The following is a 43,825-nucleotide window of genomic DNA, read 5'->3' on the forward strand; positions in this document are numbered from 1 at the left end:
CAGCTAAGCTTATTTTTACGAAACCCCTTTATACCAAGGTTAATCTCATGCGTGATTATCTGAGCCTACTCGGTGAACAACTACATCACAATGGCTGCTTTGAGTGCAGAGTAAGTCTAGGAACGTTGATATAACAATGTCTTAGCTCTAATCCTTGGCTTTCAAAAAGGGCTAAGGGGCAGAAAAGGGGCAGAACTCAAATTATTTCTACTTCATTAATTGCATGGGTGAGTCGTTCATTCATTAAATTAGTAAAATGGCTGTACACTTTTTCGATCATTTGAGTATTTGAATGACCGACGTGCTCCGCGATTAATTTAGTATCCACTCCAGCTTCTACCATACGTGTAATAAACGTATGGCGGAAGATGTGAGTGGTTATTTTTTTACCTGGGACGTCAACCTTGCTTAGACGTCGACTCCATACTTCAATAGAACAAGGATTACCATTTCGGGTGAGGAAGAGGTAAGTCATATCTCGGGGAATGTTACTAGACATCATTTTAAGCTTTGTCGCAATTATCTGCTCTTTGAGCAAACGGAGGGTTTCATCATTAACGCTAATAATTCTTGGTTTTCCAGTTTTGGGGGTCTGAAAAGTTCTGCCTCTGGAAAAGTAAGTTTTAGTAATAGATATGGTCTTGGATTCCCAATCGATATCTTCTTTGTAGTTAATAGCAGAGAGTTCCCCTGACCGCATGCCGGTTAATGATTGTATTTGAACGTATCTTGCGGTTTCAAGGTCTCCGAGTGCCTCCAATTGATCTACTACGCTGGCCAGTTCCTCTTTCTCCAAATACTTAAAATCGTCCTTGGTTGATACATTTAATCGCTGAACTGTTAAGTTCGGGTGAATGGTTATACCCTCATATATTCTTCCATATTCTAGTACTTGCTCTATGTGGATGCGATACTGGTTGACTGTTGAGTAGACTAGATTTCTTTCGTTTTGCAACGACAGAAAAAAAACATTAAAGAGGTTGTCAGGCATTTTATTGACAATATATTTACCTAAGGCAGCATTGATAACATTATTCCTGGTTTCTATGTTTATTAAAGTGCTCCCTTTAACTTGCTGTGACTTCAGTTTCATCCAGTTGTCAATGAGCTGTTCAAATGTTATATTTGATTCTTTTACATTAGTGCTTAATAGCTTCTTTTCAATTTTGCTCTGCAATTTTTGAAACATTTCCTTTTGAACCTTTTTAGTTTTTTTCGTATTTGTCAAGGATACCTTGCGCTGTTTGCCAGTTAGGGGATCTTCATATCGTTCGACGAATTTATACTTACCGTTAGGTAGTTCTTCAATCCACATTTTATCATCTCCTGTTATATTTAGTTAACGTGTGCTATAATAGGGTATATAAAAGACGCCTATTATAGGCTGATTTTTGTGATAAGACTTCACTCCACAGCTTTGGTCGGTTAGGGAGTGGAGTCTTTTTATTATACATCCCAATATTTTCTAATTGTGCCGTAGTAATCTGAGATACGGTAAAATAGATTTTCTGGCAAATTAAATAGTTCATAGATTGTTTTATCATTTATTGTGTGAGTTACGTTACCAGTATGGATATCAATGTATTTATCAAATGTGTTGAAGAGATCTGTTATGAACTTTTCAGCCACTTTTTTATCTAAAAGAAATCCACATATAATCGATATTGCCGCATATAGATCTTTCCCAGATTGATTGCTTGCAATGGTTTCATCGTCGTACAAAGTGTAGTTGAAGAAGTGCTTCGAGCTTTCTAAATGCAGATGGTGTTTTGTTTTCTCTTCAAAATGTATCTTTCCATGAGCAATTTTGTTTCTAAACTCTCTTAAAAAGTGGAGCGTGTAAAAAAAGAAGGTATCTTGAAAGTCTTCTCTTAGATTTGAGCGAGCAAAGTAATCTTTAGTTATTAATGATTTCAGGTTATCCTCAAGCATGTCGTACCAGTGGATAGTTGTAGCAAAAGATAGGTCTTGGACAACAATCCAAGGCGGTATGTTTGCTTTATTGTGCTTAAAATAGTACGTGACAGAGTCCTGCTTGCAATTTCGAATAGTCCTTTCAATTTGTTCTAAAGTTGAACCTCTAGTACCTCTTGTATTCATGTAGAGACTGCGTTTCAAATACTCTCGTTCAGAGTCGCTAATTTCCATGGCAATGGTATAAGCCAGCCGAGTGCGAACACTCTTTTCAACAAATAATATATATTTGAAAATAACTTCTGTTAAATCTGTGTCCAAAAAGTAAAGCTCAACAAAATGGTCAAAATTAGTGCCATCATACATTTTATCTTTTTCACCAGGAATTAAGAAATGCCGCTTGTACCCATTAATTATGCTGTAATAAGAATGGTTAAGCAAAAATCCTTTAGCACTTTTATCATCTGATATGATAATATTTTTGCTTTCTATCTTTTCTAATTGCTTTTCCAGAGACAACGCTGGTACATATTCTTTACACAAAAAAAGAGCCTCCTATCTTTCGATAAGAGACCCAACGGCTTCCCGCCGTCATTTCAGTTAAGAGTAGCTTATCGTTCATTTGTCTATATGTCAATAGTTTTCATCAAATAAGTTCAAATTTACAACACAATTGTCCCAACAACATCAATATCACAGTTATCATTCACAATAATATCTTTATAATCTTCATTCAGCGAGACCAATCTCAGCTGGTCGTCTTCAATATATACTTTCTTCAGATATGCTTCTCCATTCACAATAATTGCAGCGAACTGTCCGCTTCTTATATCCTTGGTCAGCTTCACGAACACATACTCTCCATCCTTAAAAGCCGGTTGCATGGAATCACCAACGATTTTTAACATAATATCATAAGGCTCATTTGGAATAATAGCAGTGGGAATCTCCACTTCATCTACTGGGTTATCATAAATCATCTGTCCCGTTCCAGCGGATAGGGTGCCGTAGAGGCTGGATGTGATGTATTCGGCTGGTTCTTCTTCCACACGGTCAGCTAAATTGATAAGGTTGTTTTGTTCGTCGAGTTTAGCTTCAGCATAATTATAAACATCATTTTGGTTATCAGTGGTGAGTTGATTATAAATAAGGTTGATATCGTTATTTAAAGAGTCCGTATAATCATTTGAAAGTAATTGAAGAGGACTAATCTTTAAGGCTTGAGCCAATAGGGCTATTTTATCCCTCTTCATATTATCGATCATTCCATTTTCCCATTTTCTTACTGTTGACTTTCCGACCCCGACCAAGTCTCCGACTTCCTCTAAGGTTAAACCTAATTCCAAACGTCTATTTTTCAAATCAATCAATTTTTCACCCCCCTTAATCTGTTTCAATTATAAAACAAAAGTGTCCTATAAGCAACAGATGATTATTGAAGAATCACGAAAGTGTCTTTTAGGACATAAAAGTGTTGACAAGCATGTGTGTATGAGTTATAGTAAAAGTGTCCTAGGGGACACGGAAGGAGGTATAGAATGGACGGCAACAAATTAAAAGCTGAAGTAGTCCTCAAAGGCTTAAAAGTAGAAGAGTTTTTGAATCTAGTTTCTAAGTATACTAAGTTAGATAGAAATAAGTATTATCGAGTTCTTAGGGGAGAGGACGAGTTTGATAGAGCTGAGATTATTGCTATTAGTAAAGTTCTTAATTTAACTGATAGCGAAATGCTAAGAATTTTTTTTGCAGAAGAAGTGTCCTTCGCGACACATTCCCCCAACCCAGCATAGGAATGAGATGAGAAGGTGGAAGGAGTAACAAACGCATTAAATGAAATTAATGAAACATTGCAGCTTATAAGACAAGATTTAAATGAGAATAAGCAGCTAAAAAGTGAATTAATAAAAGTAACAGAAGAAATGCAGAAAGAAATAATCGGAAGTCCATTCTACGGTAGCAGAAAACAAAATCTCCAGTTCGGGCGAAGAACTGAAGATGAATCTATTAGATAAATGGAATAGCAGATCGTATTTTTGCGCCCCATTCAAGAACTTTATCTAGCTTGTCGCTAAACGTTTCTTCAAGAAGCGCTATCGTTTCTTCTTTTTATGTACTCAGCATAAAGTTCGGATAAAAGAAATTTGCCGTCATTTGTTACTAGATCTAAGTCAAACATATTGTTCACCTCCTTTCCGATTATATCACGAAAGAGGTGTATAAATTCCCCAGTCCAGCATAGGAGGTGAAAAATGTTAGATACAGACAAAACAAAGGAAGTAAGGCAGAAGTTAGATGAATTAATTTTAAAATTGACCAATGAATACTTGGAAAATACGTGTTTTCCAGGCGAAATAAAAGCCCTAGCCGAGTTGGTGTCAGCTAGAGCGGAGATGTGATTATTGTTTTTGTTCTTGTAATTCAGAAACAAGTGTGCGGAAGAATGTAGCAACGTTTTCGGCGGCTTTTTCTGGGTCATTATCAGAAGCTATAAAGTTATTCTCGACGGCTAGCTTTGTTAGTTCGAATGCGGTTTTGATTGAACCTTGTTCGGTTAATGGCATGTTTAACACCTCCTTTCCGATTATATCACGAAAGAGGTGTATAAATTCCCCAGTCCAGCATGAGAGGAGGAGAGAAGATGGAGGAGAAGCAAAAAGTCCCTGTAACAGAACCTATAGTGATAAACACTGGTTTGTATACGGGAAACAAATTAATTGTCAAAGGTCTCTATGGATACCCAGATATAGAAATTGAAAGAACTTATGGTCAGCAAATTATAGTTATTCCCCAAACTGGTTTCGATATAGGCCAAGAGCAATATCAATCGTTGGCCAACGCTTATCTAAAGAATCCAGACGTTGTTCAAAGTATTGTCGAACTTTTGCAGGCGAAATTGTCTTAGGAAAATCTTCATCTAATTTTACTTCGCTGGCCAAGTCACCTAAGTGATTATCCATACCATCGAAAGTTAAAATGAAGGTTTTAATATCCACGTTGTGCACCTCCCTTCTGCAGTAATTATAGCACGAGTTTGGAGGCGGCAAATCAAAAAAAGGAAGAATCAAATGATAGAACTAAAGCCTTGTCATCAACCGGACCTAAACAGCATTGCTGACCTAGGAGAATTCAGCCCTTATCTGGTCAAGAAGTCACCTACACATTTACTGTATCACTTTAACAATGATTATGGCGCTTCAATTATCAATCATCCGTTTAGTTACGGAACAGAGTTAGCGGTTATCTTTTGGAGTCAAGGCACTTATGAAATTGTATATGACACGGCCATCACCAGTAATGTGATTGGGCATATTGAGGATTTGAAAGAGATTACAGAATTGTTATCAGATATAAAAGTATTGGTTTAAAGGAGGTGCCATAAAATGAATATCGTTAAAGTATTCAAGTCGCCATCTTATTGGTTATACCCAGGGGACTTGGGAGATATTATTAGCCGTAAACAACCGACTAAAATTTTGAGAGCATTTAGAGAGTTTTGCGATAATAACCCGCATTATTTTTACCCCTGTAAACCATATAGGGATGAAGGGAAGACGCAGTATAACATTTACTGTTTTCTTCATTACTTTGAGAATGAGGGGTTGTTGGAGGCAGGAACTCGATCGTTGAGCTTTGAAGAAGATTTGCCGAGGCTTATGAGGGCTTACAGCTTGCACTTGATGCCAGCGGAGGAAGTTTAAAGGAGGGAAACGAATGGATTATGTAGAGTACATCGACGAGTTGACACAACAAGAATTGCCTAACTCGGTGCTCAATATGCGGATAGGCAGGCTGACTGCTGAGCGCAAGTTTTATCATATTTTAGCCGGTTTGTTCTTCGGATTGCTTCTAGGATTAGCAATTAGTCCGTTTACAGCATTCCTCTTGGAGGAGGTGTTGCGATGAATTGGTTCGTGATTACTGGATTAGCTGCACTGATATTAATCGCTTTAGGAGAGACGAAATGGAAATAATAAAAAACATCGCCCTCATCACCACTGGATTGGTCGTCGGAGTGATGGTGGGGCGAGAGGGACAAATCTAAAAAATAGATTTTAAGAACTTAATTACCTCAGAAATAATTTCATTAAATTGAATTCTAGTGATAGCGCCGCAAATCAAAGAACCCAACGCAGGCAAAACAAAGTTCTTTACTATTGTTTCTGCCGTGTTCTTTGCCCAAAATTTGGGATCTTTTAAAGTGGAGGTGAGTGTATGTTTGAAAGAGTTATAAAAGCTATCGTTCTCTATTACTTTTGGATCGGTATCTCTTTGAATTTTGAATTTCTTGTTTCTTACATCAATCCCAGATGGGGGTACCCAAACAAAAATTGGCGAATCGTTATAGTTCAAATAATAACCACTGCCTCTTTGGGACACTTTTTGCTCAGCAATTTCAGACACTGAAGGCATATCAATTGATTCAAGATAATCGTTTAGATTTTCAATTGGAGATGGCGCAACTTGAGACAGGATAACATCTGTCGAAGAAATTGTTCGCTCTAGGTGAGCCGCTGCCTTAGTCACTTCTTTTAAGGCACTCTGTATCGGCACCCAATTGATTTTATTCAAAAGCTTTATTGTCGTAGCTAAAGAGTCAGTCATTTCCTTATACGCTGGTTGCATTGCCTCATTAATACGACTAATAGATTCTCCGACTATTTGAGCCGCTCGAACCACTTCCCCAGTAGGGGCGAATGTTTCGGCAAGAGAGTTGTAATAGGCGTCATAGTTAGTAGCTATTCTGACATAGCTCTTTCCAAGATTATTAAAAACAGTTTCGTTCAATAAATCATCTCCATAAATATATTTCAGAACCCTTTTGGCGAAGGCATATCTGAGAATACAACTATAGCACTACTTTATGATTTATACAACATGTAGGGGTGGTTAAATAAAATGACACAAGATGTAGTGGATATTGAAAGGATAGTTTATCTAGTTGAGAGTCACGAAAAGACAGCAATGAAGATAGCGGAAGAGCTTGGCGTACATAGATCGTTCTTTAGCGACTTGAAGCATGGTCGTAAAGAAGACATACGTTTAGGCATGGCTTTCAAACTAGCAGACGCTCTAGGCGTAGACATCAATGAGTTTAGGAGTGATAAGAAATGAAGCATTTGTTATTTGGGTTAGCAGTCATTGGGCTAACTGCCTATATGCTGTATGACCAGTATCAATACCCTGAAGACTAGGAGGAAAGTGGTTGGAAGATTACATCATCGCAGAGTCGCTTTATCACTTGAGGAGACAGAGTAAACTGACTCAAGCAGATATAGCTTACGAGTTAGATATCCATCGATCGACTTATTGTCGCTATGAATCAGGAGAGAAAAGTGTTCCTGAGGAATTGCTTGAACAGCTTGCTGATTTTTACCAAGTGCAATTAGAGGAGATAAAGGAGGGGATCGTTTGAGCTTGAGAAGGGAGGTGAGAGGATGCCTTAGAAGGTATCGGCATTCAAAAGATGCTGAACACATCAAGGATATATTTAGATTAATTTACTACTATACAAAAAGAGCGCTACGGCAATAGCGCCCCCTATCAAATATATCTAAGTTAATTATAACAGAAAAGGAAGGAATTGGAATGAGTAAACCGAGAACGCAGCAAATTATGGATTTCCTTAGAGAAAACCCAACTGCCAGCAACAAAGAAATAGCAAAAGCAATCGGTTGGGATGTAGACAACACCACCAATACTATCAGTACATTAAACGTTCGGGGATGGATCAATTCCAAGAGGAAGGACGGGGAGCGACAGATAGAAGTGGTGTGGGAACCAAAAGAGAGGCAGACGGTTAAGGAGTTCAAGCAAGATGTTTACTACGATATGTTGCCCAAAGCTATTGAGACTTATGAAGAGGCAACAAGTGTTGATGAGCTGAATGTTGCAGCTAAGATCATCTTTAGAATCTTGGAGAACATTTAACATGTTGCCAGAAAAGAAAGTAGAGAATGCTATCAAGCGCTATTTGGATAGCTTGGGAGCTTATTGGATCAAGACATTAGGCGGGAGTGTCCCGGCTGGGACGCCAGATATTATCGCCTGTGTGAATGGTCGATTTGTAGCGATCGAGGTTAAGCGCCCAGAAGGTGGAACGGTTAGTGAGTTGCAGAAACACAAGATAAAAATGGTCAACAATGCTGGAGGTGTAGCTTTCGTTGCGACAAGTGTTGAGGAAGTGCGAGAAGAATTATCAAGATTCAATATTATATGATTTTCAGAAAAATATTCTAAAGGAGGCTAAGCCAAGCTATTTATTAGCCTGCGATGTTGGGACCGGTAAGACCTTGATGGCCATCCATCATTACCTGAAGCATAACCAAGGCGAACCGTTATTGATTGTGGCACCCCCTGCCAAAATTAAAGAAGGAGGATGGGACGAAGAAGTTAAGTTGGTCGAAGAAACGTATGGACTAACCATCAATTACCAGACACTATCTTATGGCGTGCTGGCCAAAAGATGGAGCGAATATAAACATTACTTTGTTGTGTTCGATGAGTGCCATTATCTAAAAAACCCCACTTCTCAACGAGGGAAAGCAGCTTACAAGTTAACTCAAAACGCTACCAATTTCCTGTTGCTGAGTGGTACGCCAGCCAGTAATGACATAGGCGATATGATTAATTACTTCATCATATTTGGCTACGTTAAGAACAAAACGCAATTTAACCGCGAGTTTGCTGTGTGGGATAAGAAGTTCTTTGGCTCGAATACAGTTAATGTGGTGGTCGATTATTTGAACAAACCTATGCTGATGGATTGGTATCAGTCTTTTACGACGACTGTTAAGAAAGACGATGTTCTGGATCTCCCTCCTATCATCTTTGAAGAAGTGAAGTTTAGACCGTCTAAAGAATACCTGACAATAGAAAAGGATCGCGTCCTTGATGATGTGGCCTATGATAGCCCGTCAGCGTTGATGCACGGTTTGAGAGAGCATGCGAATAAGAAAGATAAACTTGCTTACTTGAAGATGCTATTTGAGACAACGGAAGATAATATTGTTGTCTTCTACAACTACACCAGCGAATTGGAAGCAATCAAAGAGATCATTAAAGATAAGCAAGTCTTTGAGGTTCATGGTGGCGCTCAGCATATCCCTAAGAAGAAGGACTGGGCAGATATTACTAACAGCGTGACTTTAGTCCAATATCAAGCAGGTGCTGCAGGGATCGAGTTGCAGTACGCGAACGTAGTCGTTTACTACACGCCAACCTTTAGCTATCAAGATTACGCTCAGTCACTAGGTAGAACGCATAGAAACGGTCAGAAAAAGAAGGTTACAGCCTTGCAGTTTAAGACCATAGCGACTGTTGAACAGGACGTCTGGCAGGCGCTGGACAGGAAAGAAGACTTTGACCGAGAGCTTTATTTAAAAACGAAGTTAGGAGGAATGGAATGAAAGGATTTAATGGTTTTGGCTTACAGGAGCGAGACCTCAACGTAGAACTGAATCGCCATTTGTTCGTTGGCGGTTCTGATGTCCCTACAATTCTAGGGATCAACAGTTATAAATCTCAGTTTCAGTTAGCAAAAGAAAAACTAGGGATCGAGCCTAATGAATTTACAGGGAATGAATACACTAAATTCGGAAATGTCCTAGAACCACAAATAAGAGAGTATATCAACAAGATCAATGACACGAACTTTATCGTTCAGACATTTATTGATGAAGATCAGGCAATCCGTTCTAACGTGGACGGGATTGATCATGAGCATAACCTGTTGCTGGAAATTAAGACTCATGGGAAGAATCCTAAGAAGCAGATTTATTATGTCCAAATGCAACTTTACATGTACCAGACAGGAGCAGAAGAAGGGTGGTTAGCTCTATACGAACGGCCTAGCAACTTCGATGTAGAGTTTGATGCTGATCGTCTGGAGATCGAAGTCGTGGAGAAAGATCCTGAATTGATTCAAAAGATTCTTGATGCGATCGAAACGTTCTGGATCCGTTGCGAATACTTAAAAGAAAGCCCAGAAATGAATGAGCAAGAGTTCATGACTCTAGGGACTGATATGGATAGATCGATTGCTAAATTGAATCAATTGGCGCCTAAAATTGTCGAATTTAAGCAGATGCTCAAAGAGTACCAGCAACAAGAAGAGGCTTTAAAGGATGAGCTTTATAAGAAGATGACTGAAGGGGACATTAAGAAGATAGAAACACCATTATTAGTCGTGACGCGAGTTCTCCCTTCTAAGTCTAATCGCTTTGATAGCAAATCCTTTAAGGAAGAGCATCCAGACTTGTACCAAGAGTATTTAACCGAAAATGAACGGAAAGGTTACGTCAAACTAAAGGAGGTCAATCATGATTAAAGTAGTGAGTGCAACGACAGAATACTACTGCACAACAGAGGACGAGGCGCATCAAGTGGTTCACGGGCATAAGCAGCGAACACTTGGAGAAGTTACTCGTCAACAGATCGACATCAAAGAGGACTATGTGAAGCTGGTCGTCAAAGAAGAGATAAACAGCTTTGCTGAATTAGCCAAGCAAGATGCCAGAGACAACAATGATTATGTTGAACTATTTGAGGAGGAGATATAATTGAGCATTTTGCCTAAGAATGAAAAGAAAGAAACGGTAGACACGCCTAAGAACTTCTTCATCTACGGAGCGACTATGAGTGGTAAGTCCTACCTAGCTGGAGAGTTCCCTAATCCGCTGTTTCTAGACACAGATGGAAACGCTAAGGCGAATCCTTATCCAAGTATTGAATTACGTAATGTCAGAAACAAATCAGGAGAGATAACAAGATCGATCATTGAACAACTCGACGAAATTATCTTGGCGCTAGAGACTAGTCAGCATACTTACGAAACAGTTGTTCTTGACGTTATTGACGACATTGTCGTCATGATCGAGCAGGCTATCTGTAATGAAGCAGGCGTCGAGACCCTAGGCGATATTGGATACGGTAAAGGTTACGCTGCCTTTAACAGTGTATTCAACCAGTTGGTCATTGACCTGAAGACACTGCCGATGAATGTGATCTATGTTAGTCGAATCTCCTCATATGAAGAAGACAACGTAAGATATGAAGTGCCATCTCTCAAAGAGAAGCACGTTAACGTAGTCAATGGGAACTGTGATTACATGATCCAAACGAGCAAGATCGGACGGAACCATGTCCGCCAGGTAAGGAACAAGCGGAAGAATTATGTGAAAGAAAGAATTGAAGATGAGCGCATTGCCAAGATCCTCAGCACCATCACAGGCGCTTTTGAGCGTTCTAAAACTATGCCTAAGAAAGAGCAAGACAAAGTATTTGAGGAAAAAGAAAAGAAGGTCGTTCAGCAAGTAACACATAACGAAGAATCAGGGCGCAAGAAACCTATCGTTAAATAATAAAGGAGAGATATAAATGAGTTTATTAAACCTATTCAAAGAGCATACACAGGGATTCAATCCAGCCACAGATACAGCTAGCTCAAGTTCTGAGATCCCAGCCGGTGAATATGATGTAGTAGTTGATAAAGCGGGTTACCGTTGTTACGAGAGTGGTTATGACGCCATTGCTATCACTGCCCGCGTGGTAACAGGCGAACAAGTGGATCGTCAAGAGCTAATTAACATTAATGTGGATCCTGATTACCCGGTTAACAGTCAATATCCTGGGCTATATAAGCAGAATTTACAGTTGATTAACCAATTTATTTACGTGACAGATACAGAACTCACTGAAGATGATTGGGAAGATCAAATGACTTTAGGTGCTGCTTTTACTCGGCAAGCAATTGGCAAGCAGTTCTTATTAGATATTACTGAAACCACTAGCAAAAAGGGTAAAACCTACCGAAACTATAAGTTTACTAAATACGATGAGGATACCTTGACGCAAAATGATATAGATTTAACCGAAGACGACATACCATTTTAATCTGAAAGGGGTGTGAACATGTATCAGCTACACGTCCATCCCATTCCCTATACTCATAAACCATCACCTCAGCAAGCTAGTTCTATTAGTAAGACAATAGTAAATCATATCGAAGTCGTCACAGCAGAAGAACTTGCATCCAGTCTAGAGAACGGCCACTCGGTCGTTCTTGGCCTAATGGATGGGGAGCGTAAGAAGAACAGATTAATATCTCAACAAATCATGATGCTGGATTTTGACAATACCTTGAACGGAGAAAAGGCCCAAGGTAGCTACTACGTTACGATTGATGATGTTATTGAAGATGAGTGGATGAAAGAGAACGCCAGTTTTATCTACAAAACCTTCGGCTATTCCGAAGACTGGCAGAAGTTCAGAGTCGTTATTTTCTTAGATAAAATACTCCGGGATCCAGATGAAGTAAGTCGAACCTATGAGTATTTAATGGAGCACTTTCCTCAAGTTGATAAGGCACCTAAAGATTGTAGTCGGATCTTTTACGGCGGGACAGAAGTTATCCCTATTCAATTTGGCAACACTTGGTCCCCTCAGCAACTGGTAGAGAAGCGAAGGAAACCGGCTTATCAGAAAACCGTTCAGCCCTTAACTAAAAGACAAGCCAGCCAAATGATGCGTGGATATATTAACCGTGAAGAGCAGAATTTGAAAGAGTACGGGAATGCTTTGTCTGCTATTACCGTTTTGGGAAAGGCCGTCTTAACCGGCGAAATTAAAGAAGAGTGGGCCAGAGAATATGTTGACCTACTAGCTATGAATAGACCAGAATGGCAAGCTGAAAATCAAGTTAAGCTCAATGAATTTCTCGGCAAGCGCGTCGAGGATATTTATACGAACTACACTTTCCGAGAAAAGTTCTCCAGCCCTAAAACGCAGCAAGAAGAGTTTGATCCTTTTGAATTCGCTGATGAAATGATTAGGAAATACGACATCTTGCGCTACAAAGAAAAGATTTATTACAAGGACGATGTGGTTTGGAAGTCTGATAAGAACGGATTACTTCGACTAATGAGTCATGAGCGCGATTTAAAAAGAACTCAAGACCAAGAAGTGATCCATCAGTTGGACAAGAAAGCCCCTGAAATTGAAGCAGAGATAACTGCTATTCAACTTAAAAATGATTTCCGGATAGAAGATGGGGAATTGCTTCAAGGGGCTACAGAAGCGTTTACGCCCTTTTTACTGGATGTTAAATATGACCCAACAGCTTATAATCCAGATGTGGATGATTTCCTAAATTTCTTAGTGATGGACCGACCAGAACTAAGGGTGACGGTCGAGGAATTATTGGGGCATATTCTCTTAATTCAAGGCTTTCCTCATAAAGTCTTCTTCTTGATCGGTGAGAAGGGTGCTAATGGTAAGTCAACCTTTTTGGAGATGCTGAATAACTGGGTTGGTGATTTAGGGAGTAACGTTAACTTAGAGGCGTTTAATGATGATACCTCTGTTCTAAGTTTAGAGGATAAGATTGTTAACATCGGCGATGATATTGATGCGTCTTATTTAGATAAATCAATGAACTTTAAAACGCTAGCTTCTGGGAACACCATTCAAGTCCGTCCTATTTACCAAGAGCCTAGACGACTGCAGAACACAGCGACTTTAATTTTTACAGCCAATGATATGCCGACTTTTAGGGATAAATCTGGTGGGATTGAAAGACGATTAGTTGTTATTCCTTGCGATAACGTGGTGAAGAAAGCCGACTTCAGCATTGATAAGAAACTATCAACCGATAGCGCCAAATCCTACTTGCTGAATCTCGCTCTCGAGGGAGTTGGCAGAATCAGAGAGAACGGCGGTAAGTTGTCTGATAATACCATTGTTGATCAGATGGTTAGTGATTACATTGCTGAGAGTGATTCGATTGTTGGGTTCATTCGAGATGAAGGAATTGATCAGAGTTTAGATAAGAAGTTAGTTTACCAGCAATACAAGGAGTATTGCGAGGAGTTGTCGGTGAAGCCTCAGAAAATGGCTGCGTTAACTCGCAAGCTGAAAAGCTTGGGTTATGAGATTAAAGACACGACTCGATTGGGGAAGAGAATGCAGTTGTACGTTAAAGGTATTTAGAATTCGAGGAAACCCCAGACTTTTTGACGAAAACCCCAGACTTTTGAAAATGAAAGTATGGGACGTCAAATCCCTTGGGAGAGTAAGGGTTTGGAGCAACATATAATTATATTGCCCCATTGTTTCAATATAATACTATGGGACGTCAAACCCCTTGATACCATTGAGTTTATATAGGGTAGTCTTCTTATTACCCATACTTTTTTAAATAATTATTATATAAATTAGTAATAATAATTAATAAGTGATTATTATTACCAAAATATAAAAGAATTACGCAAAAAAGTCTGGGAAGTCTGGGGTTTTCCTAACAAACGTTGTTACACCAACGTTTTGACGTCCCAGTGTTTTAAAATAAAGTCTGGGGTAAAGTCTGGCAGAGGGCAAAAAGTATGGGCTGATTTAATTAAAGGAGGAAATCAATGAGTGATAATAACAATTTATCATCCGTATTATTAGTCATTTTAGGACTACTAGCTTTTGTAATTTTCATAATATATACAACTTATGCACCCAGTCAAGTTGAGCAGCAAGAAGTAATTCCTGCAACCCATGCAACAAATGTTTCGACGCAATAGTAGCATTGCTCGCCTATAAAGGGCTTAGCATTGATCAAATAATTGAGATTCAAAGAAAGATAGAGGAGATGGGAAGATGAAATTAACTGAATTACAAGTAATTTTAGGAGAACAAACAAAGCAATTGCATAAAATGCAAGACACGGTAACGCCAATTGACATTGATAGAGCAAACGCAATATCGGGCTTAGCAAGACAAATGATTCAGAATGCTAACGTTATCTTAAAAGCTGAAAAACAGAACAGCTCCAAAAAAGATGAGTTGATTTAATTGGATTGGTTGACAGACAAGTTGTTAAACGATGCTAGAGAGCAAAGTGGGTGGTTGACATGGGGAGAATTACAGAAGTTCCTTTTAAAAAAGGGTCATAACCCTCCAAAAAACATTTCTAATTTTTCTCACAGATTAAGAAAAGAAGGTATAAAGTCGTATGGCAGGTATGGGGAAGGTGGCCCCAGAAAGGTTCGGGTTTTATTTGACCCCGAAAATGTTCAAAAAGATACAGTGGCAATCCTTCCATACAGGCTATATGTAATACTAAAGAAGCAAGGTTTTCATAATTTAGAAGGAGAACTTTTAAAAACTGCTATTGATTGGGCACTAGTAAGGTTTGCTATAAACGAAAAGAAAAATGAATTGATAGAAAAAACTATAATAATTCAGAGAGACAAGCTTTCAGGTAGAATAGTCGGCGTTTATACGAGCGTTGAAGAAGCTAGTGAAATCAGCGGGGTATTGAAAAAAAGAATACAAAGCTGTTTGACGGGGCATAAAAAGTCAAGTGGTGGATATACATGGGAACGAATTATAAAGGAGATGGAGAATGGACGATAGAACTTTCAAGTATTGCATTGTAGCGCTATTGATAATGGGGCTTTTGTCGCTTGCTGATACTGTTCTGAGAAAGCCTGAAGAAGAAGCAATAGCTATTGCTGGGGCAACTCATGCGACCGAGGTTAGTGCGCCTAAAAGGGTTTACACTGCAAAAATGGGAGACGATGTTAAACCTGAATATCATTTGATTTATGAATTCGAGGTAGATGGGGAGAAACATTATTATGCGGATATTTATCGGGGGGAAAGATAATGATTACGAGAACTTTAATTAATAAAGACGAAGGCTATATTCTTGTTAGTTTAAACAAGGACAAGAGAGTAGTCGGTTTGGGTGTTTACAGCGAAAAAGATGAGTTCAGAGAGTTCATTGAGATAGATTTAGACAATTTTGTGGATATTGCTGATTACGTTCCTGAGAGCATCGGTTTGGATTTAGGCCATGAATAGACAAGAAACCTTAGACCGTATCGCTAAAGTCGAGGAAGAACTGGCTAAGGCGAAAGAGGAGTTGGAAAGGCTCGACCAGGCGAGGTGGGCGCCAGGATATGAGGAGTGTTATTTTTTCATAAATCATAATGGATGTGCGTACATGAGCAGATGGGATAATCAAGAATTTGAGAAAAGCCGAGTCATAATCGGTAATGTGTTCAAGACAGAACAAGAGGCCGAACACGCTGTTGAGCGCTTAAAAATCCGAGCCGAGTTACTGGATGCCGGGGGAAGGGATAAATTAAAACAACGAGAAGAAAACTATTCAATTACCTACAAACCTTACGAATATAAACTGGGAGTGACCTTCGCCTTGGATGCTCCGCTGTTTGACTTTATCTACTTTGATAGTGAGAATGAAGTCAAGGAAGCCATCAAACAAGTAGGCGAAGACAGAATCAAGAAATATATGTTTGGGGTGGAATCATGACTCTAGGACAAAGGATAAGAGAAATAAGGTTGGAACGTGGAGAAACGATGGGGGAGTTCGGAAAACATTTTGGAACTAGTGACAGTATTGTATCTCGATGGGAGCGTGACTTAACCAAGCCCAGGGCGGACAGACTTAAATCCATAGCTGATCTGGCTGGTGCAACTGTTGAAGAATTGGCCAAGGATAATTGTGCCTGGCAAGTCCAACCATTGAACCAAGAATTCGGCTACTATCCCATCGATACATGCCGAGGCGAGATAGGCACAATCAATCTAGATTTCTATAAGAAAGACTACAAATTCTGCCCTTACTGTGGAAAAGAAATAATTATAAAGGAGTAATTATGAATGGATGAGAAAAGGAAAGAAAGGCTGGATTCAATTGTACCGACAACTGGGCTGGCAAGAGAGTTGTTAAAAGATAGCTATTGGTTTGATTCAAATGCCCATTTTGCGGAAGCTATCGGAATTAATATTAGTTCGCTATATCATTATTTATACGGAAAATTTCCAACCAAAGGTAAGAGGCCTTGGCTAATGCTAGTGGAATACTTCGGATGTAGTGAAAGTGAGATGGAAGACTTGTGTAGCGAATTGAAGGAAGGGGAAAGTGATATTGAAAACAGAGCCATTTAAGATCTATTTAGCTGCACCATTATTTGCAGAGAGCGAAAGATTCTATAATCAGGTGTTGGAGAATGAGTTGCTAGCAAGATTTGGTAGTCAAATTGATTTGTTTGTCCCTCAAAATCAGGGAGAAATTAATGATAAGTCGAATTATGCAGACTCTAAAATGATAGCTGAGCTAGACACTGAAGCGGTGCTTGAAAGCAAATTGCTTATCGCTGTCCTCGATGGGTTAGCGATTGACCCTGGGGTTGCCTCAGAGATTGGGATTGCCTACCAAGCTGGGATTCCGATCGTTGGTCTTTATACGGATAGTCGTCAAGCTGGCTATGATAATCCAAAGAAGTTAGAGGCATTGTCGGAGTTGGCTGAGTCCCAATTCTCATACGCTAATCTCTACACAGTTGGTCTCATCAAGTTGAATGGGACGGTCGCCTCCTCCATTGAGGAGATGCTGGAGGCAGTGAAGTCTTATGTTAAATAAAATTAAACCAGAACATTATCAACAAGGGTCTGTAGATTTAATAGCAGTCATGGCCAAAGTCTTTCCTGAAGGGTGGTTTCGAGGTTTCATGGTTGGCAACATCTGGAAATATACCTTGCGCTATGTTCAAAAGAATGGCCTAGAAGATCTGTCTAAAGCTGAAGAGTATTTGAGAAGGTTAAAAGAATTCGAAAACAAAGGGGAAAAGTAAATGAATATTGATTATATTGAATTGGTTAAGTTATGGGCCATGGATAAGGGATTACACCAATCGGATTCTAAAGCTCAAACTTTAAGAGCGTTTGAGGAGTTTGGAGAAGCTTTTGAAGCGATTTTCTTTGGAGGTAAGTTGTCTGATATTCAAGATGGGATTGGTGATTCCTTTGTCACGTTAATTGTTCTGTGCCAACAATATACTAAGGAGTTCTATCCTTTCTGGGAGGATATGCAGAGTACAGAAGATGCGATGGCGCTTCTTAGATATCCAGTTAAGGTTGGGCGTCTGTCAAGTTTTATTACTAAAGGCAAAGGTGACTTTGATGATTTGATTGGTTGGTTTACTAACTTTCTTTACGATCTTTGTTTAGATAACAACTTAGAACCTGAAGAATGTTTGCAAGCGGCTTATAACGAGATAAAGGATCGAACAGGAGTGACGGGTGACGGAGGCTTTATCAAGGACGAAGATCTAGTAGCGGATGATTGTCAAGCATGCAAGATATAGTTAAATCCATAAAAGCCTCAGTAAAGTTAAGGAACCCTTGTCAGGTTAAGGAAGCAATTAGTCGAGTCAAAAGAGAGTTGATGTACGCTGACGAAGACTACTGGTTAGGAATTGAGATACTTTACTTAATTGTTGAGATGAAGAACCCTTTAGAAACGCTTTATTCTTTGTGGGGTTTAGTTGTTGACGAGATTGATAGGTCAGTTAGGCAGTAAGTAGGTAGGAGGGTTGCATGAAGCGAAGTACATTTAATTATATTAAAGACATCTTGAAAGATTATCCGAAAATTGATCAGTATATTAAACAACGCGAAGAAGAATTACGTTACCCTTTTAAAGCGGCTGATGTTAATGCTGATATTAAATCTAAAGGCAAGCCTGCTGATGGCATGTCCAACTTATTGATAACTATTGACCAAGATAGACGGCTAGCTAGTCTAGAGAGGAACAAACGTGTCATTATGGATAACTTGTATTTATGCGATGAGGACACTTACATTATTATTCATGAGCTGTACATTAAGAAGTACCGACAATATACGATGGACGGGCTAGTGGACAATCATATTATCTCATGCGGTAGGAGTAAAGCTTTTCAGTTAAGGGATCAGTTCTTTGAACATGTAGCCGACGATTTAAATTTAGATAAATAATTCGGACGATTTTCGGATTTTTGAGGGTGGATTTCTTGTTAATATGATAGGGTAGAGAAATCTACAAGAGTCCTATCTGATATGCCTTCGGTCATAAGGGATTCCTCCTTTTGTATACTTTGGCTAGGTTCGACTCCTAGCTGAAGTTTAGTCATAGCATGCATGTGTTTACTCAACCAAATATCATAACAAACTATCTTGAAGCTATGACGTTGCTTTGAGGCGATGGAAAAGCTTTGAAGTGGAGACAGGTAGTCTCATTATATCGTTTTAGGGTCAGGCATTTTGCCGGCCCTTTTTAATTTGAGTTATTTATTTGATTAACTATTTCATTAAATTGATTTAAGCTTTCTATTTTTTAAGGCTATAAATTTAAGAGTGGGGGAAATTATGGCTGGGGATTTACTTGACAAACTTTATTTAAAAGCTAGACAACCTGGGTCTTACCAAGTCAAACAAGTAGAGCGTGATCACTTCTACTGGTCTTCGGCTTGGCGCAAGCTTAGGGATGAGGTGTTGATTAGAGATAACAATGAGTGTCAAGTTTGCAAAGACTTCGGGAGAGTGACGCTAGATAAATTAATTGTTCATCACATTCTTCCGTTAGAAAATCATTGGGACAAGAGACTGGATGCAAGTAACCTAGTGACAGTATGTATCGAGTGCCACAATGCCATTCACTTTGGTCTTCATTTACCTTCTAAGTGGGATGATGAATGGTACTAAGGTGATGGTGAGTGTGCTATCGCTTCAATGGTGCAATTAGTCTGTAATCATTTTCGCAACGTCCTTCCTGATTAAATATATTAAAAATAAAATATACCCCATTAAATATATTTGGCTTTTTTAATATTTATAATCAGCGGGCTGGCAGTCTTTTCCAAAAATATTTATGAAAAATAGTCGCGTATTAGGAGGTGAGGTCATGGCTAAGCAGATTGCGCTATCGCGCGTGAAAAAAGAATTGATGTCTAAAATTGATGAAACGGACGCGATTGAAGTGGAGAAAGTTGAGAGGTATATTTCTCTAATTGAGTTGATGCGAAGTTTGCAGAAGAAAATTGATGAGGAGGGGGCAACGGTAGTTACTAAGAACGCTTCTCAAGAATTCACCAAGTCTCACCCTGCCTTGAATGAGATTGGAAAACTGAATTCTCAGCTCATCAATTTAGAACGGTCCTTTAATTACAAAGAGCCGGAGGTTCAAGAGGAGTCCCCGGTTAAGAAAGTTAGCCTTGTATGATAACCCATCCGTTCGTGGATGAGTACGTTGAAGAATGGCGAACTGGGAAGATTAAACTCAATCAGGACCGGATTGATTTAATTGCTTATTTAGAAAACATTGTTTTAACTCTCGAAGATATATACTTTGACGAGAAGCAGATTAATGATTTTGTCGCATTTGCTGAGAAGTGGTTCTTCCCCCTTGAGTCTTTTCAGAAGTTCCTGGTCTCCTTCGTCTTCTTATACTTTGCAGACGGAGCGCCAGTTTTCAATATCTTTTTCTGGACGATGGCAAGAGGGGCAGGGAAGAATGGTCTGATATCTGTTTTGCTAGCTTACTTCGTTTCTAGCTTACACGGAATACCTGAATATCACGCTGCAGTAGTTGCCAACTCGGAAAAGCAAGCCAAAAAATCGTTCATGGATATCCATAATATGCTGAAGCGGAATCCGTTGTTAACTGACAAAGAGGTCGGGGAGTTTAGGAACGGACTAGCTCAGATACTGAATACTCAAACTTACAGCACAATTGAATACTTAACTAGCAACGCCGACACGAAAGACTCTTTCGCGCACGGGGTTGTTATTTTTGACGAAATTCATCAATACGACAATTACGAAATTATCAACGTGCTGACAGACGGCCTGGGTAAAGTTCAACCACCTCGGACTTTCTATATTTCTACAAATGGTTACGTTAGGGATGGTGTCTATGACAAAGAGCTGGATAAGGCTAGGGAAATCCTGAAGCACAAGTCGTTCCAGAGTCGGGTCTTCCCCTGGATATGTACGCTCGATGACAAGTCAGAGGTTAGCGATGAATCGAATTGGCAGAAAGCAAATCCTATGTTCCATCCTCCTTTAAGTGATTACGGGGACGGCCTTATGAGAACTGTTCGTGACCAGTGGGGAGAAGTGCAACGCGGGGAGCGAGACAAGATCAAGTGGCTCACTAAGCGGATGAATATCTCAGATGTTCAGCTTGAGACATCTGTTGCAAGTCGCGAAGAGATCTTGGCAACTAACCGCCAGTTGCCATCTGACCTTGCTGATTACTATGCGGTCGGCGGACTGGATTACGCCTCTTTAAAAGACTTCGCTGCGGTTGGTTTGTTGTTCAAGCGAGACGATGAATACATTTGGTTGTCCCATTCTTTCATTCGCAAGGAATTCATCGACTCTTATTCCCTAGCAATCAATCCTGAGATCCCCAAGTGGGAGAGGGAGGGGTTATTGACGGTTGTCGACGAGCCGACAATTGGAATTGAACATATAGTCGAGTGGTTTGTCAAAATGCGAGAGACTTACGACTTTAATACTGTTGTAGGAGATAACTACCGAATGGACTATGTTAGAGGAGCCCTTGAAGCCGAAGGCTTTGAGATCGAATTCATTAGACGGACCAAGTCCATTGAAGCGACAGTAGCGCCTCAGATAGAGGTGGCATTTGCTGAAAACAAACTGGTTTGGGGAAAGAATCCCTTAATGAACTGGTACACCAATAACGTATTCGTTAGAAGAGACAAGTTCGGGAACATGGCCTATGAGAAGAAAGAAGAGAACAGACGGAAGATAGATGGCTTCATGGCTTTAGTACATGCGTACTGGAAGGGGACGGAGTTGTTCCCTGAGGCGCCTGAAGACTTCGTCTTTGAGGACTTTTGGACTTGACCTGCCATATGTCTTGAAACTGGGTAATTTAGCGATAGGAGGTGGCCTATATTGGTTTGATGAATAGAATTAAAGCTTTGTACACAGGCCGTCCAGTTGTCCCAGACACTTTAGGGGATAGTATTCCTATTAGTGATTGGGAAGTCATTTATCACGATTATCAAGACATACATTTGAGAGAATCGGCACTAAAGACGGTCATAGGCAAGATTCAAAGCGCTTGTAGTTTAGTGGAGTTTAATACTGAAGATAATCATTTGAATTATCGCATGAATATTCAAGCCAATGATAATTTAAACTCGGCAGACTTCATTCGACAGGTAGTAAACAAGATGCTGTATGAAGGTGAATGCTTGGTCGTTATTCATAACAGCAAGTTTTATATTGCAGATAGCTTTTATTGCGATGAAACGGTTCTGGGACCTAAAAAATATACAGAAGTAGTAATCGGTAATCTTCAGCTGATTAAGCATTTTTATGCGAACGAAGTCTTTCACTTCAAGTACTCGGATGAGCGCTTGGAGATCTTCTTGAAATCATTAGATACATCTTATGCTAAGTTGTTCAAACGCTTGGTAGACGTTCATATGCGGAACAATCAGATTAGATTATATGCAACCTTCAAGCACCAAACGGGCAAAGGGAGAGAGAATCAAGAGAAGTTTGCTAATTTCTTGAAAGGTTTCGAAGAAAAGGTTCGTAACGATTCTGTCGTGATTGCACCTCAGCAAGATGACTATCAGATCAATGAGAGTGCTCAGCATTATGAAAGTCGATCAGTCAAAGAAGTTGGCGATTTAGAGAACCTCTATATTCGACAGGTGGCCAACATCTTGCAAGTCCCGCCACTGCTGTTCAGTGGTGACTTGGCCGATGTATCGGTTCACAACGAGCTGTTCATTAAGTATTGTGTTCGCCCATTGATCGAGATCATCTCAACGGAGATTAACGCTAAATACTTTGGCCTGTCTAGCAGAGATAGATTGACCGTGAATATGATCAAGGTTATCTACAACAGCGAGTTCGAGATGGCAGGAGCTGTAGAGAAGATGATCGGCAGTTCAGTATGGACGATTGACGATATTCTTGAACTTCAAGGCAAAGATCGATTGAACACTGAGCTTTCAACGAGAAGGTTTATTACGAAGAACCACGCGCCTCTTAACGAGGATGGAACGGTTCAAGCAGAAGTCAAATCTGGAGGTGAGAATTATAAACAAGTTACAAAAAATAGCGAGTCGGATACAACCGGAAATCAACAACAAGCTGATTAATGATAAGTTGGTCCTAACTTTGTCAGGCACCATCGGGACGCCTGGCTTTTGGGAAGAGGGCGATAAATATATCAATGAAGAGCGCGTCCAAGAGATGATTGGCGACTGTACTCAAGATATCGTTATTCGTCTTAACAGCCCGGGAGGAGATGTTTTCGATGGAATTGCCTTGTACAACTATCTCAAGGATTTACCTAACCACATTACCGTTGAAGTTACCGCCTTAGCGGCAAGTGCTGCAAGTATTATTGCCATGGCTGGAGACGAGGTCGTCATGCTGACGGGTTCGCAAATGATGTTGCACGAGGCGTGGACATTCTGCGCTGGTAATAAGAGTTACTTGGAAAAGGTTATTTCCCAATTAGAAAGTGTTGATGAGTCCCTAATCGCTATATATCAAGAAAAGACTGGTCATAGTGATGATATCATCCGTCGGTGGCTAGAGGGCGAGACTTGGTTTACTGCTCAAGAAGCAGTTAGAGAAGGCTTGGCAGATAGAACTAGGGAACAAGTTACAGGCGACGATAACACGCTGATTAATCTTGCGAAAGAAGAAATTGTTAACGAGGTAGTTGCCAAGTTGACTAGCAAACAGCCTGAGGGTAAAACTCCTCAAGGTTTGAATAAAATATTTGGAGGTAAGTAATGGATAAATTGAATTTTACATCTACTGAAGAGTTAAAGAATAAGTTTAAAGATTTTCTAGGAAAAGATGATGTTACAACGGATGAGCAGGTTGACGCAATGGAAGCCTATTTCAAAGGCATTTCTAACAAGGCGATGGACCAAGTAAAGGCTGAGTACGAAGAGCTTAAACATGTAACTGAAGCTTCTGTCCTTGCTGCAAGAGGTATTAATACATTATCTCCCGAAGAGTTAGTTTTCTACAACGAAGTTAAAAAGACTGGCGAGATCCCGGCAGACAAATTGTTGCCGGAAACAGTAATCGAGCGAGTGTTCGAAGACTTACAGCGCGACCGTCCACTTCTACGAGCGATCAAGTTTACTCCGGGAGTTGGTAAGCAGAAGATTATCACTTCTAAACGACTAGGTAAAGCAGTCTGGGGACCCCTTCACCGCGACCTTGAAGGCCAATTGGATATGACCTTCGATGTACGTGAGACTAGCTTACTCAGCTTAACCGCCTTCTTCCTAATCTCAAATGACACTTTAGATTTAGGTCCGGCCTGGTTAGATCGTTACATCCGAATCTGTCTTCAAGAAGCTATCGCAGACGCTTGGGAAGAGGCTATCGTAGCAGGTACTGGTAACAACGAACCAATCGGATTAATGAAAGACTTAGACGGAGCGGTAACTGGTGGTAAGTATCCAGACAAGAAGGCTAAAGGAACGCTAACCTTTGCAGACGGCAAGGCAATGGTTAAAGAGATTGGACAAATCCGTAAGGACCTATCTCAATATACTGTCAAATACACAGACGCTGGTGGCCAAGAGAAGAAAGAAACGCGTCGTCGTTCAGTGTCTGGTAAGGTTAAATTGATTGTTAACCCGCTTGACTACTATGCTCTTGAGATTGCGACAGCTTCTCAGAACTTAAATGGTATGTTTGTCTACAACATTCCATTCATCACCTTTGAAGATGTCATTGAATCTGAGTATGTACCAGAAGGTAAAGTGATTGCTTTCTTAGATGGACAATACGAAGCGCAAACAGCGTTTACTAACCGTATCTACGAATATAAAGAAACTTTCGCTATGAAGCGTGCAACGCTTTACGCAATGGATGTCTTCGGAGACGGTACGCCATCAGATAATGACTCTGCATTGGTTTATAACCTAAAGATCGCTAGTTCAACATCAGGGACTGGTAGCCCAGCATAACAAAAGGTGGTGATAGCTAAATGGCCTTTACATCTGATTTAGAAGCCGTAAAGGCTCGGCTTCACATTTTGCATGACGATGACAATGAAAATTTAAAGCAACTGCTTGCTGAAGGAGAGGCATACATCCGGTCGACTTGCGGGGACTTTGATATGACTAAAGATGTCAATGGGCGGAAGTTGGTCTTTGAGTACGTTCGCTTTGCCTATCACGGTAAAACAGAGCATTTTTACACCTGCTTCTTCTCCGAACTTAGTTCATTCAGTTTTGAGCTCTTGCCTGAAGTAGGTGACTTGGATGGCTAAGAAAGAGTTCATAAACCAAGTTTACAATGCAGGTATCGCCAGATTCCTAGCTAAGGCAGAGCCTAAACGTGACAAGTACGGAACGCCTTTAAGGGGACAGACAATCTACGTCGAGGCGATGAAGGCTTGGTATCGTAAGTTAGGAATCACAGCCCAAGACGTTTACTATTCTCATGCAGACGACACGCAGTTAAACCGAAAGATAGCTATCTTCGGTGATGTTGATATTGATACTAAGTGGCGAGTAGAATTAGGCGATAAGCACTATGAGGTTTATCGCTGTTTCTACTCCTATAAGCATAATGAGACCGAGATAAGCTTAAGAGAGGTGGCTAGCGAGTGACGACTAAAGATAAAATTTATGATGCGCTCAATGGTCTAGGGCCTTTCTTGTCATACGGAGATTCGGATAATCCAGTCATTCCGCGTATTCATTACTTCTTGTTAGCTAACATCAGCGTTAGACTATCAAACAAACGACACACGCAAATGCCAATTTATCAGGTCGATTACTTCTCGGATATTCCTCTCAATGTGGAAGATGCAGAGATCTTATCCGTTATTACGGAATCTTTAGAGAAGATCAATTTGACTACTTCAGATTGGCGCGAGGTGATCAGTTACAACGAAGACGAAGATCGGACCGATTGGCATTATTTTGTGGAGGTGAGGTAGTGTTAGTTGATTTGAAAGTGTTTGGCTTCGATGAGGCGGCAAGCATGTTCGATAACTATGCCTCCAAGTCTTCAAATGCCAAACCTGAGTTCATTCGTATTGCTGAGGACATGCACAAGGATGCACGCTCTAACTTCCAATCCGGTCTAAGGCAACATACCGGCCAAGGGGCTTCTGGGATTCAGATCGAAAAGAGCGCTGAAGAAGCGACCATTGGTTGGTCAGGCAGACCGGGGCTTCATGGTTACTTTCATGAGCTCGGCTTCCACGCCTTGGATAACCGCTTTGGACGGCAAAGGGTGGCTCGTAATCGTACTGGTAAACGCAAGCGTCGTTACCGCAAACGTCAAGCGACCTATGTCCCACCTACACCTCATATGAGACCGGCGTTCTATGCCCATCAGGGGAGCATGCAAGGTAGAATTCAAAAAGCAATTACTTAAACAAAGGAGACGATAATTAATGGCAACATATTCTAAACGAGCACTATTAACAGGTGCAGGATCTATTTATTTATCTTTCATGACGAAAGAAGAGACACCAGCAACTGCGCCTACTTACGACACAGGCGAGAAAATTTATGAGACACCATCCCTAGACCAAGTCAACGTTGAGCTTGAGTTGGCAGAGAAGAAAGTTCACTTATCCAACGTTCTTCACTCAGACCTATCTGCTGTTCAATCAGCAACCATTCAAGTGGATGCAGGGTACTTGCCTAAAGGCTTTGCTGAAGAGGCACAAGGGATGGTTAACTTAGGTGGTGGATGGTCAATGCCTACTCAGCCACGCAAGAAGCCTTTCCGGATGGCTATTCCGTTCACCGATGAGAATGGGGATGAGCTAATTGTTAATTTCCCTAAATGTACGCTATCACCAGTTAACATTAGCGGGGAAACTAAGCGTGAAGACGTCAACGAGCAATTGAGACAATACAATATCACTGGCCAACCATTAGTTTACCGCGTGGCCGATGGTAAGAACTTCGTCTTCCACCAAGTCGATATGGCTGATGAGGATAACAAAGCGAAGTATGACCGTGATAAGTTGTTGGAGCAAGGTTGGTACGATGAAGATACATTGCAAGCTTGTGAGAAGACAGCGTCAGCTGGTTCGTTAGGTTAATGGTTAGAGGAGGAATCTAAGTGGCTGAAACAGTTTTTTCAAATAATTTAATTACTTTCACTTCTGATATTACTGGTGAAGAAAAAGAATATAAGATCAACAACGCAATCTGGATCTTGCTTGAATCTAAATACAAAGTGAGCCAAGCAGAGTTCGGCAAGCTTTCTGCAGAAAGCGAAAACCTTTGGGCGGCTCGATTCGTGTGGGCTGTCTTGAAAGCTAATGGCATTGAGGTTAAAGAGAAAGATGTCATCGACAACACAGACGCCGTTGATTGTATTGCGTTTGTTATGGCGCACAATGAAGCTATGAACAAAAAAGGGGCGGAAGTATTTAGCGCCTTTGGTGAATCGGAAGAAGACGAAGAGGGAAAGTCTTAAACCCTGACTGGGATTATTATTACTTCTTCTGTAGACATCATCTTCACATGACGATGGACGAGTTCTTGTATGACCATGACGAGCGAATGATTATTGATTTGATTAATCGATATTTCGCTTGGCATAAGGCTAGTCTTCCTGATGATGAAGGTGAAGTTAAAAACGAAGGGGAAGTAAGTGCGAGGGGATTCTTTAATGTTTAAAGAGTTCCCTCTTTTTTTAATATGTAACGAAAGGAGGCGGTTAAATGGCTTTAGTTGAAGCGGGGATACACCTGACACTTAAAGGGGAAGCTGATTATCGAGCTGGTCTTAAAGGGGTAGCAGATGCGACTCGTTTAATGCAGACTCAGAATAAGTTGGCTATGGCTCAATTGGGGAACAACCCTGGGATCGTTGATAAATACAAAACGTCAATGGGGAATCTATCCAAAGAGCTACAGAACTCTACTAAGAAGACGGAGACCCTGCAGAAGCGTCAAAAAGAATTACCTAAGGTTCAAACAGAGCTCGAAAAGGCGATCCGACAAACGAATGATGCCTACAAGGACTCGCAAAAAGAGACTGATAGATTAAGGCACAACTACGTTCAAATGAGAAGTGCGTTGGGATCCAATCACGAAGAAACGATCAAAGCAAGAGATGCCTGGCAATCTTCCAAGGCTGAAACACAAGCATTAGGGAAAGAGCTAAAAACATTAACCAAGACGTACGAAGAGAACCGTGATGAGCTAACGAGAATGCCACAGGCATTGGCGAGCGCGGAACTTGCGACTCAAAAATTAAAGAATCAAGCTCAGGCCCTTCACAAGGAGTATCGGGACCAAGGCGGACGCTTAGCCGATACCGCCAAGAAATGGACCGACTGGGGCGACAAAGTCCAAGGAGTCGGTCAGAAGATCAGTAACTTTGGGGCTCATGCCAATAAACTCTCTGCACCTCTTATTGCTGGATTCACTGCAGCAACGACGCTAGCGGGCAAGTTCCACTCTGAGATAGGCAGTCTTCTCCCACTCCTTGCAGAAGGCGGGGAGATCACTCAAGAACACCGTCAGCAAGTTGATCAATTGTCGAAGGCTTCAAGGTCTTGGGCAAAAGACTACGGCGAGCACACGAGCGTTATCAACGCGGGTATGGCGGAGTTGATCCGTAACGGTTACGACGCCAACCAAGTTATGGGTATGATGCCTAACGTTCTTGATGCGTCGATTGCCTCAGGAGAAGATTTCAACGCTGTTATGGGAACGACTTCGGCCGTTCTTAGCCAATTTCAGTTGAAGGGTAATAGCTTGAACGAGACGTTGACGAACACTCAACGAGTGGCCGATGCCTTAACCTATGTGGCAAACGCAACGTCCTCCGGATTTACTGACCTTGGGGAAGGTATGGCTTATGTTGGACCTATCGCTAACACTTTGAACATGTCGGTTGAAGAGACTGCCTCGATTCTGGGGATACTATCAAACTCTGGTATCGAAGCCAGTAAGGGTGGTACCGCTCTGAGAGGGGCCCTTACTCGCCTGCTAAAACCATCCAAGCAGAATGCTCAAGCGATGGAACAGCTTGGTTTCAGTGCGGAAGAGTATAAGAATGGATTGATAGACTTCCCAACAATACTAGACCGAATTGCCGAGAGCACCAAAGGAATGACCGATGAACAAAAGGCCGCCTTAATTGCTCAAGCTTTCGGTACTGAAGCGCAATCAGCAATGAACGCTCTCGTTAACGAGGGTGGAGATGCTGTCCGTAAATACACCAGAGAAGCAGAAAATGCTACGGGTGCCACTAAACGTATGGCAGACCAGATGAAGGAAATGCCAGAATTTAAGTTCAAACAAATGATGGCTGAACTTCGTGACCTGGGAATTGAGGTTGGGACCCATGTTCTTCCGCATGTAATGAACATGGTCGAGGGCATCGGCGACTTGGCTCAGTCGTTCGGCAAGCTTAGCCCAGGCATGCAAGACTTTATTATTAAAGCAGGGTTATTCGGTGCCGCACTTGGTCCGGTAGCTTCCACCCTTGGGAGCATTGTCCAAGTCGCTGGCTCTGCTGGTAAGGCTGTTGGGGGTATGATCAAGTGGTTTGGTAAGATAACGACGCCTAAAGGGGTTATCGATACTGCGGAGAACTTGGGTGAAGTTACCGGAGCGGCTGAAGCCGCAGGAGCATCTGCTACATTATTCAGCTCTTCCTGGGTAGGAGCGGCGGCTGTTACATTAGCAGCTGTTGCAGGTATAGGATATGCCATTTACAGGGAAGCTACGAAATATGACCGTGCTCACCAAGAGGCAATAGCAAAAACAAAAGGCGCTTATGAAGAGTACTTCGACTATGTAACGCGGGGTGCCAAGAAAGTTTCCGAAGCCAATAAAGGTATTTCTGAAGCTTTTGTTGACGGTGGCGAAACATACAAAGAAGCAGTAGAGCGAATCAAAAGAGAAACATATGATGCGACTAGAGACCTGCAGAACAAGTGGAACGGCATCTTCGACAAGACAGATTTGGGTCAAGCAGTTAACTGGCAATTGAAAGCAATGGGTGTTCCTATTCAGAACATGCAAGACACCCTGAAGAATTTCGGGATCACAACCAAGGAAGAACTCCAAGGAATACAAGATAATTTCACTGGATTTGGATTAGCCATTGATAAAAGTTTGACCGATATTGGAACTGCTTATCAAAATCAGACTAAAGTAACGACAGATTGGGCAATTGGTCAAAAGAAAATGGTCAAAAGCGTAACGGATGCTGTAGTTGCTGGGTTGGAAGAAGAACGCCAAGCTAAATTACAAGCCATGGAGGACAACAAAGAGTTCTATACAGACTATGGTGCTGAGATAAGTGCGGTTAATAAAATGTATGATGATAAGATTCATGCAATACGAACCAACGAAGCTACAATCAGTGGGATATTAGCGGATGCAGCGAAGAACAACAAGGCTATCAACAAAGAACAGTTTGCGAGCATCGTTAAATCTTATATGGATTTATCGAAAGCGGCAGGAGAATCACTGTCAGATATCACAGACGCTAGCACTTATTTAGGGCAAGTGATGCAACAACTGACGACTGAAGGCAGTTTAGCAATATTAGAGATGGATGGTACGATCAGTCCAGCTCTGGCTAATAGTATAAGACAATTCGGCCTTACTGAAGACAATGCTAGACAGCTTTTGCAGGCCTTGAAAGAAGTAGGTCTGATTGAGTTTGAACCTAAAGACCTAGAGGTTAATGTTATCGGCGAAGAAGATTTGCAACGTATTATTGAATTGTTTGGCGGGGACTTTGCTTCTTTAACTGATGAACAGAAAACTGCGCTTGTTGAAGCGGAGGGAGCCAAAGAATTAAGTGACTTGTTATTTGATTATGGCATTTGGAAAGCGGAACCACCAGTAGAAGCTAAGCAAGCGGTGGTTGAAACGGACCAAGCATTAGCTAATTTCAAGCCGTTATTACAAACAACGGATATATGGAACAACACTGAGTTCTTAAGCAAGTACGCAGACACTGATACAAATGCTCCAGAATCTCAAGAGAAAATAGCCTCTTTAATTTCCGAATACAGTGGCCTTCCGGTTGATCAAGTCAAGCAATTAATGACCATGACAAATGCTGGCGCCACTAAAGAAGAGTTATTAGCTGTTGTCAATGAATATCGAGCTTTAATGGGGTTACCGCCAATCGAGTTGGAAGCAGACCTGGATGACGAAGGTGTCAAGGAAGGTATCGAACAAATCGGTGGCGCCGTCAATGAGCTTGACGGTCGTGGCGTTCATATTACAGTCAACGAGGATGGGACAGCCAGCGTTAAGGGTGGTTTAGATTCTGTTAGCGAAGCGGTATTGCAAGCTGACGGCGGGACAGTAACCGTGACCGTGTCCGCTCCTGGAGCCGAGACAGCAACTTATCAGTTGGAGGAATTTGAACTCGTTCAACTAGGGCTAGTCGACAAAGATGTTGCGGTTAATGCTAGTGGTCCAGGTGTTCCTGAGACAACCGAAAACGTCCGAGCGTTAAGAGATGTAACTGAGGGACTCACTGACAAATCCGCTACCGTCACAACCTCAGCCCCAACCGCTCAAACGGATGCTCAGAACGTAGGCGCGTATGCTGATGCGGCTAATGAAGTTCCGGGGGATAAATCATCTACTGTAACAACTAACATTCTGTCAACTATTGCTAATACTTTAGCTCTTAAACTTTGGAACGCAGAAGCGTCCAAGGTAGAGTCTAAAGATGGAACGATAACGACTACTGCCTCAGGTCTTCCTGGAAACACAACGTTAGTTAAGAACTGGAATTCTGCTGTTAATTCCTCTAAAGACAAGTCGAGCACTTTAACGACAAGAACTCCAGGTTTGCCAGGCAATACAACTAAGGCTAAGAATTGGAACTCAGCTGTTGAAGCGGGGAGAAGTAAGACCACTACTTTGACCACACTGACACCAGGCCTACCTGGCAATACAGGGAAGGCACAAGCATGGAATTCAGCAGTTGCTGCATCTTACAGTAAAACCTCAGTATTGACGACCATTTACCGTAAGGTCTACCAGTCAGTTGGTAAACACGCTGAGGGTGGTCACATAGACGCCTATAAAGATGGTGGCAATATTCAATGGGGTGGTATGTTTGCTAGCGGTGGTAATGTTCCAAGAGGTTATATGGGGATCGTAGGCGAGGCTGGACCTGAGCTCTTCCACGTTACTAGATCAGGTGTATCGATCACGCCTCTGGCAAGTGGTGAGAAAATGCGAGGGATCGAAGGCGCGATTGCTGAATATATGAAGAACAAGAATACACCAGGTGGTGGCCAAGGGGTTAACATTAATGTTGAGATCAATGGTCCAGTTGTTAAGGACGAGCAAGATATCAAAGGCTTAGCTCGAGCCGTGGGCGAAGAGATCAGCAAACAGATGCGCAGAGAACAAATCACAAGGAAAGGAGACGCGATGGGATTTGCTTAAATATAACGAGTTTATAATTAACGGGAAGTCGACAGCGTCACTTCCTTTTTTTGTTGCGGTAGAAATTAATTCTTCTCCGCAAAAATCTAAGAAAAAGGATAAGTTCTATGAGCCTACTCACTTAACTGGGGTAGCAGTACAGTCTGTTGAGGCATACGAACCAATCACTAAAGAGTATATTTTCTACTTGTTGGATGTGGATGCGAGCCAGATAAGACAGTTTAAAACTTTCGTGACCGATTCAGGCTGGTTCACTTCATACGACGATCCTGACTTGCGCTATCACTTTGTGGAATCCGTTTTGGGCTTTGACGAACTGGATATGACCAATGGTTATAAGGTGAAAGTTAAGTTTATCTGTCAGCCTTTTGGAATGGAAAAAGAGGTCACGGAACCTTTGGGATCCAGTTTAAATAATCATACGAACGCGCCGATGTATCCTAAGTTGAAGATTACTGGCCAGATTGGTCAGCAAACATCTTTGAAGATTGGCCAGCAAACGATGTACTTTAAAGAGATCCAAGATGTCATCTACATCGAATGCAAGCCTGGCTACCAGGACGCCTGGTCAACTGGTGGAAGGAAAGTAAACCGAGAGATCCGAGGGCCGTTCTTCGAGGTCCAACCAGGAGATAACGCAGTTGTAAAAGGACCTGGCATTAAGCAGGTTGAAATAACCAAAAGATGGGGGTGGCGCTAGATGATGTATCTGTATCCTAAAGATCAAACGGACTTTACTTGGAATGGGCAAGTTTTAGTCCATGCCTACGACGCTGTTGTCGAGCGTGAAAAGTCGTTTGAGCTGTCATTTCGCCACCTTTTAGACAGCCAGGAGTTCTACAAGTCCTTAAAAGAAGGGATGCTGGTCAAGGCTCATACGCCGGACGGCGAACAGCCCTTTAGAATCTGGGAAATCACTAAGCATGATACTTATATCGAGGTTGATGCGCTTCATGTCATGTACGACTTAGACACCAAGATGACGAACCCTATCCATATTAACGATGGCCAGGTGAGTGATGCGCTGAGACAACTTGAGACTGGAATGGCATCTGAAAGGGGACCATTCACCTTCTCGTCTAGCATTACTAAGAAGCGGACTTATAACACAGAAGACCCTGATAAAGAAAAGGATAAGTATAATGCCCTAGATGAACTCCTTAAAGGGGCTCATAGTATCGTCGGAACATGGGAAGCGGAACTACTTCTTAACGGATGGGATATCCGACTGGTCGATTCAGTAGGCCGGGTAACTGATGCCCTGCTATACGAGAAGAAGAACATTAGTAAGTATGAAGATGAGACATCTAATGCCTCGCTTTGTACAAGGATTTATGCTGAGTCTACCTTCCGCCCTGAACGGAAAGAGGGAGAAGAGAAAGAGCCTGAAGAAGTCCACTTGTCTGTGATTGTGGAAAGTCCGTTGATCAATGAGTACGAGCAGGTCTATGAACGTCATTACGTCAACAACAACTTGAAGACCGAGAAAGAGCTGTCTGACTGGGCTTCAAGAAAATTCAAGTATGAAAAGATAGACTTGCCAAGGCGGTCTATAAAGATCGACACCAACATTATTGACGGAACAGAGATTAACTATGGTGATACCCTTGTTCTAAAGTACTTCTTGCATGATGTTGAAGAGGTCATTCGATGCGTTGGGTATAAGTATGATCCAATTGGGAAAGAGTACATTCAACTAATGTTAGGGAGTACCCCTCAAACGGTCGGCGGTCAAATAAAGTCTAGCATTGCTGATTTGACGAATGAACAGATTGGGAATCTGGTGGCCAAAGAAGCGGAGCGAGTGACTAATATTATCATGTCCTCTAATGGCTCTAACCGAATTGCCTATGGTCCTGATCCTGTACCTAATCCAACGGATAATGACTTATGGTATTACTTCGAGTTTGACACTCCTAATGATGTAATGGTCAAATATTGGGATGATGAATTAAAGCAGTGGCGAATCTTGGTAGATGACTTTACCGGTCGGCGCGTTAAAGAGCAGATCGGGAAGATCGACAAAAAAGTAGAATCACAAACTCAAGCAATCACAGATTCAGAGAAGAAAGCTGATCAAGCAGTATCTGAAGCGACTGGTGCTAAAACCTTAGCTGAACGAGCGCAACAGATCACTGCAGAGATCCAAGCTTTGACTAGCGAGCAAGATGAAGCAATCAAGCGACTTACTGAACGAGAAACCATTCGTGATGAGTTGGAAGCTGAATTTATCAGCAATGAAGCACAAATTCGCTACAACGAGAATCGATGGGACGGAGAACCTGACGGCTATCTCCCTGCAGGGCAAGGCTGTATTCCTGTTAAGCACAACGGAGATGGATTTATTATCGGCAAGGAATACACCGTTTCTATCGTCTTGTACCCGAGAGAAGAATCAGAAGTCAAGCCAGCTAGTCTATATATCGGCGCATTTGTTGAAACAAGAGTAGAACAGGAGGTTAGATAGGTGGCAGTGTTTAACAGCGAGATCAAACCCCAAGCAGGTACAGAACAGGCTTGGGCGATAGCGAATAACAAAGGGGTTATCTTTACTAAGTTGCAAGCTAATGGCGTTAACTTGACTGATTTAAAGATGAATCAGCAAGGCAAGCAAGTAACGGTATCAGGGCAGTTCAACAACCAGACCATGAGAGACAACTTTACGCTCAACAACTTGAAGCTTTACGCAAAAGTGGACGGACGAAGCGAATTCTTGTTTGCTGAATTCAAGTCTACTCAAGGCGATGTCGTCCCTGCTAAAGCGAAGCAACCTTTCTTAGCGAAGTATTCAGTGACGGTTGTTGTGGCTGAACAGGCTAATGTGGGTATTACTTATACGGATCCAAAGACAGGCAGAATGTCCTATGCGCAAACGATAGGGAATGGGACAGCCAAAGAGTACGTTGTTAATCATGGGCTAGGCACTCGTGATGTTATTGTGCAAATGTATCAGACAGCTTCGCCTTACGAAGAATACTTGATAGGCAGATTCAGACAAGATGCAAATAGCGTTAAGTTGGTTGCTGATCGAGCGCTGAAATCGAACGAGTTTAGAGTGGTGGTGATGAAGTGAAGTCGATAGGAAAGTTTGAAGCGAGTGATGATCTAGCAACCAAATCTAAATTGAATGAGGTAATAGAGCTTAAAGGTGAGGTTGACGCTAACGACATAAAACGAACTGGTTATTTCATAGTATACAGTGGTCCGACAGGCGATAAAGCAAATTGGCCTACCACATTCACCGATTACTTTGTCGAATCGGTTTTCAGCGACAGTTTTAAAGGCGGTGCAGGGTACCAAGTAGCGACTGACCTAAAGGCTTTGACCACTCACAAACGTGTGTATTCTGTCGACAGGCACAAAGGGTGGACGCCTTGGAAAGTTATAGGGGGAAGTTAAATGAAATCATTAAGTCAAATCAACTCAGAAGACAGTTTGATATCATTAAAATATTTACAGGATAATATACTGCAAATTGTCGGGGGGTATATATGAGGCAAATTTGATAGAAAATTTGGGGAAAGATGGACAACTTGACCTTGTTAAAGGTTCTTATGGTGGCGATGGAAACACAATGGAAATTGAGCATAAATCAGGGTTTTACTGGGCTAAACCAAAAGGCGAATCAAAACAAGGTGTATTGAGGATAGCTAAAGTGAATCTTGAAAAGAACACCGATTATGAATTTGGGTTTATCCAAGATACTCTGTATGGCAGAACAAATCGTATAACTCAATATGGGACAACAAGTTTTGCTTCATATTATGCTAATGATGAGCAAGTTGTTAAGTACACTTTTAATTCTGGAAACAACGACTGCACTATCCCCCATATTTATTTTGAAGGCTCACCTCTTTTGAGAGGATTCTATTTAATCAAATTATAGGAGGAAAAATGAAGAGTTTAACACCAATTAAAGCTGATGATGACCTAGTAACTGTAAAATATTTACGTGACAACATATCACAAAAAGTCGGGGGGGTATTGATGCCGTAAAAATGGACATAAATTCGCAAGTGAATTTATTTTCAAAAGAAACTGATGATGCGAACACTTTGCCCAATGGCTTTTCACTTGTCAGTTACAGAGTTCAAAATTTGCCAGCCGAAGCTTGGTTCTGGCTAGAAACGAGAAAACTGGATAAGAACGCTTTGCAGAAAGCTTACGGTAAAGACAACCCTTCTCTAAGGTACATACGTGTTCTATCTAACGGCGAGTGGAAAGAATGGGAGAAAATCTAACAAGGAGGTGATACCATCTTGACAGTACAAATAAAGCAAAACAACCAACCTGTCGAGACAACGGCTAAAGTCCAGTCTGACGGGTCTATTCTCGTACAATCAACTTTTATAGCAGAAAGTAAGCAGCCTAAAATTTGCATCAGCCCTAATGAATTAGGCAAAGGCTTTACCTTCACGCAAGCCAACCTCAACCGAGGAACAGAAGCATTAGACTATGTTAGGCCGCAAAGTGATGAGACGGTCATTAAGAAGTTGTTTGACAATCTCAATCAGATCAAACTGGACTTTAAGAATGCTGATGATGGCTTAGTTAGTCAGATCAAAGCAACTGCTAATAGTTTGACTAAAGACTATACGGCTAAGATCCAATCTGGCGATGGCAAGACTTTAAACGAAGCAAGATCTTACACCACGCAAACAGCCAATGAACTAAGAACTAGCTTAACTAAGCTAATTAATGATGGTGACAATCAAACTACTCAATTAATTAACAACGTTAAGCGAACCGCAGAAGGCAATCAATCAACGATAGCTAGTGTATCTAAAGACTTAGATAGTACCAAACAAGCTTTTCAGTCCGTCAAAGAAACGTCCAATCTCTATGAGCGAGTCATAGGCAGTTCAGAAAATGAGGTTCACAATAACATCTCAAGAATCGTGATGACCGACAAAGTCTTTAAGAACGAGATACTAGGCGAGTTAGTAGGCACTAGACCACTTAGAGAAACTGGCGATTTGTGGGCGGAAAACAACTTTAAAATGCTCATTGAATCAGGGGAGGATACCTTAAAAGTTGAGAACATGACTTCTAGCTTTGGGTTAACAGAGAAGAAAGTCAGCGGTACTAAATGGGGTCCGAACTATCAAATAATTATCAAGCCGCCTAACTCTAATAGAGCGCTAGCCAATGGCTTATCATTTGGCAGACACAGGCTAAAGCTAAGAATCTTGCCTATGGAAGATATTGAGATCACTTTTGGTGATCAGAAGCGCAAGTTAACCAGACTTCAGCTATTTGAAGACACGATTGAATATGTTGGCGACTTAACGGACGTTCATTTTAAGGTTCGCCCTTTAAACAATGCTTCTCAATCATACGATAAAATGCTGATGATCTTTGGCGTCAACCCTAATTCCAAGCAAATGTTTGACTACCGTCACACGCCAGTTGAAGAGATACGAAAGAACAGTCAAATTAAGCAACTAGAAGACTATATTGGTCTGTCAGTCTTTGGCGACAACAATGCACTATCCAAAATATCAATTAACCCTAATGCTGTTGATATTAAATCATCATTGATCCACTTAAATGGCGACACAACCATGAACCAAGCTTTCATTAAGAAGTTGTTCGTTGACAGCATGCAAGCCAACGAGGTCACAGCTTTCATGGGTAAATTTAACCGCATTGTGGCTAATAATATTGATGTTAACAATTTAGCAGGTAATAAAACCAACTTTATTCAGTCCTATTGGAATGCGATTAACTCAAGAATTGGCATTAATGGTCAAGAGTTAAGAGCAAGCCATACTGACGGCTCTTACACAATTATCAATGCGCACGGTCTCTTTACACAGATTGGTGGCACTAATTACAGCACACACTACTTGACCCACGTTGCTAATATTGCCAACGTCTGCCATACACAGCACAGGGATTCAGCAAATGGCGTTCCTGGTCTAACCTTGGGCTACAAGCCTTATTACTTGCCAGCTCCATTCAGGGGCAAAGATTACAAAGTATCAGTTGCACCAGTTGACCCTCACGGAATTGCTACAAGAGGGGAGTACTCAACTTCTTACATGGTGCGATTCGTGGCTAGGGTGGCGCAGATAACTCAATACATGCGCAATCAAGGGATTGTCCCTGTTTTCGGTTATGCGACCTATCGAGATACTAGAAACGGGCGAGTGTTTGCAACACCGATCGAAGTTCAAATTACAGCTACTTATTAAAGGGGGACTATATGGCTCACGAAACTTTAGCAGTTGTTTTCATGGAAACAGGGGCGAAAGATAAAAAAGGTACTTTTAACGTGAAGATGAAAGACGCCAATGGCAGAGAGTTGCCGCTCAATACTTACACAATCCCAGAACGGAATGATGTTGGAGATTTAACTTCTACTTACTTCAGTTTAAAGTATGCAAGTGATGTTGAGACAGTAGAATATAGCGGTTTAACGCCTGATGGCGACCTAGATATCTTGATTTACTACACTTACAAAATGGGCGGAAAAGAGCTCAAATATCAATATTCAATCTATCCTCAAAGAGACGTCAATCAAATGACTGGCGGTTATAGTTTTAATGAGACAATTAATTTATATGAGATGTCTCAAATTTCAGACATGCTAAGCCAGCGACCTTATGGCAAGCAGGTCAGGAGACCAGTGCCAATGCCTATGGTCTATTCTTATCTTGGGCACTTGACAGCGGAAGAGGACGCTTATGAAAACAGAGTTAAGCTGATTGACCTCGTGCCAATAGCAGGTTCAGGCTTTGGGGTTACGTACAACAGACAAGGAGAACATGAAGAGATTTACACTGAAGCTATTCTTGCCTTGCTGTGTGAAGCCGTCACCGATCTTCATGAAAGACTAATGAAAGCAGGAATGTAGATGGATTATTTAATTAAGACAATTCAAGAACTAGCAATGGATCTAGCTGTCACTAAGACACAGAAAAATCAACTAGCCGAGCAAGTAGAAGAACTGCAAGCAGAACTAGCTGAACTACAAGGAGAGGGGGAAGAAGATGTACCAACTGACGAATCAACCGATTTACAGTGATCACAAAGACACAACACAAGTCACAATTAAACAAGACAGTCCTTATCGCTACATTGAAGAAGAGCTTACTGGTAACGTCACAGCACTATCTGATGAAGAGATCGTTAAGCTAGTCCTAGACAAGTTAGTGGCAGAAGTTGCTCCTAGTCACGCAATCAACAAGCTTGACGAACGAACAACACTATTAGATGAGAAAGTGGCAGAAGTCGATTCTTTCATGACGACCGCCAAGGAGACAATGGGGGCAATTGAGAAACAATCAGCAGTCACTCAAGGGGCTTTGCTTGAAATGATTGAGATAGTCGGTTCATTACAAATTGAGCTTCAGGCTGCACTTGCTGAAAAATCTGAAGAGCCTCAAGAAAATGAGGTGAAAGATGAGAACGTACCTGAAGAATCCGCTGACGAGACTAAAGTTGAAATGGAAGGAGGTGAAATTAATGATGGCAATGTTGATCGCAATTAATATTGTGGCAGGTCGCTACACTTACGAGCGTACGCCTAAGTTCTTGAAGGAACAAGTGGCTGAACAGCTTAAGACAATGGGCGCAGAAGAGTTAATTAAGTAGACATATAAATCAGGCATAGAAGGGAGACTGTCAAAGGTCTCCTTTTCTTTTTGAAATGAAGGTGAAAAATGATTGAAATAACTAATGAAGTATTAGCATTGCATTTTAAGTCGCTAGCTAATAGCGGTTATATGCACTGCCTTTTTTGGCTAATCTTGCTTGATATAGTATCAGGCTATGCTAAAGGAATTAAGAATCGCAAATTTGATAGTAAAGTCGGTACTAACGGCTTAATTAGGCACTTTCTTGTCTTCTCAGTGATGGTATTAATTGGGACGTATGCAAGAGCGCTCGGCTACCCTAATGTCTCTATTGGGGCGTGTGTCTTCTTCATCACTAACTATTCTGTATCGTTCATTGAGAATTGGGAAGCGTTGGGGCTGCCGTTTCCTGACAAGCTGAAGCCGTTCTTCAACCAAATGCGGAAGGAATCAGAGGACAAGCTTGCTAGTAATTTAATGGTCGACAAGTTAGAAGTGAAGGAAATTGAAGAGAAGGGTGATTAAATGGAAGCAATTATAGATAATATTATTTTGCAATCTGCCATTATGGCGGGAATTATTGGGGTATTAATAGAAGCAATAAAAAAGGCAGTAGATATAGATAGCCGATATCTACCCTTAGTGTCAGGGGGTATTGGTCTGATTGCTGGGTTAGTACTTGCTTATATCTACGGCTTGCCTATCCCGGACAACGCCTTAGCAGGCATGCTGGCGGGATTCAGTGCGAGCGGGTTTTATGATGCTACAAAGATCGGAGCTAAATAATGCTAACTTATAACGGCTCGACTTTAGATGACACGACGTTATCCATGCTGGTAAAAGAGGCGGAGAGACTTAGTGTTCCTCCGTCTTATTTGATTGTTAAGCTGCACTTTGAAGGGTTATGGGGCAGTTCCGAAGTCGCTAAATTGAATAATAATTTATCAGGCATGTCAATGCCAAATGATGCTCCTGATATCTTCACTAGACCCTCAGGGGTAGTCGTTAAGCGTGGGTCAAATCGCCCAACTAACGAGGGCGGTCAATACATGAAGTATGCAAATCTGCAAGACTTTTTTACTGATTGGCTGTATTTAATTAGAAGAGGTGGCTCTTATAAGATTGCTGACTCTGCCACGTTTGCTGAGGCAGTTAAGGGAATGTTCCGATATGGTGGGGCAAAGTATGATTATGCGACTATGAACTTACCTGATAGTCAAAGTAAACAAAGATACGAAGCCTATTTAAAAGGAATGCTATCCCGCAGAACAGCAATCAATCACGCTAACAATGGGGCGCTAGACAAGTTAGACAATAAAGAAGGAGTGGGTTCAATGACAACAGCACAAGACGTCATACGTATCGCAAGAAAGTATAATGGGGTTCGCAAGTACTCTAATCAGTATAAAGGGCTGATGTCTCGATATAATAATTATCCCAAGAAAAGGTTCGCAAATCGTCCGGTGCCTAACCACAGTGCTGGTTATGACTGGTGCGCCATGTTCGTATCAGCAGTCATGATTGAGGCGGGTATTGGTAATAAAGTGCCTTTAGAAATTTCTGTCGGTTATATGAAAGAGGGAGCTCAGCGACTTGGTCAATGGGTAGGGCGCAATAATCCCAAAACGGGAGACATTATTATCTTTGATGATGAGAAAGGCAACGATTGGCCAGATCATGTTGGGTTGGTAACAGCTGTTAGTGGCAACACCGTCTATACCATTGAAGGTAACATTGGCGGTTATGACGCACAATCTCGAGTGGCTGAAAGAAGCTTCGGCAAGAGTGACTACTACATTCAAGGTTACATCCGACCGCCTTACGGCCAAGCTAAGGTAGCCGACTTATCTAAAGTGCCTACCGATACACTGGCCCAACGGGTGATGGCTGGTGACTTTGGAACGGGTGAGCAACGTAAGGCAAGCCTTGGCGCTCGATACGAAGAAGTGCAGAAGCGGGTCAACGAATTGCTGACTCAAGGCAAGAAACCTCAAGAAGAGGCCGTTCAAGGAATTATTGATGGTAAGTATGGCAACGGACAGGAACGAGTGAATAAGCTCAAGTCTGAAGGGTATACTGAGGTAGAGATTGCTGAGATTCAAGAAGCGGTCAACAAGAAGTTGGCGGAAGATAAGCAAGAGACGCTTGTCCCAGCAGTTAGCCAGAAGGAAGAAGAAAAGCAGCAACTGGCTGATAATGAGTTCTTAGACAAAGATGGCGTCGTGTGGGTCTGGGAGAAGAAATAAATGACGTAATTGGTTGACATAGTTTGCTCTGCACCATTATAATTAGCTCAAGAAGGGAGGAATTATAATGTATGATGTTGAAGAAGTTATTAGTTGGTTCTTGTCAAAAGAGTCAATGACACCTAAAAAGTTACAAAAGATGCTTTATTATGCTTATTCATGGTTCCTCACTCTATCTAATGAAAATAAATATAATTTAACGAATAAATTATTTGATGAAACATTTGAAGCTTGGGTGCACGGACCTGTTATTCCCAAGGTTTATCAAGAATATAGACATTACGGCTATAATCCTATTAATAAAGCTGAAGAGAAGAAGACTACGTTTCCGGATGAGGTTGAGGATATACTTAGTCAAGTTTACGAGGTTTACGGTCCATTTAATGGTAATGAGCTCGAAAGCATCTCACACCAAGAGACTCCATGGATTGAAGCCAGAGGAGATAAAGCCCCAGCTGAAATTTGCTCCAATGAGTTATCTGACGCAACAATCTTTGAGTGTTATGGATCAAGACTTTAGTATGGTTAAAGTTTCAAACATCGTTCATCCTGATAGCAATGTACATAATCCTAAAAAACCTAAGATGGATAAGCTTTTGATTGATTTAAAAGCTTATCCTAATTGGTTTAAGTCGTACCACAGGATGCCTTTTACCAATAGATACGAGAATGATAAACATATATCTAGGGTGTTATCCAATATTATGTTTAAATTATTTCCTTTTTTACAAGACAACATTATATCTATCATGGGAAATGGAGAAAAGCATTGCCATCAAATAACAGATGAGGCGTTTAATATTGCATTCGCGGCCATTGAGTCTATTCATGGCACGTCTCTTAGTTTAGACATAGAGCTATGGCAGTTAGGTGCTACAGGTGGTGTTAGGATTATTGGCCTAATTAAATCGGATGCTAACCACTATACTCTTTATCCTTTGTTAATTGATTGTAACCATCTTTTATATCCATCAGATAAATACAATAAGAAAGACTACAAAAAGTTCAAAAAGGAGATTAAGCCATAATTTTAGCTCAGCTTAGGCTGGGCTTTTTCTTTTGCACAAAACAAACCCGGCCTACTGGCCGGGTTCAACGTATTCTTTATAAAAATCAACTAACTTACTAGCGTTTTTCAATGACATGTTTTCAATTTTAGATCCACCATTCTTGTATCTGTCTAAAACTTGTGTGGCAATGCCTGTCTCTTTAGCAATTCGATAGGTAGTTATGTCTGAATCAAAAATGAGTTTTTCGATCATTTTAATGTATTCTTTCATTTCTTTTGCCCCTTTCTATTGAATGTAAAGCAGACAACAGCAAAACAGAACATAACAAATAAAAACTCTTTCATTTTATTCTCCTCCTTATGTTATAATAAGGATAAGGAAGGGGAGGGCAATTCCCCTGTTATCCTTACAGACGATTACTTAGATTCCTGGGCGGGCTCTTCGTGGTCGTCTTTCTTTTTGGCTTCAGCGACAACTTCAATGACTTTAGCGACACCTGCTATTAAAGCTCCAAATCCACCGGCGAGTGTGCCAATAGCTTTGAGCCATTCGATTTCATTCACTTTTATCACCTCCTTACTATACTTACATTATACATAATAAAGTGTATAAAAACAAGTAGTATTAGGAAGTTTTTAGAAATATTTATAGCACACGTTATTGAATTCATGGGGCATTTATGGGGCAAAAATTTAATGATATCAGACGATACCAGCTAAGCTTATTTTTACGAAACCCCTTTATACCAAGGTTAATCTCATGCGTGATTATCTGAGCCTACTCGGTGAACAACTACATCACAATGGC

64 protein-coding genes are annotated in these 43,825 nt (G+C 41.2%); 56 read left to right on the forward strand and 8 right to left on the reverse strand.

Annotated elements, in window-relative coordinates; all coding sequences use genetic code 11:
• Nucleotides 1-196: 196 nt before the first annotated feature.
• The 3 genes from T408_RS0105770 to T408_RS0105780 form a co-directional block, all read right to left on the reverse strand.
• Entirely contained in the window at nucleotides 197-1,315 is a 1,119-nt protein-coding gene (locus tag T408_RS0105770; protein ID WP_028119112.1) for a tyrosine-type recombinase/integrase, read from the reverse strand.
• 131 nt (nucleotides 1,316-1,446) lie between these two features.
• Nucleotides 1,447-2,457: an Abi family protein gene (locus T408_RS0105775; protein ID WP_028119113.1), complete on the reverse strand. Its 1,011-nt coding sequence runs from the start codon at nucleotides 2,455-2,457 to the stop codon at nucleotides 1,447-1,449.
• A 119-nt stretch (nucleotides 2,458-2,576) separates the two neighbouring features.
• Nucleotides 2,577-3,284 (reverse strand): helix-turn-helix domain-containing protein, encoded by a 708-nt coding sequence (locus tag T408_RS0105780; protein WP_051444817.1) that lies wholly within the window; start codon nucleotides 3,282-3,284, stop codon nucleotides 2,577-2,579.
• 168 nt (nucleotides 3,285-3,452) lie between these two features.
• On the opposite strand from T408_RS0105780, the gene T408_RS0105785 reads away from it, so the two are divergent.
• The 3 genes from T408_RS0105785 to T408_RS12065 all read left to right on the forward strand — a co-directional run bounded on the left by T408_RS0105785 (nucleotide 3,453) and on the right by T408_RS12065 (nucleotide 4,310).
• Nucleotides 3,453-3,704: a hypothetical protein gene (locus T408_RS0105785; protein WP_028119115.1), complete on the forward strand. Its 252-nt coding sequence runs from the start codon at nucleotides 3,453-3,455 to the stop codon at nucleotides 3,702-3,704.
• 15 nt (nucleotides 3,705-3,719) lie between these two features.
• Complete coding sequence (locus T408_RS0105790) at nucleotides 3,720-3,926, forward strand: hypothetical protein (protein ID WP_028119116.1); 207 nt, start codon at nucleotides 3,720-3,722, stop codon at nucleotides 3,924-3,926.
• A gap of 237 nt (nucleotides 3,927-4,163) precedes the next feature.
• On the forward strand, nucleotides 4,164-4,310 hold the full coding sequence (locus T408_RS12065; RefSeq protein WP_157060766.1) for a hypothetical protein: 147 nt from the start codon (nucleotides 4,164-4,166) through the stop codon (nucleotides 4,308-4,310).
• Here T408_RS12065 and T408_RS12070 read toward each other — a convergent pair whose 3' ends face one another.
• Both T408_RS12070 and T408_RS12395 read right to left on the reverse strand, forming a co-directional pair.
• Entirely contained in the window at nucleotides 4,311-4,475 is a 165-nt protein-coding gene (locus tag T408_RS12070) for a hypothetical protein (RefSeq protein WP_157060767.1), read from the reverse strand.
• A 219-nt stretch (nucleotides 4,476-4,694) separates the two neighbouring features.
• Nucleotides 4,695-4,871 (reverse strand): hypothetical protein, encoded by a 177-nt coding sequence (locus T408_RS12395; RefSeq protein WP_407635820.1) that lies wholly within the window; start codon nucleotides 4,869-4,871, stop codon nucleotides 4,695-4,697.
• A gap of 108 nt (nucleotides 4,872-4,979) precedes the next feature.
• Between T408_RS12395 and T408_RS11020 the strand changes: the two genes are divergently transcribed.
• From T408_RS11020 to T408_RS0105825, 3 genes are read left to right on the forward strand one after another with little or no spacing between them, the layout of a single operon-like run.
• On the forward strand, nucleotides 4,980-5,279 hold the full coding sequence (locus T408_RS11020; RefSeq protein ID WP_051444818.1) for a hypothetical protein: 300 nt from the start codon (nucleotides 4,980-4,982) through the stop codon (nucleotides 5,277-5,279).
• Nucleotides 5,280-5,294: 15 nt separating this feature from the next.
• Nucleotides 5,295-5,612 carry a hypothetical protein gene (locus T408_RS0105820; protein WP_028119118.1) on the forward strand — a complete coding sequence of 106 codons (318 nt, stop codon included), beginning with the start codon at nucleotides 5,295-5,297 and terminating at the stop codon, nucleotides 5,610-5,612.
• Nucleotides 5,613-5,625: 13 nt separating this feature from the next.
• On the forward strand, nucleotides 5,626-5,817 hold the full coding sequence (locus tag T408_RS0105825; RefSeq protein ID WP_028119119.1) for a hypothetical protein: 192 nt from the start codon (nucleotides 5,626-5,628) through the stop codon (nucleotides 5,815-5,817).
• 135 nt (nucleotides 5,818-5,952) lie between these two features.
• Here the strand turns inward: T408_RS0105825 and T408_RS0105835 are convergent, their stop codons facing one another.
• Nucleotides 5,953-6,699 (reverse strand): hypothetical protein, encoded by a 747-nt coding sequence (locus T408_RS0105835; RefSeq protein ID WP_028119120.1) that lies wholly within the window; start codon nucleotides 6,697-6,699, stop codon nucleotides 5,953-5,955.
• A 111-nt stretch (nucleotides 6,700-6,810) separates the two neighbouring features.
• On the opposite strand from T408_RS0105835, the gene T408_RS11025 reads away from it, so the two are divergent.
• The 50 genes from T408_RS11025 to T408_RS11765 all read left to right on the forward strand — a co-directional run bounded on the left by T408_RS11025 (nucleotide 6,811) and on the right by T408_RS11765 (nucleotide 43,036).
• Entirely contained in the window at nucleotides 6,811-7,026 is a 216-nt protein-coding gene (locus tag T408_RS11025; protein WP_035420249.1) for a helix-turn-helix domain-containing protein, read from the forward strand.
• Between the two features lie 91 nt (nucleotides 7,027-7,117).
• Nucleotides 7,118-7,327, forward strand: a complete 210-nt coding sequence (locus tag T408_RS11030; protein ID WP_051444819.1) for a helix-turn-helix domain-containing protein — start codon at nucleotides 7,118-7,120, stop codon at nucleotides 7,325-7,327.
• A gap of 173 nt (nucleotides 7,328-7,500) precedes the next feature.
• Nucleotides 7,501-7,842, forward strand: a complete 342-nt coding sequence (locus T408_RS0105855) for a MarR family winged helix-turn-helix transcriptional regulator (protein WP_028119121.1) — start codon at nucleotides 7,501-7,503, stop codon at nucleotides 7,840-7,842.
• Nucleotide 7,843: 1 nt separating this feature from the next.
• Complete coding sequence (locus T408_RS0105860; RefSeq protein ID WP_028119122.1) at nucleotides 7,844-8,131, forward strand: VRR-NUC domain-containing protein; 288 nt, start codon at nucleotides 7,844-7,846, stop codon at nucleotides 8,129-8,131.
• Complete coding sequence (locus T408_RS0105865) at nucleotides 8,085-9,320, forward strand: DEAD/DEAH box helicase (RefSeq protein ID WP_328285595.1); 1,236 nt, start codon at nucleotides 8,085-8,087, stop codon at nucleotides 9,318-9,320. The genes T408_RS0105860 and T408_RS0105865 overlap by 47 nt, the downstream gene beginning before the upstream one ends.
• A complete protein-coding gene (locus T408_RS0105870) occupies nucleotides 9,317-10,240 on the forward strand; it encodes a lambda-exonuclease family protein (RefSeq protein ID WP_028119124.1) in 924 nt (307 codons plus the stop codon). Before T408_RS0105865 ends, T408_RS0105870 begins: the two co-directional genes overlap by 4 nt.
• Nucleotides 10,233-10,472, forward strand: coding sequence for a hypothetical protein (locus tag T408_RS0105875; protein ID WP_028119125.1), 240 nt, complete (start codon nucleotides 10,233-10,235; stop codon nucleotides 10,470-10,472). The genes T408_RS0105870 and T408_RS0105875 overlap by 8 nt, the downstream gene beginning before the upstream one ends.
• Nucleotides 10,473-11,273 (forward strand): AAA family ATPase, encoded by an 801-nt coding sequence (locus T408_RS11035; protein WP_084543946.1) that lies wholly within the window; start codon nucleotides 10,473-10,475, stop codon nucleotides 11,271-11,273.
• A gap of 16 nt (nucleotides 11,274-11,289) precedes the next feature.
• On the forward strand, nucleotides 11,290-11,805 hold the full coding sequence (locus T408_RS0105885; protein ID WP_028119126.1) for a DUF669 domain-containing protein: 516 nt from the start codon (nucleotides 11,290-11,292) through the stop codon (nucleotides 11,803-11,805).
• 18 nt (nucleotides 11,806-11,823) lie between these two features.
• Complete coding sequence (locus T408_RS11750) at nucleotides 11,824-13,899, forward strand: DNA primase family protein (protein ID WP_051444820.1); 2,076 nt, start codon at nucleotides 11,824-11,826, stop codon at nucleotides 13,897-13,899.
• A 422-nt stretch (nucleotides 13,900-14,321) separates the two neighbouring features.
• Nucleotides 14,322-14,477 carry a hypothetical protein gene (locus T408_RS12080; RefSeq protein WP_157060769.1) on the forward strand — a complete coding sequence of 52 codons (156 nt, stop codon included), beginning with the start codon at nucleotides 14,322-14,324 and terminating at the stop codon, nucleotides 14,475-14,477.
• A gap of 76 nt (nucleotides 14,478-14,553) precedes the next feature.
• Nucleotides 14,554-14,748 (forward strand): hypothetical protein, encoded by a 195-nt coding sequence (locus T408_RS0105900; RefSeq protein ID WP_028119127.1) that lies wholly within the window; start codon nucleotides 14,554-14,556, stop codon nucleotides 14,746-14,748.
• Nucleotides 14,749-15,312 (forward strand): hypothetical protein, encoded by a 564-nt coding sequence (locus T408_RS0105905; RefSeq protein ID WP_028119128.1) that lies wholly within the window; start codon nucleotides 14,749-14,751, stop codon nucleotides 15,310-15,312.
• Nucleotides 15,302-15,565, forward strand: coding sequence for a hypothetical protein (locus tag T408_RS0105910; RefSeq protein ID WP_028119129.1), 264 nt, complete (start codon nucleotides 15,302-15,304; stop codon nucleotides 15,563-15,565). Before T408_RS0105905 ends, T408_RS0105910 begins: the two co-directional genes overlap by 11 nt.
• Nucleotides 15,565-15,762, forward strand: a complete 198-nt coding sequence (locus T408_RS0105915; RefSeq protein ID WP_028119130.1) for a hypothetical protein — start codon at nucleotides 15,565-15,567, stop codon at nucleotides 15,760-15,762. Before T408_RS0105910 ends, T408_RS0105915 begins: the two co-directional genes overlap by 1 nt.
• Complete coding sequence (locus T408_RS0105920) at nucleotides 15,755-16,234, forward strand: hypothetical protein (RefSeq protein WP_028119131.1); 480 nt, start codon at nucleotides 15,755-15,757, stop codon at nucleotides 16,232-16,234. Before T408_RS0105915 ends, T408_RS0105920 begins: the two co-directional genes overlap by 8 nt.
• Nucleotides 16,231-16,578 (forward strand): helix-turn-helix domain-containing protein, encoded by a 348-nt coding sequence (locus tag T408_RS11975; RefSeq protein WP_084543948.1) that lies wholly within the window; start codon nucleotides 16,231-16,233, stop codon nucleotides 16,576-16,578. The genes T408_RS0105920 and T408_RS11975 overlap by 4 nt, the downstream gene beginning before the upstream one ends.
• 6 nt (nucleotides 16,579-16,584) lie before the next feature.
• Nucleotides 16,585-16,872, forward strand: a complete 288-nt coding sequence (locus T408_RS0105930) for a hypothetical protein (RefSeq protein WP_028119132.1) — start codon at nucleotides 16,585-16,587, stop codon at nucleotides 16,870-16,872.
• Nucleotides 16,853-17,347, forward strand: a complete 495-nt coding sequence (locus tag T408_RS0105935; protein WP_035420252.1) for a nucleoside 2-deoxyribosyltransferase — start codon at nucleotides 16,853-16,855, stop codon at nucleotides 17,345-17,347. Before T408_RS0105930 ends, T408_RS0105935 begins: the two co-directional genes overlap by 20 nt.
• Entirely contained in the window at nucleotides 17,337-17,558 is a 222-nt protein-coding gene (locus tag T408_RS0105940; protein ID WP_028119134.1) for a DUF3310 domain-containing protein, read from the forward strand. The genes T408_RS0105935 and T408_RS0105940 overlap by 11 nt, the downstream gene beginning before the upstream one ends.
• Nucleotides 17,559-18,071 carry a nucleoside triphosphate pyrophosphohydrolase family protein gene (locus T408_RS11755; protein WP_028119135.1) on the forward strand — a complete coding sequence of 171 codons (513 nt, stop codon included), beginning with the start codon at nucleotides 17,559-17,561 and terminating at the stop codon, nucleotides 18,069-18,071.
• A complete protein-coding gene (locus T408_RS12175) occupies nucleotides 18,059-18,286 on the forward strand; it encodes a hypothetical protein (protein ID WP_028119136.1) in 228 nt (75 codons plus the stop codon). The genes T408_RS11755 and T408_RS12175 overlap by 13 nt, the downstream gene beginning before the upstream one ends.
• Before the next feature lie 17 nt (nucleotides 18,287-18,303).
• A complete protein-coding gene (locus T408_RS0105955) occupies nucleotides 18,304-18,723 on the forward strand; it encodes a transcriptional regulator (RefSeq protein WP_028119137.1) in 420 nt (139 codons plus the stop codon).
• A gap of 390 nt (nucleotides 18,724-19,113) precedes the next feature.
• Nucleotides 19,114-19,449 carry an HNH endonuclease gene (locus T408_RS11055; RefSeq protein ID WP_084543950.1) on the forward strand — a complete coding sequence of 112 codons (336 nt, stop codon included), beginning with the start codon at nucleotides 19,114-19,116 and terminating at the stop codon, nucleotides 19,447-19,449.
• Nucleotides 19,450-19,648: 199 nt separating this feature from the next.
• Complete coding sequence (locus tag T408_RS0105965) at nucleotides 19,649-19,966, forward strand: P27 family phage terminase small subunit (RefSeq protein WP_035420255.1); 318 nt, start codon at nucleotides 19,649-19,651, stop codon at nucleotides 19,964-19,966.
• Nucleotides 19,963-21,618 (forward strand): terminase TerL endonuclease subunit, encoded by a 1,656-nt coding sequence (locus T408_RS0105970; protein WP_028119139.1) that lies wholly within the window; start codon nucleotides 19,963-19,965, stop codon nucleotides 21,616-21,618. Before T408_RS0105965 ends, T408_RS0105970 begins: the two co-directional genes overlap by 4 nt.
• A gap of 59 nt (nucleotides 21,619-21,677) precedes the next feature.
• A complete protein-coding gene (locus tag T408_RS0105975; protein ID WP_028119140.1) occupies nucleotides 21,678-22,892 on the forward strand; it encodes a phage portal protein in 1,215 nt (404 codons plus the stop codon).
• Nucleotides 22,822-23,538: a head maturation protease, ClpP-related gene (locus T408_RS11060; RefSeq protein WP_051444821.1), complete on the forward strand. Its 717-nt coding sequence runs from the start codon at nucleotides 22,822-22,824 to the stop codon at nucleotides 23,536-23,538. The genes T408_RS0105975 and T408_RS11060 overlap by 71 nt, the downstream gene beginning before the upstream one ends.
• Entirely contained in the window at nucleotides 23,538-24,734 is a 1,197-nt protein-coding gene (locus T408_RS0105985) for a phage major capsid protein (protein ID WP_028119141.1), read from the forward strand. The genes T408_RS11060 and T408_RS0105985 overlap by 1 nt, the downstream gene beginning before the upstream one ends.
• A gap of 20 nt (nucleotides 24,735-24,754) precedes the next feature.
• The gene (locus T408_RS11065) at nucleotides 24,755-25,039 is read left to right on the forward strand and encodes a head-tail connector protein (protein ID WP_051444822.1); all 285 of its coding nucleotides are present in this window, start codon (nucleotides 24,755-24,757) and stop codon (nucleotides 25,037-25,039) included.
• On the forward strand, nucleotides 25,032-25,382 hold the full coding sequence (locus T408_RS0105995; RefSeq protein ID WP_051444823.1) for a phage head closure protein: 351 nt from the start codon (nucleotides 25,032-25,034) through the stop codon (nucleotides 25,380-25,382). The genes T408_RS11065 and T408_RS0105995 overlap by 8 nt, the downstream gene beginning before the upstream one ends.
• The gene (locus tag T408_RS0106000; RefSeq protein ID WP_028119143.1) at nucleotides 25,379-25,714 is read left to right on the forward strand and encodes a hypothetical protein; all 336 of its coding nucleotides are present in this window, start codon (nucleotides 25,379-25,381) and stop codon (nucleotides 25,712-25,714) included. The genes T408_RS0105995 and T408_RS0106000 overlap by 4 nt, the downstream gene beginning before the upstream one ends.
• Entirely contained in the window at nucleotides 25,714-26,157 is a 444-nt protein-coding gene (locus T408_RS0106005; RefSeq protein WP_028119144.1) for a hypothetical protein, read from the forward strand. The genes T408_RS0106000 and T408_RS0106005 overlap by 1 nt, the downstream gene beginning before the upstream one ends.
• A 19-nt stretch (nucleotides 26,158-26,176) precedes the next feature.
• Nucleotides 26,177-26,836 (forward strand): hypothetical protein, encoded by a 660-nt coding sequence (locus tag T408_RS11070; RefSeq protein WP_051444824.1) that lies wholly within the window; start codon nucleotides 26,177-26,179, stop codon nucleotides 26,834-26,836.
• 20 nt (nucleotides 26,837-26,856) lie between these two features.
• Nucleotides 26,857-27,216, forward strand: a complete 360-nt coding sequence (locus T408_RS0106015; protein WP_028119145.1) for a hypothetical protein — start codon at nucleotides 26,857-26,859, stop codon at nucleotides 27,214-27,216.
• A 247-nt stretch (nucleotides 27,217-27,463) separates the two neighbouring features.
• Nucleotides 27,464-32,182 (forward strand): phage tail tape measure protein, encoded by a 4,719-nt coding sequence (locus T408_RS0106025; protein ID WP_028119146.1) that lies wholly within the window; start codon nucleotides 27,464-27,466, stop codon nucleotides 32,180-32,182.
• Nucleotides 32,175-32,882: a hypothetical protein gene (locus T408_RS0106030; RefSeq protein WP_028119147.1), complete on the forward strand. Its 708-nt coding sequence runs from the start codon at nucleotides 32,175-32,177 to the stop codon at nucleotides 32,880-32,882. The genes T408_RS0106025 and T408_RS0106030 overlap by 8 nt, the downstream gene beginning before the upstream one ends.
• Complete coding sequence (locus T408_RS0106035) at nucleotides 32,883-34,649, forward strand: phage tail spike protein (protein ID WP_028119148.1); 1,767 nt, start codon at nucleotides 32,883-32,885, stop codon at nucleotides 34,647-34,649. It begins immediately after the preceding gene.
• Nucleotides 34,650-35,255: a hypothetical protein gene (locus T408_RS0106040; RefSeq protein ID WP_028119149.1), complete on the forward strand. Its 606-nt coding sequence runs from the start codon at nucleotides 34,650-34,652 to the stop codon at nucleotides 35,253-35,255.
• 429 nt (nucleotides 35,256-35,684) lie between these two features.
• Nucleotides 35,685-36,068 carry a hypothetical protein gene (locus tag T408_RS0106055; protein WP_028119151.1) on the forward strand — a complete coding sequence of 128 codons (384 nt, stop codon included), beginning with the start codon at nucleotides 35,685-35,687 and terminating at the stop codon, nucleotides 36,066-36,068.
• A 373-nt stretch (nucleotides 36,069-36,441) separates the two neighbouring features.
• A complete protein-coding gene (locus T408_RS0106070; protein WP_028119153.1) occupies nucleotides 36,442-38,379 on the forward strand; it encodes a hypothetical protein in 1,938 nt (645 codons plus the stop codon).
• An 11-nt stretch (nucleotides 38,380-38,390) separates the two neighbouring features.
• Entirely contained in the window at nucleotides 38,391-39,041 is a 651-nt protein-coding gene (locus tag T408_RS0106075; protein ID WP_028119154.1) for a hypothetical protein, read from the forward strand.
• Entirely contained in the window at nucleotides 39,042-39,212 is a 171-nt protein-coding gene (locus tag T408_RS12085) for a hypothetical protein (protein ID WP_157060772.1), read from the forward strand.
• Nucleotides 39,178-39,678, forward strand: coding sequence for a hypothetical protein (locus T408_RS0106085; RefSeq protein WP_028119155.1), 501 nt, complete (start codon nucleotides 39,178-39,180; stop codon nucleotides 39,676-39,678). The genes T408_RS12085 and T408_RS0106085 overlap by 35 nt, the downstream gene beginning before the upstream one ends.
• The gene (locus T408_RS12275) at nucleotides 39,653-39,781 is read left to right on the forward strand and encodes a CD1375 family protein (RefSeq protein WP_268870439.1); all 129 of its coding nucleotides are present in this window, start codon (nucleotides 39,653-39,655) and stop codon (nucleotides 39,779-39,781) included. Before T408_RS0106085 ends, T408_RS12275 begins: the two co-directional genes overlap by 26 nt.
• Nucleotides 39,782-39,849: 68 nt before the next feature.
• Nucleotides 39,850-40,287 (forward strand): phage holin family protein, encoded by a 438-nt coding sequence (locus T408_RS0106095; protein ID WP_028119156.1) that lies wholly within the window; start codon nucleotides 39,850-39,852, stop codon nucleotides 40,285-40,287.
• Nucleotides 40,288-40,548, forward strand: coding sequence for a holin (locus T408_RS11075; protein ID WP_035420258.1), 261 nt, complete (start codon nucleotides 40,288-40,290; stop codon nucleotides 40,546-40,548).
• A complete protein-coding gene (locus tag T408_RS11760) occupies nucleotides 40,548-42,008 on the forward strand; it encodes a CHAP domain-containing protein (RefSeq protein WP_051444825.1) in 1,461 nt (486 codons plus the stop codon). Before T408_RS11075 ends, T408_RS11760 begins: the two co-directional genes overlap by 1 nt.
• A 67-nt stretch (nucleotides 42,009-42,075) precedes the next feature.
• On the forward strand, nucleotides 42,076-42,528 hold the full coding sequence (locus T408_RS0106110) for a Panacea domain-containing protein (protein WP_035420260.1): 453 nt from the start codon (nucleotides 42,076-42,078) through the stop codon (nucleotides 42,526-42,528).
• A complete protein-coding gene (locus tag T408_RS11765) occupies nucleotides 42,437-43,036 on the forward strand; it encodes a hypothetical protein (protein WP_157060773.1) in 600 nt (199 codons plus the stop codon). Before T408_RS0106110 ends, T408_RS11765 begins: the two co-directional genes overlap by 92 nt.
• A gap of 51 nt (nucleotides 43,037-43,087) precedes the next feature.
• Here T408_RS11765 and T408_RS0106120 read toward each other — a convergent pair whose 3' ends face one another.
• Both T408_RS0106120 and T408_RS12090 read right to left on the reverse strand, forming a co-directional pair.
• Entirely contained in the window at nucleotides 43,088-43,288 is a 201-nt protein-coding gene (locus T408_RS0106120; protein ID WP_028119158.1) for a helix-turn-helix domain-containing protein, read from the reverse strand.
• Nucleotides 43,289-43,434: 146 nt separating this feature from the next.
• A complete protein-coding gene (locus tag T408_RS12090) occupies nucleotides 43,435-43,581 on the reverse strand; it encodes a hypothetical protein (RefSeq protein WP_157060774.1) in 147 nt (48 codons plus the stop codon).
• Between the last annotated feature and the right edge of the window lie 244 nt (nucleotides 43,582-43,825).

Source organism: Hutsoniella sourekii ATCC 700629 (assembly GCF_000518205.1).
GTDB classification, from domain to species: Bacteria; Bacillota; Bacilli; order Lactobacillales; family Aerococcaceae; genus Hutsoniella; species Hutsoniella sourekii.

Coding starts and splice junctions, on each gene's coding strand:
- T408_RS0105870 (WP_028119124.1), top strand. CDS start 9,317: ATGAAAGGATTTAATGGTTTTGGCTTACAGGAGCGAGACCTCAACGTA.
- T408_RS0106085 (WP_028119155.1), top strand. CDS start 39,178: ATGTACCAACTGACGAATCAACCGATTTACAGTGATCACAAAGACACA.
- T408_RS11065 (WP_051444822.1), top strand. CDS start 24,755: ATGGCCTTTACATCTGATTTAGAAGCCGTAAAGGCTCGGCTTCACATT.
- T408_RS0106035 (WP_028119148.1), top strand. CDS start 32,883: ATGATGTATCTGTATCCTAAAGATCAAACGGACTTTACTTGGAATGGG.
- T408_RS0105875 (WP_028119125.1), top strand. CDS start 10,233: ATGATTAAAGTAGTGAGTGCAACGACAGAATACTACTGCACAACAGAG.
- T408_RS11975 (WP_084543948.1), top strand. CDS start 16,231: ATGACTCTAGGACAAAGGATAAGAGAAATAAGGTTGGAACGTGGAGAA.
- T408_RS0105975 (WP_028119140.1), top strand. CDS start 21,678: ATGAATAGAATTAAAGCTTTGTACACAGGCCGTCCAGTTGTCCCAGAC.
- T408_RS11070 (WP_051444824.1), top strand. CDS start 26,177: ATGGCAACATATTCTAAACGAGCACTATTAACAGGTGCAGGATCTATT.
- T408_RS0106075 (WP_028119154.1), top strand. CDS start 38,391: ATGGCTCACGAAACTTTAGCAGTTGTTTTCATGGAAACAGGGGCGAAA.
- T408_RS11750 (WP_051444820.1), top strand. CDS start 11,824: ATGTATCAGCTACACGTCCATCCCATTCCCTATACTCATAAACCATCA.
- T408_RS0105965 (WP_035420255.1), top strand. CDS start 19,649: ATGGCTAAGCAGATTGCGCTATCGCGCGTGAAAAAAGAATTGATGTCT.
- T408_RS0105910 (WP_028119129.1), top strand. CDS start 15,302: ATGGACGATAGAACTTTCAAGTATTGCATTGTAGCGCTATTGATAATG.
- T408_RS12065 (WP_157060766.1), top strand. CDS start 4,164: ATGTTAGATACAGACAAAACAAAGGAAGTAAGGCAGAAGTTAGATGAA.
- T408_RS11055 (WP_084543950.1), top strand. CDS start 19,114: ATGGCTGGGGATTTACTTGACAAACTTTATTTAAAAGCTAGACAACCT.
- T408_RS0105860 (WP_028119122.1), top strand. CDS start 7,844: ATGTTGCCAGAAAAGAAAGTAGAGAATGCTATCAAGCGCTATTTGGAT.
- T408_RS0105995 (WP_051444823.1), top strand. CDS start 25,032: ATGGCTAAGAAAGAGTTCATAAACCAAGTTTACAATGCAGGTATCGCC.
- T408_RS0105930 (WP_028119132.1), top strand. CDS start 16,585: ATGGATGAGAAAAGGAAAGAAAGGCTGGATTCAATTGTACCGACAACT.
- T408_RS0105970 (WP_028119139.1), top strand. CDS start 19,963: ATGATAACCCATCCGTTCGTGGATGAGTACGTTGAAGAATGGCGAACT.
- T408_RS0105955 (WP_028119137.1), top strand. CDS start 18,304: ATGAAGCGAAGTACATTTAATTATATTAAAGACATCTTGAAAGATTAT.
- T408_RS0105820 (WP_028119118.1), top strand. CDS start 5,295: ATGAATATCGTTAAAGTATTCAAGTCGCCATCTTATTGGTTATACCCA.
- T408_RS12080 (WP_157060769.1), top strand. CDS start 14,322: ATGAGTGATAATAACAATTTATCATCCGTATTATTAGTCATTTTAGGA.
- T408_RS12070 (WP_157060767.1), bottom strand. CDS start 4,475: ATGCCATTAACCGAACAAGGTTCAATCAAAACCGCATTCGAACTAACA.
- T408_RS0105915 (WP_028119130.1), top strand. CDS start 15,565: ATGATTACGAGAACTTTAATTAATAAAGACGAAGGCTATATTCTTGTT.
- T408_RS0106110 (WP_035420260.1), top strand. CDS start 42,076: ATGTATGATGTTGAAGAAGTTATTAGTTGGTTCTTGTCAAAAGAGTCA.
- T408_RS0106095 (WP_028119156.1), top strand. CDS start 39,850: ATGATTGAAATAACTAATGAAGTATTAGCATTGCATTTTAAGTCGCTA.
- T408_RS0106025 (WP_028119146.1), top strand. CDS start 27,464: ATGGCTTTAGTTGAAGCGGGGATACACCTGACACTTAAAGGGGAAGCT.
- T408_RS0105855 (WP_028119121.1), top strand. CDS start 7,501: ATGAGTAAACCGAGAACGCAGCAAATTATGGATTTCCTTAGAGAAAAC.
- T408_RS0105885 (WP_028119126.1), top strand. CDS start 11,290: ATGAGTTTATTAAACCTATTCAAAGAGCATACACAGGGATTCAATCCA.
- T408_RS0105785 (WP_028119115.1), top strand. CDS start 3,453: ATGGACGGCAACAAATTAAAAGCTGAAGTAGTCCTCAAAGGCTTAAAA.
- T408_RS12395 (WP_407635820.1), bottom strand. CDS start 4,871: ATGGATAATCACTTAGGTGACTTGGCCAGCGAAGTAAAATTAGATGAA.
- T408_RS0105985 (WP_028119141.1), top strand. CDS start 23,538: ATGGATAAATTGAATTTTACATCTACTGAAGAGTTAAAGAATAAGTTT.
- T408_RS0105940 (WP_028119134.1), top strand. CDS start 17,337: ATGTTAAATAAAATTAAACCAGAACATTATCAACAAGGGTCTGTAGAT.
- T408_RS0105825 (WP_028119119.1), top strand. CDS start 5,626: ATGGATTATGTAGAGTACATCGACGAGTTGACACAACAAGAATTGCCT.
- T408_RS0105770 (WP_028119112.1), bottom strand. CDS start 1,315: ATGTGGATTGAAGAACTACCTAACGGTAAGTATAAATTCGTCGAACGA.
- T408_RS12085 (WP_157060772.1), top strand. CDS start 39,042: ATGGATTATTTAATTAAGACAATTCAAGAACTAGCAATGGATCTAGCT.
- T408_RS12175 (WP_028119136.1), top strand. CDS start 18,059: ATGCAAGATATAGTTAAATCCATAAAAGCCTCAGTAAAGTTAAGGAAC.
- T408_RS11755 (WP_028119135.1), top strand. CDS start 17,559: ATGAATATTGATTATATTGAATTGGTTAAGTTATGGGCCATGGATAAG.
- T408_RS11760 (WP_051444825.1), top strand. CDS start 40,548: ATGCTAACTTATAACGGCTCGACTTTAGATGACACGACGTTATCCATG.
- T408_RS11020 (WP_051444818.1), top strand. CDS start 4,980: ATGATAGAACTAAAGCCTTGTCATCAACCGGACCTAAACAGCATTGCT.
- T408_RS11075 (WP_035420258.1), top strand. CDS start 40,288: ATGGAAGCAATTATAGATAATATTATTTTGCAATCTGCCATTATGGCG.
- T408_RS0105900 (WP_028119127.1), top strand. CDS start 14,554: ATGAAATTAACTGAATTACAAGTAATTTTAGGAGAACAAACAAAGCAA.
- T408_RS0105920 (WP_028119131.1), top strand. CDS start 15,755: ATGAATAGACAAGAAACCTTAGACCGTATCGCTAAAGTCGAGGAAGAA.
- T408_RS0106120 (WP_028119158.1), bottom strand. CDS start 43,288: ATGAAAGAATACATTAAAATGATCGAAAAACTCATTTTTGATTCAGAC.
- T408_RS11025 (WP_035420249.1), top strand. CDS start 6,811: ATGACACAAGATGTAGTGGATATTGAAAGGATAGTTTATCTAGTTGAG.
- T408_RS12275 (WP_268870439.1), top strand. CDS start 39,653: ATGATGGCAATGTTGATCGCAATTAATATTGTGGCAGGTCGCTACACT.